General features: G+C 73.7%; 44 protein-coding genes and 1 CRISPR repeat array (1 of these 45 running past the window's edge). Of the genes, 22 read left to right on the plus strand and 22 right to left on the minus strand.

The features are described from left to right. The 3 genes in view from B5D66_RS07540 to B5D66_RS07550 are tightly spaced (each overlapping or abutting the next) and all read left to right on the plus strand, a layout consistent with a single transcriptional unit that may run on beyond the window. Positions 1-786 carry the 3' portion of a FecCD family ABC transporter permease gene (locus B5D66_RS07540; protein WP_078760981.1) on the plus strand. 240 nt of this gene lie to the left of the window's left edge, so only the last 786 of its 1,026 coding nucleotides appear in the window; its start codon lies beyond the left edge, outside the window; it ends in the stop codon at positions 784-786. Then, positions 783-1,619: an ABC transporter ATP-binding protein gene (locus B5D66_RS07545; RefSeq protein ID WP_078760903.1), complete on the plus strand. Its 837-nt coding sequence runs from the start codon at positions 783-785 to the stop codon at positions 1,617-1,619. Before B5D66_RS07540 ends, B5D66_RS07545 begins: the two co-directional genes overlap by 4 nt. Then, positions 1,616-2,659, plus strand: coding sequence for an ABC transporter substrate-binding protein (locus B5D66_RS07550; protein WP_078760904.1), 1,044 nt, complete (start codon positions 1,616-1,618; stop codon positions 2,657-2,659). Before B5D66_RS07545 ends, B5D66_RS07550 begins: the two co-directional genes overlap by 4 nt. A 176-nt stretch (positions 2,660-2,835) precedes the next feature. Here the strand turns inward: B5D66_RS07550 and B5D66_RS07555 are convergent, their stop codons facing one another. From B5D66_RS07555 to B5D66_RS07565, 3 genes are all read right to left on the minus strand, one after another. Next, positions 2,836-3,642, minus strand: a complete 807-nt coding sequence (locus tag B5D66_RS07555; protein ID WP_200813558.1) for an SDR family oxidoreductase — start codon at positions 3,640-3,642, stop codon at positions 2,836-2,838. Between the two features lie 370 nt (positions 3,643-4,012). Further along, positions 4,013-5,233: a PP2C family protein-serine/threonine phosphatase gene (locus B5D66_RS07560; RefSeq protein WP_078760906.1), complete on the minus strand. Its 1,221-nt coding sequence runs from the start codon at positions 5,231-5,233 to the stop codon at positions 4,013-4,015. Positions 5,234-6,239: 1,006 nt separating this feature from the next. Further along, on the minus strand, positions 6,240-7,031 hold the full coding sequence (locus B5D66_RS07565) for an SDR family NAD(P)-dependent oxidoreductase (RefSeq protein WP_078760907.1): 792 nt from the start codon (positions 7,029-7,031) through the stop codon (positions 6,240-6,242). Between the two features lie 278 nt (positions 7,032-7,309). Between B5D66_RS07565 and B5D66_RS07570 the strand changes: the two genes are divergently transcribed. Further along, positions 7,310-8,662: an MFS transporter gene (locus B5D66_RS07570; RefSeq protein ID WP_159457232.1), complete on the plus strand. Its 1,353-nt coding sequence runs from the start codon at positions 7,310-7,312 to the stop codon at positions 8,660-8,662. Between the two features lie 57 nt (positions 8,663-8,719). On the opposite strand, the gene B5D66_RS07575 is transcribed toward B5D66_RS07570, so the two are convergent. Continuing rightward, on the minus strand, positions 8,720-9,292 hold the full coding sequence (locus tag B5D66_RS07575; RefSeq protein ID WP_144390018.1) for a hypothetical protein: 573 nt from the start codon (positions 9,290-9,292) through the stop codon (positions 8,720-8,722). A gap of 375 nt (positions 9,293-9,667) precedes the next feature. Here B5D66_RS07575 and B5D66_RS07580 point away from each other — a divergent pair, with 375 nt between their 5' ends. The 3 genes from B5D66_RS07580 to B5D66_RS07590 all read left to right on the plus strand — a co-directional run bounded on the left by B5D66_RS07580 (position 9,668) and on the right by B5D66_RS07590 (position 12,488). Then, a complete protein-coding gene (locus tag B5D66_RS07580; RefSeq protein WP_394330036.1) occupies positions 9,668-10,996 on the plus strand; it encodes an aminotransferase-like domain-containing protein in 1,329 nt (442 codons plus the stop codon). Positions 10,997-11,046: 50 nt separating this feature from the next. Next, positions 11,047-11,997 carry a D-alanine--D-alanine ligase family protein gene (locus B5D66_RS07585; RefSeq protein ID WP_078760910.1) on the plus strand — a complete coding sequence of 317 codons (951 nt, stop codon included), beginning with the start codon at positions 11,047-11,049 and terminating at the stop codon, positions 11,995-11,997. Between the two features lie 92 nt (positions 11,998-12,089). Continuing rightward, entirely contained in the window at positions 12,090-12,488 is a 399-nt protein-coding gene (locus B5D66_RS07590) for an Imm7 family immunity protein (RefSeq protein WP_078760911.1), read from the plus strand. A 27-nt stretch (positions 12,489-12,515) separates the two neighbouring features. On the opposite strand, the gene B5D66_RS07595 is transcribed toward B5D66_RS07590, so the two are convergent. From B5D66_RS07595 to B5D66_RS07620, 6 genes are all read right to left on the minus strand, one after another. Continuing rightward, entirely contained in the window at positions 12,516-13,160 is a 645-nt protein-coding gene (locus tag B5D66_RS07595) for a class I SAM-dependent methyltransferase (protein WP_078760912.1), read from the minus strand. Between the two features lie 68 nt (positions 13,161-13,228). After that, positions 13,229-14,668, minus strand: a complete 1,440-nt coding sequence (locus B5D66_RS07600; protein ID WP_144390019.1) for an NCS2 family permease — start codon at positions 14,666-14,668, stop codon at positions 13,229-13,231. A gap of 281 nt (positions 14,669-14,949) precedes the next feature. Further along, complete coding sequence (pucD, locus tag B5D66_RS07605; protein ID WP_078760913.1) at positions 14,950-17,355, minus strand: xanthine dehydrogenase subunit D; 2,406 nt, start codon at positions 17,353-17,355, stop codon at positions 14,950-14,952. After that, a complete protein-coding gene (locus tag B5D66_RS07610) occupies positions 17,355-18,710 on the minus strand; it encodes an 8-oxoguanine deaminase (RefSeq protein ID WP_078760914.1) in 1,356 nt (451 codons plus the stop codon). Before B5D66_RS07610 ends, pucD begins: the two co-directional genes overlap by 1 nt. Further along, positions 18,707-19,228 (minus strand): (2Fe-2S)-binding protein, encoded by a 522-nt coding sequence (locus B5D66_RS07615; RefSeq protein WP_078760915.1) that lies wholly within the window; start codon positions 19,226-19,228, stop codon positions 18,707-18,709. Before B5D66_RS07615 ends, B5D66_RS07610 begins: the two co-directional genes overlap by 4 nt. Further along, positions 19,219-20,088, minus strand: a complete 870-nt coding sequence (locus tag B5D66_RS07620; RefSeq protein ID WP_078760916.1) for an FAD binding domain-containing protein — start codon at positions 20,086-20,088, stop codon at positions 19,219-19,221. Before B5D66_RS07620 ends, B5D66_RS07615 begins: the two co-directional genes overlap by 10 nt. Before the next feature lie 247 nt (positions 20,089-20,335). Here B5D66_RS07620 and B5D66_RS07625 point away from each other — a divergent pair, with 247 nt between their 5' ends. Continuing rightward, complete coding sequence (locus tag B5D66_RS07625) at positions 20,336-21,907, plus strand: PucR family transcriptional regulator (RefSeq protein ID WP_078760917.1); 1,572 nt, start codon at positions 20,336-20,338, stop codon at positions 21,905-21,907. An 88-nt stretch (positions 21,908-21,995) separates the two neighbouring features. On the opposite strand, the gene B5D66_RS07630 is transcribed toward B5D66_RS07625, so the two are convergent. Then, complete coding sequence (locus tag B5D66_RS07630) at positions 21,996-22,943, minus strand: aldo/keto reductase (RefSeq protein ID WP_235000837.1); 948 nt, start codon at positions 22,941-22,943, stop codon at positions 21,996-21,998. Between the two features lie 479 nt (positions 22,944-23,422). Next, complete coding sequence (locus B5D66_RS07635; RefSeq protein ID WP_078760919.1) at positions 23,423-23,890, minus strand: NUDIX domain-containing protein; 468 nt, start codon at positions 23,888-23,890, stop codon at positions 23,423-23,425. A gap of 248 nt (positions 23,891-24,138) precedes the next feature. Here B5D66_RS07635 and B5D66_RS07640 point away from each other — a divergent pair, with 248 nt between their 5' ends. After that, the gene (locus B5D66_RS07640) at positions 24,139-25,893 is read left to right on the plus strand and encodes a serine/threonine-protein kinase (RefSeq protein ID WP_078760920.1); all 1,755 of its coding nucleotides are present in this window, start codon (positions 24,139-24,141) and stop codon (positions 25,891-25,893) included. A 166-nt stretch (positions 25,894-26,059) separates the two neighbouring features. Here B5D66_RS07640 and B5D66_RS07645 read toward each other — a convergent pair whose 3' ends face one another. Then, positions 26,060-27,010 carry a MerR family transcriptional regulator gene (locus tag B5D66_RS07645; RefSeq protein WP_078760921.1) on the minus strand — a complete coding sequence of 317 codons (951 nt, stop codon included), beginning with the start codon at positions 27,008-27,010 and terminating at the stop codon, positions 26,060-26,062. A gap of 99 nt (positions 27,011-27,109) precedes the next feature. Between B5D66_RS07645 and B5D66_RS07650 the strand changes: the two genes are divergently transcribed. From B5D66_RS07650 to B5D66_RS07660, 3 genes are all read left to right on the plus strand, one after another. Beyond that, a complete protein-coding gene (locus tag B5D66_RS07650; RefSeq protein ID WP_235000838.1) occupies positions 27,110-27,946 on the plus strand; it encodes a DUF817 domain-containing protein in 837 nt (278 codons plus the stop codon). A 420-nt stretch (positions 27,947-28,366) separates the two neighbouring features. Continuing rightward, positions 28,367-28,795, plus strand: a complete 429-nt coding sequence (locus B5D66_RS07655; protein ID WP_078760922.1) for an ArsR/SmtB family transcription factor — start codon at positions 28,367-28,369, stop codon at positions 28,793-28,795. Continuing rightward, on the plus strand, positions 28,792-30,696 hold the full coding sequence (locus B5D66_RS07660; protein ID WP_078760923.1) for a heavy metal translocating P-type ATPase: 1,905 nt from the start codon (positions 28,792-28,794) through the stop codon (positions 30,694-30,696). Before B5D66_RS07655 ends, B5D66_RS07660 begins: the two co-directional genes overlap by 4 nt. A gap of 260 nt (positions 30,697-30,956) precedes the next feature. Here B5D66_RS07660 and B5D66_RS07665 read toward each other — a convergent pair whose 3' ends face one another. Then, positions 30,957-31,961 (minus strand): helix-turn-helix transcriptional regulator, encoded by a 1,005-nt coding sequence (locus tag B5D66_RS07665; protein WP_078760924.1) that lies wholly within the window; start codon positions 31,959-31,961, stop codon positions 30,957-30,959. 10 nt (positions 31,962-31,971) lie between these two features. After that, positions 31,972-32,601 carry a flavin reductase family protein gene (locus B5D66_RS07670; protein ID WP_078760925.1) on the minus strand — a complete coding sequence of 210 codons (630 nt, stop codon included), beginning with the start codon at positions 32,599-32,601 and terminating at the stop codon, positions 31,972-31,974. An 82-nt stretch (positions 32,602-32,683) separates the two neighbouring features. Here B5D66_RS07670 and B5D66_RS07675 point away from each other — a divergent pair, with 82 nt between their 5' ends. Continuing rightward, positions 32,684-33,673, plus strand: coding sequence for a threonine ammonia-lyase (locus tag B5D66_RS07675; protein WP_078760926.1), 990 nt, complete (start codon positions 32,684-32,686; stop codon positions 33,671-33,673). A gap of 28 nt (positions 33,674-33,701) precedes the next feature. On the opposite strand, the gene B5D66_RS07680 is transcribed toward B5D66_RS07675, so the two are convergent. The 4 genes from B5D66_RS07680 to B5D66_RS07695 are packed head-to-tail and all read right to left on the minus strand — an operon-like array spanning position 33,702 to position 37,468. After that, complete coding sequence (locus tag B5D66_RS07680; protein WP_078760927.1) at positions 33,702-34,676, minus strand: ABC transporter substrate-binding protein; 975 nt, start codon at positions 34,674-34,676, stop codon at positions 33,702-33,704. Next, positions 34,673-35,440 carry an ABC transporter ATP-binding protein gene (locus tag B5D66_RS07685; RefSeq protein ID WP_078760928.1) on the minus strand — a complete coding sequence of 256 codons (768 nt, stop codon included), beginning with the start codon at positions 35,438-35,440 and terminating at the stop codon, positions 34,673-34,675. Before B5D66_RS07685 ends, B5D66_RS07680 begins: the two co-directional genes overlap by 4 nt. Beyond that, positions 35,413-36,264, minus strand: a complete 852-nt coding sequence (locus B5D66_RS07690; RefSeq protein WP_078760929.1) for an ABC transporter permease — start codon at positions 36,262-36,264, stop codon at positions 35,413-35,415. The genes B5D66_RS07685 and B5D66_RS07690 overlap by 28 nt, the downstream gene beginning before the upstream one ends. A gap of 31 nt (positions 36,265-36,295) precedes the next feature. Next, on the minus strand, positions 36,296-37,468 hold the full coding sequence (locus tag B5D66_RS07695; RefSeq protein WP_078760930.1) for an LLM class flavin-dependent oxidoreductase: 1,173 nt from the start codon (positions 37,466-37,468) through the stop codon (positions 36,296-36,298). A 277-nt stretch (positions 37,469-37,745) separates the two neighbouring features. Between B5D66_RS07695 and B5D66_RS07700 the strand changes: the two genes are divergently transcribed. Both B5D66_RS07700 and B5D66_RS07705 read left to right on the plus strand, forming a co-directional pair. Next, positions 37,746-38,732, plus strand: coding sequence for a nitronate monooxygenase (locus B5D66_RS07700; RefSeq protein ID WP_078760985.1), 987 nt, complete (start codon positions 37,746-37,748; stop codon positions 38,730-38,732). Positions 38,733-38,734: 2 nt separating this feature from the next. Next, positions 38,735-39,244, plus strand: coding sequence for an HXXEE domain-containing protein (locus tag B5D66_RS07705; RefSeq protein WP_159457233.1), 510 nt, complete (start codon positions 38,735-38,737; stop codon positions 39,242-39,244). 42 nt (positions 39,245-39,286) lie between these two features. On the opposite strand, the gene B5D66_RS07710 is transcribed toward B5D66_RS07705, so the two are convergent. Further along, positions 39,287-40,147, minus strand: coding sequence for an alpha/beta fold hydrolase (locus tag B5D66_RS07710; protein ID WP_078760932.1), 861 nt, complete (start codon positions 40,145-40,147; stop codon positions 39,287-39,289). A gap of 228 nt (positions 40,148-40,375) precedes the next feature. Here B5D66_RS07710 and B5D66_RS07715 point away from each other — a divergent pair, with 228 nt between their 5' ends. After that, complete coding sequence (locus tag B5D66_RS07715) at positions 40,376-40,594, plus strand: DUF3099 domain-containing protein (protein WP_078760933.1); 219 nt, start codon at positions 40,376-40,378, stop codon at positions 40,592-40,594. A 34-nt stretch (positions 40,595-40,628) separates the two neighbouring features. On the opposite strand, the gene B5D66_RS07720 is transcribed toward B5D66_RS07715, so the two are convergent. Then, positions 40,629-41,735 (minus strand): pyridoxal-phosphate-dependent aminotransferase family protein, encoded by a 1,107-nt coding sequence (locus tag B5D66_RS07720; protein ID WP_078760986.1) that lies wholly within the window; start codon positions 41,733-41,735, stop codon positions 40,629-40,631. Positions 41,736-41,860: 125 nt separating this feature from the next. Between B5D66_RS07720 and B5D66_RS07725 the strand changes: the two genes are divergently transcribed. Next, positions 41,861-42,382, plus strand: a complete 522-nt coding sequence (locus B5D66_RS07725) for a GNAT family N-acetyltransferase (protein ID WP_078760934.1) — start codon at positions 41,861-41,863, stop codon at positions 42,380-42,382. Positions 42,383-42,428: 46 nt separating this feature from the next. Here B5D66_RS07725 and B5D66_RS07730 read toward each other — a convergent pair whose 3' ends face one another. After that, positions 42,429-43,715, minus strand: coding sequence for a purple acid phosphatase family protein (locus B5D66_RS07730; RefSeq protein WP_394330037.1), 1,287 nt, complete (start codon positions 43,713-43,715; stop codon positions 42,429-42,431). 341 nt (positions 43,716-44,056) lie between these two features. Between B5D66_RS07730 and B5D66_RS07735 the strand changes: the two genes are divergently transcribed. The 5 genes from B5D66_RS07735 to B5D66_RS25955 all read left to right on the plus strand — a co-directional run bounded on the left by B5D66_RS07735 (position 44,057) and on the right by B5D66_RS25955 (position 50,729). Continuing rightward, positions 44,057-45,562, plus strand: a complete 1,506-nt coding sequence (locus B5D66_RS07735; protein ID WP_078760935.1) for an aminopeptidase P family protein — start codon at positions 44,057-44,059, stop codon at positions 45,560-45,562. A gap of 402 nt (positions 45,563-45,964) precedes the next feature. Continuing rightward, a CRISPR array of direct repeats spans positions 45,965-46,664; the repeat unit is 29 nt; unit sequence GTAAGCCCCGCGCACGCGGGGATGGACCG. A 471-nt stretch (positions 46,665-47,135) separates the two neighbouring features. Further along, entirely contained in the window at positions 47,136-48,314 is a 1,179-nt protein-coding gene (locus B5D66_RS07740) for a methyltransferase domain-containing protein (protein ID WP_144390020.1), read from the plus strand. Positions 48,315-48,702: 388 nt separating this feature from the next. Beyond that, the gene (locus B5D66_RS07745; RefSeq protein ID WP_078760936.1) at positions 48,703-49,947 is read left to right on the plus strand and encodes a helix-turn-helix domain-containing protein; all 1,245 of its coding nucleotides are present in this window, start codon (positions 48,703-48,705) and stop codon (positions 49,945-49,947) included. 408 nt (positions 49,948-50,355) lie between these two features. Further along, complete coding sequence (locus B5D66_RS25950; protein ID WP_235000839.1) at positions 50,356-50,493, plus strand: hypothetical protein; 138 nt, start codon at positions 50,356-50,358, stop codon at positions 50,491-50,493. Then, the gene (locus B5D66_RS25955) at positions 50,490-50,729 is read left to right on the plus strand and encodes a MerR family transcriptional regulator (protein WP_394330038.1); all 240 of its coding nucleotides are present in this window, start codon (positions 50,490-50,492) and stop codon (positions 50,727-50,729) included. Before B5D66_RS25950 ends, B5D66_RS25955 begins: the two co-directional genes overlap by 4 nt. The last annotated feature ends 115 nt before the right edge of the window (positions 50,730-50,844 follow it).

Below are 50,844 nucleotides of genomic sequence, written 5' to 3' on the forward strand. Positions count from 1 at the left end.
GCGCTGATGCAGGCCGTGGTCCACAACTCCCTGGCCGAGCCCTACATCCTCGGCGTCTCCGCCGGCGCCGGCGTCGGCGCGGTGTCCTTCATCGTCCTGGGCGTCGGGGTCAGCACCCTCGGGGTGGGGACCTCGGCCTTCCTGGGCGCGCTCGTGGCCACCGCCGCCGTGTACGTCCTGGCCCGCAAGAACGGCCGTATCGCACCGCAACGGCTCATCCTCGCGGGCGTCGCCCTGGGCTCCCTGTTCAGCGCCGTGACCAGCTACCTGACCATCACCACCGACGCCCAGAACGTCTTCAGCATCATGTTCTTCCTGCTGGGCTCGGTCTCCGCCGCCACGATGGGACACCTCGCCCTGCCGGTGGCGGCGCTGCTCGCCGTCGGGCTCTACGCCGCGTTCCGCGCGCGGGCGCTCAACGCCCTTCTCGTCGGCGACGACGCCGCGGCGTCGCTGGGCGTCAACGTCGACCGGCTGCGCAGCGGCACCCTCGTCGCCGCGGCCCTGCTGACCGGGTCGGTCGTCGCGGTCTCCGGCGGCATCGGCTTCGTCGGGCTGGTCCTCCCCCACATCGCGCGCATCGTCGTCGGTTCCGATCACCGCAGGATGCTCCCGGTCGCCCTCCTCGGCGGAGCGGCGTTCCTCGCCACCTGCGATCTGCTCGCCCGGACCCTGGCCGCCCCCGCGGAGATCCCGTTGGGCGTGCTCACCGCGCTGGTCGGAGCGCCGTTCTTCCTGTGGTTGTTGCGGCGCGACCGCGCCGAGAGCGTGGGGGTGGGTCGATGAGGGTGGACATCGAGAACATCGGCGCCCACCGCGGTGGGCGCCCCGTCATCACCGACGTGAGCGTCTCGGTGCCCTCGGGCACCGTGCTCGGGCTGCTCGGCCCCAACGGGAGCGGCAAGTCCACGCTGTTGCGTGTCGTGTCGGGCCTCGCGGCACCCTCGGCCGGGCGCGTGCGCTTCGGCGGCACCGACATCGCCACCCTGAACCGCAGGAAGCTGGCCCAGCACGTGGCGGTGATGGCGCAGGAGCACAGCGAGGAGTTCGAGATCCCCGTCCTCGACATGGTCCTGCTCGGACGTATCCCGCACGGCCGCGGCTACGGCCGCGACTCCGACCGCGACATCGCCGTCGCGCGGCAGGCGCTCGCCCGGGTCGGGGCCGCGCACCTGGTCGACCGCTCCTTCTCCGCGCTGTCAGGGGGCGAGCGCCAGCGCGTGCTTTTTGCCCGCGCGCTCGCCCAGGACACCCCCGTACTCGTCCTGGACGAGCCCACGAACCATCTCGACATCGCCCACCAGCTCGAACTCCTCGACCTGGTCAAGGCCACCGACCGCACCGTCCTGATCGCCCTGCACGACCTGAACCTGGCCGCGCGCTCCTGCGACGCCATCGGCGTCTTGGCCGAGGGCCGCCTGCTCTCCCACGGCACACCCGACGAGGTCTTGCACACCGACCTGATCCGCTCGGTCTTCGGCGTCGAGTCGACCGCTGTCGCCCATCCGCGTTCCGGACGGCAGCACTTCCTCTTCGACGCCCGCAGCCCGTCGAGGTCGGACAGTCACGACCCCGCTGACCAGTCCATCCCGACCCAGGAAGAAATCACCGCCCCATGACACGCACCGAGACCCGGGCCGTGCCCCGGCACCGTGCCCGCCCCCGCAACCTCCCGACCGTGTTCGCCGCGCTCGCGGTGATGCCGCTGGCCCTGACCGCCTGCGGCACCGGTGTCACCGACGCCCCGGCGGACACCAACGCCTCCGGATCGGCCGTGACGATCACGAACTGCGGCCGGGAGCTGTCCTTCGACACCGCCCCCACCAGCGTCGTCGGCATGATGCCCTCGCAGACCGAGCTGCTCATCCGGCTCGGCGTCGGGGACTCCATCGTCGGTCAGGCCCAGACCGAGGTCTCGGCGTTGCCGGACGACGTCGCCGACCAGGCCGCCGACATCCCGGTGCTCAGCACCGACGTCCCACCGGCGCGCGAGGACCTCCTCGCCGCGGCCCCCGACCTGGTCGTCTCCCCCACCGAGTACGAGTTCACCGCGGAACAGGGCTTCGCCAGCATCGACCAGCTGGAGCAGAACGGCGCCAAGGCATATGTCGCGACCGGTGGTTGCGCCGACCGCCGCAACAGCGCGGAGGTCACCGACCTCCTGACGGACATCACCAACCTCGGCGCGATCCTGCGGGTCCCCGACGCCGCCGACCAGCTCGTCCAGGACGCCGAGGAACGACTGTCCGCGGTCGAGAGCGCCATCGGCGACTCGCCGCGCCCCTCCGTCGCGCAGGTCTTCCTGGAGGGCGAATCGCTGTCGGCCATCGGCGCCGGCATCGAGGCGGACATCATCGACACCGCCGGCGGCGCCAACGTCTTCGACCCCGACGCCCCCGAGTTCGCCGAGTTCTTCGCCGCCCAGATCAACCCCGAGGAGATCGTCAGCCGCAACCCCGACGCCATCGTGTTCGGCGTGCGAGGACCCGAGGAGGAGCAGCAGACCCGCGACTACCTCCGCCGCACCTTCCCCGATGTTCCCGCGGTGAAGGACGACCTCCTCATCGCCGTCCCCTCGAGCGACCTGTTCCCCGGCACCCTGGGCAACATCGACGCGGTGGAGACGATCGCCCACGCCCTCCACCCGGACGCGTTCTGAGCCGAGGGCCCTCACGGGTCCGGCCCATGCCCGACGTCACGGGCGGGGCGGGCCGTGCCCACTGTCCGTGAACGTTCACGGCCACAAGGGCACGGCCCGCCCCACGGCCCCCGCGTGGCCCCTCTCGTCCGTCAGGCCGGGAGGGGCCACGGCGGGGCGTCCGAACAGCGGGTGGCTCAGCGGGTGCCGGTCAGGCCGCCGGTGACGGCGACGATCTCGCCGACGGTGTAGCTGGAGTCGGCGTCGGAGGCCAGGTAGACGTAGACCGGCGCGATCTCCTCCGGCTGGGCCACGCGCCCCAGCGGTCCCTGGCTGCCGAGGTGGGCCAGGCCCTCCTCGGGCATGTTCTGGTCGGCGACGTTGAGCACCGTCCAGGTCGGCCCCGGGGCGGCGACGTTGGCGCGGACGCCGTCCTTGGCCAGGCGCGAGGCGATCGGCTTGGTGAAGTTGACCAGGGCGGCCTTGGCCGCCGCGTAGTCGATCATGGTGTCGCCGCCCTTGAGCGCCTCCTCCGAGGCGGTCGCGATGATCGCGTCGCCGGCCTTCAGGTGGGGGCGGGCCGCCTGCACGAGGTGGAAACAGGCGTACAGGTTCACCTTGAAGGACCGGTCCCAGTCCTCGAAGGACAGCTGGGACAGGTCCGTCCGGCCGTTCAGGTGGGCCGCGTTGTCCACCAGGATGTCCAACCCGCCCAGCTCCCGCACGGTCCGTTCGACGGCCTCCCGGCAGAACGAGGCCCCGTGCAGGTCGCCGGGGAGCAGCAGGCACCTGCGGCCCTCGGCCTCCACCGCGCGCCGGGTCTCCTCCGCGTCGGGTTGCTCCTCGGGCAGGTACACGATGGCGACGTCGGCGCTCTCGCGGGCGTGCAGCACCGCCACCGCGCGGCCGATCCCCGGGTCCCCGCCGGTGATCAGCGCGACCTTGCCGCGGAGCTTGTCCGCCGCCCGGTAGCGCTCGGCCCGGTAGCGGGGTCTGGGCTCCATGTCGCCCTCGTGCCCGGGATGCCGCTGACGCTGTTGGGGATAGGGCGGTCTCGGTTGCGAGACCACCTGGGGGCGCCACCACGGGAACCGTCGTCGTCCTGCATGCGCGAGAACCTCCTGACGCCGGCGATGACGAGGCCGGCTTCCGGGTACCACCTGAGGCCAGGTGCCCAGGCGCGCCCCGGGAAACGGGGCGGGGACGATCGGCGCGGGCGTGTGCGGCGGGCCGCCGCCGTCCCAGGGTGATCCGGTGTCGCCGGCCGTCCGGGGGCGCCCCGCGAAGGGGAGGGAGAGGCCGCCGCGGGGGCGGTGCGGGCGCGGCGTTTCCCTCCTGGAGCGGCCGGCCCCTTCGTCCCTCCCGGCGGGGGAGTCAGGGGGTCAGTTCCTCCAGGTGGCCGCCGCGCCATTCGGCCAGCAGGACGGTGGCGTCGTCGTCAAGCCTGCCGGCGTGGTGGTCGAGCACGGCGTGGACCAGGCGGCGCAGGGACTCGTGCAGGGTGAATCGGCCGGAGTGGTGGCGCATGACGAAATCGGTGAAGCGCGCCAGACCGAACTCGGCACCCTTCGTGTCACGGGCCTCGGTGATGCCGTCGGTGTAGAGCACCAGGCGGTCGCCGGGCTGGAGTTGCTCGTGGCAGACGGTGATCGGCAGCCCCAGGTCGGTTCCCATGGGCCCGGCCGGGGGACAGGACAGCTGTCGGGACCACCGATTCGCGCGGATGAGCAGGGGCGGAGGGTGGCCGCGGTTGACCCAGCCGAGCCGGCCGGTCTCCAGGTTCAGTTCGGCCAGGATCCCGGTGGCGTAGCGGCTGAAGCCGAACTGCTCGACGAGTTCCCGTTCCACCATCTGGCTGGCCTGCGTCAGGGACAGACCCTGATGGCGGGCGTTGCGGCAGGCGGCGACCGCCAGGTTGGCGGTGTGCCCGGCCGTCGTGTCGTGGCCCATGGCGTCGAAGACGCTCAGGAAGAGGGTGCTGCCGGTCACGGCGTAGTCGAAGGCGTCGCCGCCGGCCGCGTAGGCCGGCTCCGTGACGGCGCCGACGATGACGCCGTGGCCGGCGAAGGCCGGTGGCGGGGTGAGGGACTGCTGCATCTCGGCGGCCACGTTCATCGGCGCGGTACGCACCAGACGGGCGTAGGAGTCGCTGAAGGACCGCTTGCTCAGCAGCAGCAGCGCCAACATCGAGGCGAAGCCCCGCAGCGCCTCGCGGGTCGCCGCGTCGTCGCCGGCGACGTCCGCCCGCAGCGCGCCCAACCGCTCCACCCCGTCGGTGATCGGCGCCCACCACCGCTGTAGGCCGTGCTCGCCGGTCCTGTCCGATTCGGGGATGAGGTCCACCCGTTGGTAGGCCAGACCCGGCAGTGTGCCGTCGACCGTGAATTCCAGTCCTCCCTCGCCGGCGTCGGACCCCCGTCCGGTCACCTGGCGCAGCACCCTCTCCTGGAGGTCCACCACGAAGAAGACGGTGTGGTGCAGGCCCACGGCGTCGGCGGACTCGGCCACCATCGCGGGCAGCTCCTCCAACGTCGTGGTGTGGCTGGCCAGCATCAGATCGACGAGGGCCTTTCTCACTCGCGCGGAGTCGATCACGCTGCGATCCCCCTTCCGGTACCGGAAGCGCGACGGCCTGCCCCCTGCGGGCGCTGCGCGATCGGCCCGGTCCGGCGGCGGTGCGCCTCACCCCTACCCCGGGCCTCCCGCCGGTCACACGGGTGGCGGCGGAGAAAGCGGCCCCCACCCGTCGGCGCGGTCGCGGCCCGGCCCGGCCGTTCCCCGAGGGGGGAGGTCGGCGGGGCGCGGGGACGGCGTTTCGGCCCGTGCCCCTCGACCGTGCGGACCGGGGAGCCGTCGGCGAGGGCCGTGAACTCCACGGCGCTGCCCGCCGGGCCGAGTGGGACCATGGTCCACCGCTGACCGGACGTCCTCCCAAGCCCGGTACCGGACCGCTATGACCGCCGGCCGGATTGTGGGGCCGCCGGAAGCGGCCCTGCGGCCCGTCGGTGTCAGCCCGTCGCGCAGTAGGAGCGCGCCGCGTCGAACAGCCGGCCGTCGGGTGTGTCGGGCGGGTGTGGAAGTGCCGCGCTCCACGTCGGCGGTTGCCGGTCTCTGGTGGACCGCGGTCTTCAGGGTTTCCCGGCCGTCCTCTGTGGGGGATGGTGCGTGCGGCGCGTGGCCTGTGGTGTCGCCGATCTTTTCCGTCCTGCTCGGTGCCGTGTGCCATGGGACGTGCGAGGACCGATCGTCGAGGCGGGGACGGCCAGTGGGCGCCGGCGCGGCGGTTCGATCCCGGGGGCCGGGCGCTCGCCGCCGGGGACCTCCACGGGTGCGGGGGCCTCGTCTTCGGTGCGGCCGGTGACCGACGCCGGCCACGCGGCTGTGGGAGGACCGGCGCGTGCCGCCTGTCTCCGCCCGGGGCACGGCGCGCGTGCCCCAAACAGGACGGTCGCGCCATGCCGTCCCCGCCTCGCGGCGGAGGGGACGTCCGGGGCAGGCCGGCCGGCTCCGGGGTCCGCCCCGTGGAACGACGGGGCGGACCCCGGGGGCGCCGCGAGTGCTCCGGGTCTTGACCGCCGGTTCCCCAGCTGGCGGTGCCGGGTCAGGGGATGATGGTGGGGGCGATGCCGCCGTCGACCTTCAGGGCGGCGCCGGTGGTGGCCGAGGCGGCGTCGGAGCCGACGTAGTGGACCATGGCGGCGACCTCCTCGGGGCGGATGAGACGGCCCAGGAGCGAGGTGGGCCGTTCCTCGGCGACGAAGCGGCGTTCGGCCTCGTCGAAGGGGACGTCGGGGCCGATGCGGTCGGCGATGAAGTCACGGACGCCGGGGGTGAGGGTGGAACCGGGCAGGACGGTGTTGACGGTGACGCCGGTGCCGGCGACCTCCTGGGCCATGCCGCGCGCCACCGAGATCTGCGCCGTCTTGGTCATCCCGTAGTGCACCATCTCGGTGGGGATGAACACCGACGACTCGCTGCTGATGAAGATGACCCGTCCCCAGCCGCGTTCGACCATGCGGGGGGTGTAGTGGCGGGCCAGGCGGATGCCGCTGAGCACGTTGACCTCGAAGTAACGCCGCCACTCGTCGTCGTCGATCTCGAACACCGGTGTCGCCTCGAAGATCCCGGTGTTGTTGACCAGGACGTCGACGTCGGGGACGGCCGCGAAGATGCGCTGCGCGCCCTCGGCCGTGGCCACGTCGGCGGCGACGGGGATGGGCCGGGTGCCGCCCGCGGCCGCGTGGACGCGTTCGGCCGCCGCCGCGGTGCGTTCCTCGTCGCGGCCGTTGACCACGACGGTGGCGCCGTCACGGGCGAAGGCGACGGCGATGGCCTCGCCGATCCCCGATGTCGAACCGGTGACCAGGACGGTGCGCTGCCCCGTGGTGTTCATGCCTCTCCTCTGTCTCCTCTTGGGCGCCGGAAGGCTTCCCCGGTTATTTGTTTGCATACGCTTGTATTTGCAGGCGCTAACTATATTCACATGGTGTGCTGCCGCCGGGACTCGCGGGGATCGACGGGGGAGTTCATCCCTTGAGAGGATGTAAGCGACGTTTACTTCCGCTGTGTGACGAAAGCGACGTGCGCGTGCCGCCCTCTCCGAGCAAGGTCTCCCCGCCTCCCCTGTCCCCGGAGCCACCCCGGTCTTCCCCTACCCGCGTCATCGCCCCATTGGTCTTCGCCGGCCTCACCTACGCCGTCGCCCAGACCACGATCGTCCCCGTCATCCCGCAGATCCAGGCGGCCACGGGGGCGGGCCCCGGAGCGGCGGCCTGGGTGGTCACCGGGTTCTTCGTCTCCTCCGCGGCCCTGACCGTGGTCGCCGGCAAGCTCGGCGACATCTTCGGAAAGAAACGGGTGCTGCTCGGGGTGCTGGGCCTCTTCGCCGTCGGCGCGGTCGTGGCGGCCGTCGGCTCCTCGCTCGGCGCGGTCGTGGCCGGACGGGTGATCATGGGCGCCGCGGGGGGTGTCTTCCCGCTCTCCTTCGCCATCCTCGGCCAGAGCCTGCCGCGCCCGCGCGCCGCCTTCGGCATGGGGCTGATCAGCTCGATGTTCGGCCTGGGCGGCGCGCTGGGTCTGCCGCTCGGCGGGCTGGTCGCCGAACGCCTGGGCCACCAGGGCCTGTTCTGGGGCACCGCGGCGATGACGCTGGTGGCGATCGCCGCGATCGCCCTGTTCGTGCCCGAGCCCGGGGCCGGGGGCGGCGGCCGGATCGACTGGACCGGGGCGCTGCTGCTCGCGGTCGCGCTGGGCGCCCCGCTCACCGCCATCAGCAGGGCCGAGGCGTGGGGGTGGACGTCGCCTCCCACGCTGGCGCTGCTGGGGTGCGGCGTCATGGCGCTGGCGGCCCTCGTGGTCGTGGAGCGTCGCGTCCGCGAGCCGCTCATCGACCTGGCCCTGATGGGCCGTCGCAACGTCTGGGTCGCCAACGTGGTGGCGGTCCTGGTCACCGTCGGTCAGTCCAGCGCCTTCCTGCTCGTCCCGCAGATCGTGCAGCTTCCCGCCGACAGTGGTGTGGGCCTGGGGGTGGGGGCCGGCGCCGCGGGGCTGTACCTGCTGCCGGCCGCGTTGACCACCATGGTCGCCGGGCCGCTGACCGGCCGCGCGGTCGCCCGCTTCGGGGTGCGTCCCCTGCTGCTCGTCGGCGCGCTGGCGTCGGGGGCGGGGCTGCTCGTGCTGGCGGTGGGGGGCGCCCACCCGATGGTGGTCGTCAGCGGCGGCGCGCTGCTGGGCCTCGGCGGCGGGGTGGCCTTCGCGGTGCTGCCGGTGCTGATCTCCGACGCGGTCCCCGCCGCCGACCTCGGCGCGGCCAACGGCGTCAACACCATCGTGCGCCACGTCTCCATGGCCGTCGCCACGCAGGTCTCGGCCATGGTGCTGGCCCTGGCGACACCGCAGGGCGCCACCTCGCCCGCGGCGTGGGGGTTCGCGCTGGTCTTCGCGGTCGGCGCGCTCCTGGGGCTGACCGCGATGGCGCTCGTCCCCCTGGTGCGCCGCCGCTCCCAAGGCGGCACGCCGGCCTGAGACGCGATCGCGGGCGCGCCCGGCCGTCGTGGCCGGGCGCGCCCGCGGTGAGCGCTGTCAGTCGGTCATCCCGAGGCGGGAACCGGCCTTCTGCACGAACCCCAGCTTCTGCTGGGAGGGCCGCTGCTGTTCACCGTGCAGGGCGTTGAGAACCAGCAGCGCTCCGGTCAGGGCGGGCACCGCCCACTGGGCCAGGCGCAGCTGACGCTGGGCGTCCTCGGTGCTTCCCGGCGTCTTCTCCGCCAGCTCCTTCACCTTCGGCTCGTCGGTCTGGGTCGCCCCGACCTTCTTCCCCAGGAGGCAGGCGTAGGCGGTGGCGGCCAGCGCCGCGCCGGTCAGCACCGTCTTGGCGCCGGTCGAGGCGCCCACGCCCTCCTGGTGGCGCACCCGTTCGGCGTTGGCCTTGAAGAGCCCGGCCCCGCCCACCACGTGGACCGCGATCGCGGCGACGCTGACCGGCAGCCACTTGTTCCACCCGATGGTCGAGATCCGGATGCCGCGACCGGTATCGTCGGCCTCCTTCGCGGCCCCGTTGAGACCGATCACCCCCATGAGCGAACCGCCGAACCAGGCGGCCAACCCCAGATCGTGCAGACTGCGGACCAGGGTGTTGCGCTGCGACGACACCATGTTCACCTCCACCAGACGAAATGAGCGGTCGCGGGACGGCCCCTGCGACCGGCCCACCCACTACCGCGTGACCGCGGGTGTATGCGCGATCACGCGGAGAAGTGACCGGCGGTCTGAGTGTGACGTCCGCGACGCGCCGTCGCACCCGGCCGGGAAGGTCGCACCGGGACGGGGGCGCGGTCCGTCCGCCGGTGCTCCCGGGGCGGACGGGGAAGCCCGACCGGGACCGGCGGGGGTGAAAAGGCCGGTCGGAACATGTCCATCGGTCACACCTGCGTACACTTGCAGGCAATCGCCGGGCCGCAGCGGTCCCGGACCGCCCGCTCGCGGCCCACCGCACGGTCCCACAACGCACCCGAAACGCGGAGGTGGATCGTGTCCTCTGATCCCCGGGAAACCCACCGCGGGCCCTCGTCGCAGGGTTCGCGCATCGACCCCTACGTCGACGCCTACGCCGCGCGCGCCCAGGGGATGGTGGCCTCGGAGGTCCGGGCACTGTTCGCCGTCGCCTCCCGCCCCGAGGTGGTCTCCCTCGCGGGCGGCATGCCCAACGTCTCGGCGCTGCCGACTGACGACATCGGCGAGATCGTGCGCAGGGTCGTCACCGAGCAGGGGCCCACCGCCTTGCAGTACGGCTCGGCCCAGGGCGATCCACTGCTGCGCGAACGCATCTGCGAGGTCATGGAGCTTGAGGGCATCGACGCCGTCGCCGACGACGTCATCGTCACCGTCGGCTCCCAGCAGGCGCTGGACCTGGTGACCCGGGTGTTCGTCGACCCCGGTGACGTCGTGCTGGCCGAGGCGCCCACCTACGTCACCGCCATCAACACCTTCGCCGCCTACCAGGCCCGGGTCGAGCACGTCGCGATGGACGACGAGGGGGTCATCCCCGAGGCGCTGGAGGAGCGGCTGGGCCGGCTGAGGTCGGCGGGGCAGCGGGTCAAGTTCTTCTACACCGTCCCCACCTTCCACAACCCCGCCGGCGTCACGCTGTCCCCGCAGCGCCGTGTCCGCGTCATGGAGATCTGCCGCCGTTTCGGGCTGCTGGTCCTGGAGGACAACCCCTACGGGTTGTTGCGTTATGAGGGCGAGCCGGTCCGCGCGCTGCGGGCCGACTCCCCCGACAACGTCATCTACCTCGGCTCCTTCTCCAAGACGCTGTCGCCGGGGTTTCGCATCGGCTGGGCGCTGGCCCCCGCCGCGGTCCGCGACAAGCTCGTCCTCGCCGCCGAGTCGGCGATGCTCAGCCACTCCAGCTTCAACCAGCTCGTCGTCGGCCGCTACCTCGCCGAGTACCCCTGGCAGGAGCAGATCAAGGACTTCAATGAGATGTACCGGCGGCGCCGCGACGCGATGCTGGGCGCGCTGGAGGCGCTCATGCCCGAGGGCGTCACCTGGACCCGGCCCCAGGGCGGGTTCTTCGTCTGGGTGACCCTGCCCGAGGGCATCGACTCCAAGTCGATGCTGCCGCGCGCCGTGGGCGAGCGCGTCGCCTACGTCCCCGGGACCGGGTTCTTCGCGGGTGACGACGGCCACCGCAACATGCGCCTGTCGTTCTGCTACCCCGACCCCGATCAGATCCGCGAGGGGGTGCGCCGCCTGGTCGGCGTCATCAAGGGCGAGATCACGCTGCGTGATACCTTCGGCAGCGCATCGGCGCGGCCGGGACACGGCACTGACGCGCCGGCCCCGGACCTTCCCTGAGGAGGGTGGACGCCGTGACGAACGGAGCTGAACACAGAGAGGGCGGGACGGTGGCCGATCTGGACCGGGTGCTCGTACTGGCGGGTGGGATGTCGCCGGAGCACGAGGTGTCGGTGCTTTCGGGACGACGTGTCGCCGAGGCGCTGCGCCGCCTCGGCGTGGAGGTGCAGCTGGCCGACGCCGGCGCGGGGCTGCTCGACGCGATCGCGGCGGACCCGCCGCAGGTGGTGTTCCCCGTGCTGCACGGCGCGGCCGGCGAGGACGGTTCCATCCGCGAGATCCTGGACCTGGCCGGCCTGCCCTACGTCGGCGCGCCCCCGCAGGCCTGCCGGATCGCGTTCGCCAAGCCGATCGCCAAGACGATCGTCGCCGGACGGGGGCTGGACGTGCCGCGCGGCGTCGCCCTGCCCAAGTCGGCCTTCCACGACCTCGGCGCCCCGGCCGTCATGGCGCGCATCCTGGACACGCTCGGGCTGCCGCTGTTCGTCAAGCCCGACCAGGGCGGGTCGGCGTTCGGCGCCGCTCCCGTCGAGACCGCCGAGGACCTGTCGGCGGCGCTGGTGGGCTGTTTCGCCTACAGCGACACCGCGCTCATCGAGGAGCGGGTCGAGGGGACGGAGATCTCGGTGGGGGTGCTCGACCTGGGCGAGGGACCCTTTGCGCTGCCCGCGGTCGAGATCGTCCCCGACGGCGGGGTCTACGACTACTCGGCGCGCTACACCGCCGGCCGCACCGAGTTCTTCTGCCCGGCCCGGCTCGACGACGAGGTCGCCTCGGCGGCGGCCGACGCCGCCATCACCGCCCACCTGGCCCTGGGGCTGCGCGATCTGTCGCGTACGGACCTGATCGTCGACCGGGACGGCCGGGTGCGCTTCCTGGAGGTCAACGTGGCCCCGGGCATGACGAGGACCTCGACGCTGCCCCTCGCGGTCGAGGCGGCGGGGTTGGACTTCGGGGTCGTGTGCCGCGACCTCGCCCAGCGGGCGCTGCTGCGCGGCTGACCCGCACCCGTCCGCGCGGTCCCTTCCCGGCCGCGCGGCGGGACCATCACGCTCCCCGGACCCCGGTCGGGCCGGCCCGCTGGGATCCGGCCGTGTTCGAGTACCACGGCTGGATCACCGTGCGGGAGAGCGCGACCGGCGATGACGACGAGGCGCGTCTGGCCGGCATCGCCGAGGAGCTGCGCCGCCGCGTTGCGCGGGCGGCCGACCCCTACCTGCTCGACCTGAGGTGGATGAACGGGGAGCTCTTCCTCCACCTGGGCGGCAACAGCAACCGCGCCGCGGCGGCGAGCGGGGTTCTCGACCTGTTCGCCCATGCCGGCGTGGTCGCGCCGGGCTCCTACGGGCTCTTGCACGTCCGCGACGACGAGGATCCCCGGCACGGTGACGAGGTGCGGGTCTTCCGGCTGGCGCGCGGGAGGGTCTCCGCGCACACCGAGCCGCTCCTCTCACCCTGCGTCCCCGCCCTGGAGGATCCCTACGCCGGTTGACGTGCCGGTTGCGCGCGGCGCCGCCCGTCAAGGAGCGGGCGCGGGCCCCCGTTCGTCGGGTTCGCGATACACCAGGAGGTAGCGCCACAACAGGAGGCGCCGCAGGGTGCTGCCCGGCAGCAGGACGCGGGCCGCCTCCGCGACCTGATCCAGCGTCATGGCCGGCCGGGCGGTGACGGAGGGCGGGCTGACCTGCCCGCCGCGGCCGGCGGCCTCGCGCAGGGCCGTCCCCAGCCGGTACAGCGCGTTCACCGGGACCGCGGCGAGGCTGACCAGCCGGTCGGCCAGGGTGTGCTCCCGGTAGCAGCCCAGGATCACCAGGACCCCGCCGGGGCGCAGCGCGCGCCGTAGGTCCGCGACGGTGGCGAAGGGCACGTGGTGGATGCTGGCCAGGCACGAGATGTAGTCGTAGGTGCCGGCCGGCAGGGGGGTCTGGGTGATGTCGGCCCGCCGGAAGCGGACGCGACCGCCGCCGGCCGTGGCGGGGGTCAGCGAGCGTGCCGTGGCGATCGCCTGTTCCGCGGGGTCGACGGCGTCCACGTCGACCCCCAGCCGGGCCAGCCGGCGCGCGAAGCCTCCCGTGCCGCACCCCACGTCCAGGGCCCTTCGGCAGGGGTCGGGAAGGTGGCGGAGCAGGAGGCCGTGGTAGTGAGCGTTGTGGTCGAAGGGCACGGCGCCATTATGGCAGGCGCGGTCGGCCCCGTGGGGGCCGCGCCGGGTCGGGCGAGGGCCGCGCGGCCCTACCCCAGCAGCGGCCCCGCGGCGCCGATGGCGAAGTGGAAGACGAACACGGCGCTGAGCACCCACATCAGCCAGTGCACCTCGCGGTGCCTGCCGGTGAGCGACGTCAGCAGCGTGTAGGTGATGATGCCGGCGCCGATGCCGTTGGCGATGTTGTAGGTGAAGGGCATCAACACGATCGTCAGGAAGGCCGGGATGGCGACGGTCACGTCGTTCCAGGCGATCTTGCCGATCTGCATCATCATCATGGCGCCGACGAGGACCAGCGCGCACGCCGCGGCCTGCTGCGGCACGATCCCGGTCAGGGGGGTGAGGAAGAGGGCGAGCAGGAACAGCCCGCCGGTGACCAGGCTGGCGATGCCGGTACGGGCGCCCTCGGTGACGCCCGCGGTGGACTCGACGAAGATGAGCGTGGCGGAGGAGCTGGTGGCCCCGCCCGCGATGGCGCCGACCCCGTCGATCGCGAGGATCTTGTTGATGTGCGGCATCCGGCCGCGCTCGTCGGTGAGCCCGGCCTTCTCGCCGATGGCCAGGCAGGTGCCCAGGGCGTCGAAGAAGCCCGCGAGCACGAGGGTGAACAGGATGATCCCGGCGCTGACCGCGCCCGCCGAGGTCCAGGCGCCGAACAGGTCGACCTGGAAGAGCAGCCCGAAGTCGGGGGCGCCGACGACGGATTCGGGGATCTGCGGTACCTGGAGCCCCCACGCGGCCGGATCGATGTCGAAGACGTGGTGCACGGTGACGGCCATGACGGTGCCGGTGAGGATGCCGATGAGGATCGCCCCGGGCACCTCGCGGCTGACGAGGACGGCGGCGACGAGGAAGGAGACGATGAAGACGGCCACCGGCCAGCCCACCAGGTGGCCCACCGTGCCCAGCTGGAGCAGGGTGCCGCCCTCGGCGCCGGCGCTGAGGAATCCGGCGTCCTTGAGGGCGATCAGCGTCACGAACAGGCCGATGCCCACGCCGATGGCGAGGTTGAGGTTGCGCGGGATGGCGTCCATGATCATCGACCGCAGGCCGGTGACCACGAGCAGGATCACCACCACGCCCTGCCAGACGACCAGCCCCATCGCCTCGGGCCAGGTCATGAGGGGGGCCGCCTGGTAGGCGACGACGGGTGTGGTCCCCAGCGCCGCGGCCAGGGCGATGGGGGCACGGCCCACCAGGCCCATGACCACGGTGACCACGCCCGCCGACAGGCAGGTCATCGTGGTCAGCTGGGCGGGCGACAGCACGTCGCCGTTCACGTCCTGGGCGCCGCCCAGGATGATCGGGTTCAAGACGATGATGTAGGCCATCGCCATGAAGGTGGTGAGCCCACCACGGAGTTCGCGCGGGAGGGTGGAACCGCGTCCGCTGATGGAGAAGTACCGGTCGAGCCAGGATCGATCGGAATGGGCCGGGCTCGCCGGACCCGCCGTGTCGGGTGTCTTCACATTCCCCTCCTGGAGGGAGATGAGGGGCGGACGAGGAGCGTTCGCCACCCTGGGTTGTCGTGTCGTAACGTTCTGTAGTTAATGTCGTGCGTTTCGTGCCCTCGGCCGTGGACGGTGACGGGAGACCCGGCGCCGAGAAATGCCGTTCAGGGGATGAAAACGACATTACCTACCTGGGTGGAGTGCGCTGAACAGGGGAGACCACCCGCCCCGACACCGAGGGCGCCGGCGGTGGGGACGGGCGGCCTCCTCCCGGGCCGCGCGTGGGCGGCCCGAGTCCGTCACCCCTGCGGCGGGTCGATCCCCACGATGTCCTCCGGACGCACCGGCGCGTGGGTGAGCGGACGCCCGGTGGCGTTGCGGACCGCCGCGACGATCGCCGGCGTCGACGACAGCGTGGGCGGCTCCCCGGCGCCGCGCAGACCATAGGGGGCGTGCGGGTCGGGGTGCTCCAGCACGTCGATGCGCATCGGCGGGGTGTCCAAGATGGTGGGGATCAGGTAGTCGGTGAACGACGGGTTGCGGATCACGCCGTCGTGCACCTGGATCTCCTCCATCAACGCCAGCCCCAGCCCCTGCGCCGAGGCGCCCTGGATCTGTCCGGCCAGCTGCTGGGGGTGCATGACCTTGCCGACGTCTTGGACCGCGTCCAGCGCGACGACCTTGACCAGGCCCAGTTCGACGTCGACGTCGACCACCGCGCGGTGCACGCACATGCCGAACTGCGTGTGGGAGGACCCCTGGCCGCGGGAGGGGTCGAGCATCTGGGTGGGCCGGTGGTGGTACTCGCGGGTCTCCTCGATCGCCTCGCCGCCCAGCAGGTCGGCCAGGGAGATCAGCACCCCCTCGGCCGCCGAGACCACCTTGCCCCCGCTCAGCGACAGCAGCGCATCGGGGTGGCCGTCCTCGACCAGGCCCCGTTCGCGCACCAGCGCGAAGACCCGCTCCCGCACCGCCTCGCACGCCGTCTTGACCGCGCCCCCGGTCATGTAGGACTGACGGGAGGCCGAGGACGAGCCGGCCGACCCCACCCGGGTGTCGGAGGGCAGGATCGTCACCCGCTCCACACCCAGCTCGGTCCGCGCGATCTGCCCCTTGACCGTGACCAGCCCCTGGCCCACCTCCGCGGCGGCGGTGTGCACCGTCACCGCGGGTTCCCCGCCGACCACCTCCAGGCGCACCCGCGCCGTGGAGTAGTCGTCGAACCCCTCGGAGAAGCAGAGGTTCTTCAGGCCCACGCCGTAGCCGATGCCGCGCACGATCCCCTCGCCGTGGCTGGTGTTGGCCACGCCGCCGGGCAGGGTGCGCGGGTCCGAGGGGGCGGGCAGCGACGAGCGGTCGGGGGGCAGCGGCATCTCCCTGGCCCGCCGCAGCATCTCGGCCATGGGCATCGGCATGTCGATCTCCTGGCCGGTGATGATGCGCGAGCCCTGCGACACCGCGTTTTTGATCCGCAGGTCCACCGGGTCCATCCCCAGTTCCGCGGCCAGCCGGTCCATCTGCGACTCATAGCCGAAGCACGCCTGGACCGCCCCGAAGCCGCGCATCGCGCCGCACGGCGGGTTGGTGGTGTAGACGCCGTAGGCGTCCACCGACACGTGGGGGACCTCGTAGGGGCCGATCCCCAGCGAGGAGGCCACGCCCACCACCGCCGGCGTCGCCGAGGCGTAGGCGCCGCCGTCCAGGACGATCTCCATCGTCGCGTAGACGAGCGTGCCGTCCCGCTTGGCGCCGTGCTCGTAGCGCATCGTCGCCGGGTGGCGGTGCACGTGGCCGAAGAACGACTCCTCGCGGTTGTAGACGAACTTGACCGGCTTGCCGGTGTGCAGGGCCAGCATGCAGGCGTGGATCTGCATGGACAGGTCCTCGCGGGCGCCGAACGCCCCGCCGACGCCCGCCAGCGTCAGGCGGACCTTGTCGGCCGGCAGCCCCAGGCACGGCGCGATCTGGCGCTGGTCCACGTGCAGCCACTGGGTGGCGATGTAGAGGTCGACGCCGCCGTCCTCGGCCGGCACGGCCAGGCCCGACTCGGGGCCGAGGAACGCCTGATCCTGCATGCCGACCTCGTACTCGCCGGTGACGACGACGTCGGCGAGGGCGCGCACCTCCTCCACCGACGCCCCGTCCGCGAACGCCCCGGTGCGGATCGGCTGGTAGCGCACCCGGTTGCCCCGCTGGTTGTGCTCCTCGTGCAGGGGCAGCGACCCCTCTTCGTGCACCAGGGGACAGTCGGGGTCCAACGCGGCGCGGCGCGCGTCCGACACCGGCTCCAGCACCCGGTAGTCGACCTTGATGCGCTCCAGCGCGCGTCGGGCGGTCTCGGGGTGGTCGGCGGCCACGATCGCCACCGGCTCGCCCTTGTAGCGGACCTTGCCGAACGCCAGGACCGGCTGGTCCCGGTACTCCAGGCCGTAGCGCTTCTCCCCGGGGACGTCCTCGTGGGTGAGCACGGCGTACACGCCGGGCAGCCGCAGCGCCCCGGAGACGTCGATGCCGAGGATCTCGGCGTGCGGGTGGGGGCTGCGCAGCGTCGCCCCCCACAGCATGTCCTCCATCCACATGTCGGAGGAGTAGGCGAACTCGCCGGTGACCTTCAGGGTTCCGTCGGGGCGGCGCGGGCTGGCGCCGATCCCGTCGCGGGTGACGCTGGACAGGCCGACGGGGGCGCGGGTGGACGTGCTGGCCATCAGCGGGACACCTCCTGCAGCAGTTTGCGGTGGGCGGCGCGGCCGGAGGCCGCGGCCGAGTCGGCGGAGACGGTGCGCAGCTCGCCGCGTTCGACGAGCGGGCGCCCGCCGACGAGGAGGAGTTCCAGCGGCGGGGGCGGACCGAACGTCAGGGCGACCACGGGATCGTCGATGACGTCGTAGCCGAAGCCGTCGATGCGCCACACCGCGATGTCGGCGAGCTTGCCGACCTCCAGCGAGCCCAGTTCCGCGTCGCGCCCCAGGAGGCGGGCGCCGCCCAGCGTCGCCATCTCCAGGGCCCGCCGGGCGTCGAGCGCCTGCGGTCCCTTGCGCGCGCGGGCCATGAGGATCGCCTGGTGCATCTCGCCCGACAGCGGGGTCAGCTCGCTGGAGGCCGGGCCGTCCACGCCCAGGCCGACGGCGGCCCCCGCCGCGAGCAGTTCGGTCACCCGGCAGATCCCCGCGCCCAGGCGGGCGTTGGAGGTGGGGCAGTGCGCCACGCCGGTCCCGGTCGCCGCGATCCGCGCGATGGCGGCGTCGGACAGGTGCACGGCGTGGGCGAACCACACGTCGGGGCCCAGCCAGCCGAGCTTCTCGGCGTACTCCACCGGGGTGCACCCGAACTCCGCCAGGCACCGCTCCTCCTCGTCGAGCGTCTCGGCGAGGTGGGTGTGCAGTCGCACCCCCATGGCGCGGGCCAGTTGGGCCGCCTCGACCATGAGCTCCCGGCTCACCGAGAACGGGGAGCAGGGGGCGACCGCGACCCGGGTCAGCGCGTCGGCGGCGGGGTCGTGGTGGGTCTCGATCGCGGCCTGGGTCGCCCGCAGGGCCTCCTCCAGGGTCTCCACGACGCTGTCGGGCGGCAGCCCGCCGCTGGATCGGCCCCGGTCCATGGAACCGCGGGCCAGGTCCAGGCGGACGCCGACCGCACGGGCCGCCTCCACCTCGGCCGCCACGATGTCCCCGCGTCCCCGCGGGAAGATGTAGTGGTGGTCGGAGACGGTGGTGCAGCCCGACAACGCCAGCCAGGCCGTGCCCGCGGTGGTGGTGCCCGCGACGACGTCGGCGTCCAGGCGGTGCCAGATCTCGTAGGAGCCGGTCAGCCACTCGAACAGGGTGCCCTCGGCGAACAGGCCCTGGGTCGCCCACTGGTAGAGGTGGTGGTGGGTGTTGATCAGGCCCGGCGTCACCACGCAGCCCGCGGCGTCGATCCGGCGGGCGCCGGGGGGCAGGGGGCCGGGCCCCGGCCCCACCGAGGTGATACGGCCGTCGCGGAGCGTGACGTGCCCGCCGGGGTACTCCTCGCCGCCGACCGTGACGACGTGCGCGCCGTCGATGACCAGGGTCTCGCTCACGCCGGGCCACCCCCGTCGCGCTGGGCCGCGGTGCGCTCGGCCGCCAGGCGGACCGCGTCGATGATCTTCTCGTAGCCGGTGCACCGGCACAGGTTCCCGGCGAGGTGTTCGCGGATCTCCGCCTCGTCGGGGACGCCCCCGCCCTGGCCGACGGTGCGTTCGATCAGGTCGTCGGTCTGCACCAGCAGGCCGGGCGTGCAGAAGCCGCACTGCACCGCCCCGGCCTCGACGAAGGCCTCCTGGACCGGGCTGAGCCGCCGCTCGGCGAGGTCGCCGGACTCGGCCAGACCCTCGACGGTGCGCACCGCGCGCCCCTGGGCCTGTCCCGCGGCCACCAGGCACGAGCAGACCGTCACCCCGTCCAGGTAGACCGTGCAGGATCCGCACTCGCCCTGCTCGCAGGCGTTCTTGCTGCCGGGAAGCCCCAGGCGCTCGCGCAGCACGTACAGCAGGCTCTCGCCCGGCCACACGTTGTCGGCCGTCACCTCGTGGCCGTTGACCTCGAAACTCACGCGCATCGCGCGATCTCCTTCCGGTAGTCGGTCACGGCCCAGCTCACGGCGCGGCGGGCCATCACCGACAGGGCGTGTCTGCGGTAGTGGGCGCTTCCCCGCACGTCGTCGATGGGGCGGGCGGCGGAGGCGACCAGTTCGCCGAAGCGCGTGACGGTCGCGGGGGAGGGAGAGGCGGCGCCGTCCCAGTCGAACTCCGAGGCGAGAAACTTCTCGGCCTCGATCGCGCGCAACGGCGTGGGCCCGGCCGATCCGATGCCGGTGCCGACCGTGCGGGCCTGGGCGTCGAGCGCCAGTGAGAAGGAGGCGACCGCGATGACCATCGCGTTGCGGGTGCCGATCTTGGAGAAGGACTGCGGGCCGGCGGGCTCGGGCAGCAGGACCGCCGAGATCAGCTCGTCGTCGCGGCGGGCGGTACGCCGTGGGCCGTGGTAGAACTCGCGCGCGGCGACCCGGCGCACGCCGCGCACCGACGCCAGTTCGACGAGCGCGTCGACGGCCAGCAGGGGCGGATGGGCGTCGCCCGCGGGCGAGGCGCCGCCGAGGTTGCCGCCGACCGAGCCGCGGTTGCGGATCTGGGGGGAGGCGACCGCCCGCGCCGCCTGGGCCAGGGCCGGGGAGCGATCGCGCAGCCGTTCGATGATCGTGGTGTAGGGGACCCCGGCGCCCAGGCGGAGGTATCCGTCGTCGGGACCGTGGTCGCGCAGCTGCGGGATGCGGGTCAGGTCCAGCAGGGCGGGCGGGCGGCGCCTGCCGAAGTTGAGCTCGACCATGACGTCGGTCCCGCCCATGATCGGCACCGCGTCGGGATGCGCGCTCTTGGCGGCAAGCGCTTCCTCCCAGGTGGAGGGGCTGAGAAAATCCATAGTCGTCCTCGTCGTCGCCGGTCATGGGAATCCGCCGGGGCGCCTCACCGCGGCGGTGGCCTCCATGTGAAGTAGAACACTCTGCCGGGGACGCTCACCAGGACGCGATGCCATGAAGTGCGCTGCGGGGGCGCCTCCTCCTTTCGTGCTTTTCTACAACTGAGGTTTCGGCTAACGTTTCCGCCACACCGAAGACGGCGGGATTTCTGCCGGTATGTGTGTTTTGACGGAGACGTGAGGGTCGACCATGCAGATCAGCGAGCTCGTTGCGATCCCCCGCCTGCGCCTGCGCTTCCTGAGCGGCGCCGAGCAGGCGCGGCGCGACGTCCGCTGGGTCTACACCACCGACCTGCTGGAGCCCGCCCGCTACCTCAGCGGCGGCGAGCTCGTCCTCACCGGCATGATGTGGCACAACCGGCCCGAGGACTCCGAGACGTTCGTGCGTTCGCTGGTCCGGGCCGACGTCGCCTGCCTGGCGGCCGGGACCGCGCTGGGGGAGGTCCCCGACGACCTCGTCCGCGCCTGCGAGCGCCACGGCATGCCGCTGCTGGAGGTGCCGCCCGAAACCGGTTTCGGCGCGGTGACCGAGGAGGCGATACGGCTGCTGGAACGCCGCCGCTTCGTCACCATCGCCGAGCGCCGCGACCGCCACCGCCGCCTGATGACCGAGGTCGCCACCGGCGGCGGGCTGTCCGAGGCCCTGACCGAGGCCGCGTGGGAGGCCGACGTCACCGCGTGGGTCCTCTCCGCCACCGGCCGCACCGTCGTGCAGACCGGCCCCACCCTGACGGCGGCCGAACGTACGGCGCTGGCCGGACGCTTCCTGACCGCGACGACCTTCCCGCTGCGGGTCGACCTGCCGCCCCGGGGCGAGGGCGCTCCCCGCGTCCTCACCCTCATGGCGGTGCGAGGCCGCGACCCCCACCCGCTCGCCGGCTGGTTCCTGGCCGTCACCGGCGACCACAACCGATGGCCGGAGGAGCGGCAGGAGGCCGTGGCCGAGCTGCTGTCCATCGTGGTCCTCGCCCGCAGCCGCGACGAGGAGAGGGCGGCCGACGACGCCCGGCGCGCGGAGGGGATCGCGGGACTGCTCACCGAGCAGCGCTTCGACGAGGTGGCCGCGCTGCTGAGAACCGCCGACCGCGACGGCGCCGGACCGACCGCGGGGCACGTCGTGCTCAGCGCGATGCTGCTGCCCCGGCCCCGCGTCCCCGACCTGGCCCGCCGGGTCGTCACCGAGCTCGTCGCGGCCCACCCCGGCGCGATCGTCACCGGCGAGGACGACGTGCTCGCGATCGTCCCGGTCGCCGAGGCGGAGGGCGCCGCGGAACTGCTGCGCGAGGAGATCGCCCACGGTGCCCGGGTCCTGGAACGCGGCCTGGGCGAGCACCGGCTGGTCGTGGGGGTCGCCTCGATGGCGCGCGACGTCGCGGGGTTGCGCGGCGCGGCCGTGGAGGCCCGCCACGCCCGCCGCCTGGCCGAGCTCCGGGGCGGTCCCTCGCGGGTGATCGCCGGCGCCGAGATCGACTCCCACGAACTGCTGCTGGCCTCGGTTCCCCAGGAGGTCCAGTCCTCTTACCGCGACCGGCTGCTGGGACCGCTGCTCGACTACGACCGCGACCACCGCTCCGACCTGGTCGAGACGCTGGAGACGTTCCTGCGCCACTCCGGGTCCTGGCAGCGCTGCGCCGCGGCGATGCACGTCCACGTCAACACGCTGCGCTACCGCATCGGCCGGATCGAGGAGCTGACCGGCCGCGACCTGAGCAGCCTGGAGCACCGCGTCGACCTGTTCCTCGCCCTGAAGCTGCGCGGCTGAGCCGCGGGGTGACGGCCCCAGGGCGGGCGGCGGGCTCCCGACGCCACCCGGCACGGCCGGCCGCGCCGGGTCGGTGCGCGGACCCCGGTCAGCGCCTTGAGACCGCCTCGGAGGCGCGGGTGAGGGCGTCCATCTCCTCCTCGGTGAGCCGCACCCGCGCGGCCTCCAGGAGGGCGGGAAGCTGGCCGGGGCGGCTCGCGCCGGCCGGCACGGCACTGACGTGCGGACGGGCCAGGACCCAGGCCAGGGCGATCGTGGCGATCTGGGTGGAGTGCGCCTCGGCGACGTCGGCGAGCACGTCCACCACCCGCAGCCCCGCGGAGGTGAGGTATCTCTTGGCCATGGGGCCGCGCGGCGCCGTGGCCAGGTCCTCCTCGGTGCGGTACTTGCCGGTCAGGAACCCCGAGGCGAGGGCGAAGTAGGGCATCACCCTCAGGCCGTGCCGGCCGGCCGCCGCCAGCAGGTCGGGTTCGTAGACGTCACGACGCACCAGGCTGTACTCGGGCTGCAACGCCACCGGCGGGGCGGCGCCGAGCCGCGCCGCGGTCTCCACCCAGGCGTCCACCCGCTCGGCCCGGAAGTCGGACAGGCCCATGTGGCGGACCTTGCCCTCGCGCACCAGGCGGTCGAACGCCCCGACGGTCTCCTCCAGCGGGGTGTCCTCGTCGTCGATGTGGGCGTAGTAGAGGTCGATGGCCTCCATGCCCAGACGGGTGAGGGAGGCCTCCGCCGCGGCGACGACGTTGTCGGCACCGAGCCCCCGGAACTGAGGGTGCTGGCCGACCTTGGTGGCGATGGCGACGTCGCGCGAACCCCTGCGCGCCAGCCACGCGCCGATGACCTCCTCGGACTCGCCGCCGCTGTGGCCGGGGGCCCAGACGGAGTAGGAGTCGGCGGTGTCGACGAGCGTGCCGCCGCCCTCCACGAAGGCGTCCAGGATCCGGTGTGAGGTGGCGACGTCGCTGGTCCAGCCGAAGACGTTGCCGCCCAGGACCAGGGGGTGGACGCGCAGGTCGGAGCCTGCCGGCTGCTTCACGTCTTCTTCTTTCCACGGATGACGACGGGGCCGTGGCCGGCGCGTGGCGCGCTGTGTGACCGGTTCCGACCCTAGCCCGCGCCTCCCCGCCGCCACGTCTTCACAGCGGGCGCGTCGTCTGGGATTCCGCGGCCGTTTCCGCTGCGACGCCCCGGGGAGTCCGGTGGTGGAACACGTCGGGGCCTGGGGTGGGAGCGGGGCTCCTCCCGGTCCCCGCCGCGTGCCGGTCGCGGCCTTGCGTGCGCGCGGTCGCCGCGGTGTCCCGCGTCGGCCTTCCCGAGGCCGTTCCGGCTCAGGGGCGGCGCCGAGACGGCGCGGGCCGCGGCTCGGCCGCCGTCCACCGGCAGGGGCGCCGATGACGAAGCGGGCCAGGTTCATGCGTCCAAGGAGGCCGAGGTGGCGGAGGAAGCGGCTCCGACGCCTGCGCGGTCGGATGAGGCGCTCGGCCACGGAGAGACAGGCGATCCGCGTGGGCCGGGTCAGCCGGCGTAGACCGCGGTGCCGCTCTCGCGTCCGCGCAGGGCCGCCGCGAGCCGGGGGGCGATGAGCGGGTGGACCATGTCGACCGCCCGCCGCGGGGGGACGAAGGCGTAGCCGTCCAGCTCCTCCTCCTGCAACGTGATGGCGGTGCCGGGGGCCAGCGCGCCGCAGTCGAAGACCAGGGACAGGAAGGGGCGGGGCCGGTCGCCGTGGGGCGGGCTCCAGTGGCAGGCCAGCAGCGCTCCCGCGGTCACCCGCAGGCCGGTCTCCTCGACCACCTCGCGTTCGCACGCCAGGTGGGGCGGTTCGCCGTGCTCGACGACCCCGCCGGGCAGCGTCCAGTGCTCGCGGTAGTTCGGGTCGACGATCAGCACGTCGCCGGAGACGTCGGTGATCAGGGCGGAGGCGGAGAGGTAGGCCGTGGGCAGGGAGGCGAACCATTGCTCCGGGGGGAGCTGTAGCGGCATGGGGGCAGGGTAGCCGATCTCCTCCGCTGGTGGGGCGCGGACGGAACTTCGGGATCTACGACGTAAAGGATGAGAAATATGGCATTCCGGCCTCCTCGAAGGGCACCACACGCGACCAGGAACAACCCGCGCCAAGGACCGTAACCCCGCCCACACCCCCGAATCCACCGATGTTTTCGGTCAGCCGCCCCCGCGTCTTCGTTACGATCTCAAGGGTTCACGACACGGCGGAAGGCGGAGGTTGAGGCGTGGGCCCACTGGAGAGCGGCGACCCCGAACGGATCGGCCGGTACCGGCTGATCGGACGGCTGGGCGCCGGAGGTATGGGTCAGGTGTTCTTCGGCCGGTCCGTGGGAGGACGGGCGGTCGCGGTCAAGCGGATCCACCCCCACCTGGCCACCGACACGTCGTTCCGGCAGCGGTTCGCCCGCGAGGTTTCGGCGGCCCGACAGGTCAGCGGCGCCTTCACGGCGCCGGTCATCGACGCCGACCCCGAGGGGGAGGTGCCCTGGCTGGTCACCTCCTACGTCCCCTCCCTGCCCTTGGACGAGGCGGTCCGCTCCCTGGGACCGCTGCCCGAGGCCACGCTGCGGGTGCTCGCGGCCGGCCTGGCCGAGGCCCTCAGCGAGATCCACCGGGTGGGGCTGATCCACCGCGACCTCAAGCCCGGCAACGTCCTGCTCGCCGAGGACGGTCCGCGCGTCATCGACTTCGGCATCGCCCGCGCCACCGAGGGGACCGCCGCCACCCAGTCGGTCATCGGCACCCCCGGATTCATGTCCCCCGAACAGATCCAGGGCATGCCGTTGACCCCCAGGAGCGACATGTTCGCCTACGGGGCCGTCCTGGTCTACGCCGCCGGCGGCGTCGGGCCGTTCGGCGAGGGGTCGATGCCGACCATGGTCATGCGCATCCTCCAGCACGACCCCGACCTGTCGGCGGTGCCGCCGTCGCTGCGGCGTCTGGTCGGCGCCTGCCTGGCCAAGGACGAGCGGTACCGGCCCGGCCCCGGCGACGTGCTCGACGCGCTCGGCGATGTTCCGGCCGGCACCTCCTGGCTTCCGCCGGTCTTCCAGCGCGGCGTCCAGGAACAGGTCGCCAAGGTCAACGCCGCCCTCAGCGGGGCCTCCGCCGCCGACCCGGCCGACGGGGCGACCGCGGTGCTCGGCGGCGCGGCGCCCACCGGGCCCGGCACCACCCCGCCGACCGCGTTCCTCGACGACCGGAACGGGCGCACGGCCGGGCAGGACGCCACCTCGGTCATGGGCGTCGAGTCCGGCCGTACCGCCGGATACCCCTCGACCTCGGTCTACGCCGACAGCGGCCCCCTGGCTCCCCCCACCCCGCCCACCGCGGCGATGCCCCCGACCGGCCGCCACGGCAGCCCCGGCACCGCGGGGGACGAGTCCGCCTACGCCGACCTGTACCGCGGCTCGCGCGCCGACGAGGAACGCAGGCGGCGCGAGCGCGAGGAGGCCTACCGGCGCGAACAGCACCGTCTCCGCCAGGAGGAGGAGCGCGAGCGCCAACGCGAGGAGGAGGAACGGCGGCGCGAGCTCGCCCGCCAGGAGGAGCGCCGCCGTCGCGCCGAGGCCGAGCAGGCCCACCGCGAACGGCTCCGCGCCGAACGCGAGGCCGCGCGCCGGGCCGAGATGAACGCCCGGACCGCCGAGCAGCCCGGCCTGTGGAGCTTCGCCCGGCTCATCCCCCTGCTGATCATCCCGCTGATCCAGATCCCGCTGGGCTGGGGCGTCTCGCACGCCTGGCAGTGGTTCACCGCGTCGGACGCCTACTGGGGCGCGCCGTGGTACTACTCGGGCATCCTCACCTGGGACGGCTTCCTCCAGGCCCTCTACCTGGGCTATTTCCTGCTCAACAACGTGGTGTCGCTGGAGTACCTGGCCCGGTCGTTGCGGACCGGGTTCGTCACCGGCGTCATGCTGGCGGTGGCGGCCATCGCCGGCACCAACGGCGCGTTGTGGTACTTCGGTTTCTTCGGCTGAGCCCACCGGTACGACTCGGACGGCCCCGTTCCTCGGAACGGGGCCGTCCGGCGTCTCCGCCGCTACGCGGGGCCGGGGACGCCCTGGGGAGCACCACCGCCGCTCGGTGCGGGCGGGCTTTCGCCCGGCGCGTGGCCGCACCCGCCGCGCGGTGGCGCTCCCGTGGTCAGTCCCGCGCCCCCGCGCGCAGCGCCGCGATGAACCACTCCCAGGCGGGCACGGTCGGCTCCATCGGGGGGTGGCCGTTGACGATGCCCAGGAGGATCCAGTACCGCTCGACGCGGGTGTCGGCGCCCATGGCGAAACGGTCGGCGAGTTCGGCGCGCCACCGAGGGGTGTCGGCCTGGTCGTACAGGCGGGCGATCGCCGGCGCCACCTCGGCGACGATCTGCTGGCCGGCCGGGCTCGCCGGGTCGATCCCGGCCTCCACCGCCGGCCGTGACCTCGCCACGACGAGCTCGGCCGCCTCCTGCTCGGCCCGCCCGGGGGCGAGCGGCTCGCCCGCGGCCAGGGCGCGTTCCTGCGCCCGGGCCATTTCCCGGACCCGCGCGAGGTAGTCGGGGTCGCGGACCAGTTCGGCCAGTTCCACCCAGGCGTCGATCTGCTCGGGGGTGGGGTCGTCGGGAAGGTCGACCTGCACCGAGCGCATGCGGGCCACGAACTCCTCGTCCAGTTCCAGCCCGCCGAACACGGCGTCGTGGTAGTCGTCGATGATCCTGCGCCGTTCCTCCGCGGAGAGTCTGGCCAGTCGGTTCATGAGGGTGATGTCCTTTTCCGATGGGGTGCGGTGAGCCACGGTGCGCAGAACCGCCCGGCGCAGCCGCAGCAGGCGGATCTGGGCGTCCAGCGCGTCGGCGTGCGCCGCGGCCACTCCGCCGAGGTCGGCCTCGTGGGCCAGGACGCGGCGGATCGTCGCCAGGTCGATGCCGAGGTCACGCAGCGTCCGTACCAGCTCCAGCCGGGCGGCGGCCTCGGTGTTGTAGAGCCGGTAGCCGGAGGTGGTGCGTGTGGTGGGTGGGACGATGCCGGTGTCGGCGTAGTACCGGATCGTCTTGACCGGTAGGCCGGTGCTGCGCGACAGCTGGCCGATGGTGGACAGGCCGTGGCGTTCTTCCATGTCTGGAGTCTGGAGTCTCCAGTGGCTGGAGGGTCAACCCGGTTCCTCCGTCCGCGGTCCCGGTTAGGGTGCGTGGACCCACCGAGAGGGGAGGGCCGGATGGAGAGCATGCCGGCGGCGCTGGAGAGGCCGGTGCGCTGGATGGAGGCGCGGAGAGGCCCGTTGTGGCGGGTCGCGGCCTGGCTGCTGCGGTTCGGCTGGGCGCAGGCGTGGGCGTGCGCGTTCGCGGTGTGCCTGTTCGTGGGGCTGGCGTTGTCGTCCCTGCTGCCGCTGCCCCTGGCCCGCTACGACGCGATGCTGCTGTACGCGGTGGCGGTGACGGCGGTGTTCTGGTGGCTGCGGCTGGAGAGCGGCCGCGAGATCGCGGCCATCCTCGGCTTCCACGTCGTGGGGTTGGTGTTCGAGCTGTTCAAGGTCCACATGGGCTCGTGGTCCTACCCCGAGCCGGCCCTCACCAAGATCGCCGGGGTCCCCCTGTACAGCGGCTTCCTCTACGCCGCGGTGGGCAGCTATGTGGTGCGCGCCTGGAAGCTGCTGGATCTGAGGCTGGAGGGCTACCGGCCGTGGGCCACCGCGCTGGTGGCCGCCGCGATCTACGTCAACTTCCTCACCCACCATTGGCTGCCGGACGCGCGCGTGGTGCTGGCGGTCGCGGTGGTCGTCGTGACGTGGGGGTCGTGGGTGGGGTTCCGCGTCGCGGAGCGCCGCCATCGCATGCCGTTGGCGGTCTCCTTCGCGCTGATCGGGTTCTTCCTGTGGGTGGCGGAGAACGTCGCGACGCTGCTCGGCGCCTGGAGCTACCCCGACCAGCTCCAGTCCTGGACGATGGTGCACCCGGCCAAGGCCGGGGCGTGGGCGCTGCTGGTCACGGTGTCGTTCGTCCTGGTCGTCTGCTGGAAGCGGCCCGACGGTACCGCGAGGCAGGCCCCGGCGTGACAGGCGGGGCCGGGCGCTCCCCCGTTCCTGAGGACGGGGCGCGGGAGGCCGGGGGCGTGCGTCCCACGGCGTCTTGAGTCCCCCCCGGCCGCCAGGTGGCGGCCGATGCCCGCCGAGAGCACTGCCCGTCCGGGCCGCCTCCCCGCCGTGGGCGGGTTCGTTCACACGCGCCCCTAGGGGGCGGTCTGCTCGGCGGGGGCGGCGGGGGCGTGTGTGGTTGCCTCGGCCGGGCGGAGGAGGGCGCCGGTCGGGGAAGACGGGCGCGGCGGGGAAGGGCGGAGGCCCGCCGACAGTGGGTGAGGGGCGGGGGCGGCGCTGCGTCGGCGGGGCCGGCCCGCAGTCCCGCCTCCGCGCGCACGAGGTCCGGGGCAGGCAGGGGCGGCGGGACGGCGCACTCCCATAGAGCCTTATTATCTTCGTATGCGTGAAGGTAATAAGGTTTGCAGCTTCGGTCCGGAGAGCCCTTACGTGGACCTGGCCGCCGAGGTGTTCCGTCTGCTGGCCGACGCCACCAGGATCAGGATCATCCTCGCCCTGCGCGAGGGGGAGCGCTCGGTCAACGAGCTGGCCGAGGCCGTGGGCAAGTCGCCGACCACCGTCTCCCAGCACCTGGCGAAACTGCGTTGGGGACGGGTGGTGGCCACCCGCCAGGACGGCACCCGCGTCTTCTACAGCCTCCGGGACGAGCACGTCCGCGAACTGGTGGCCCAGGCGGTCTTCCAGGCCGAACACGCCCTGGAGGAGACCCCGGCCCACCACCGGGCCGGCGTGTCCATGCGACCGGGCCAGGACGCTCCGGCCTCCTGCCCCGCCAGCACCGGCGATGACACCCCCGAGGGGAAGGCGTGACCCAGACGCGGGTGCCGCCCGCCCCGCGGGACCGGGCCCTGGCCCGCCCTCCGTCGATCCTCGCCACCGGCGTGCGGCTGCCGGAGGTGCGCTGGGCTGCCGCCGCCCTGCTCCTGTTCCTGCTGGGATGGGGGATGCAGCTGGCCGCGGCCCCGGCGCCGCTGTGGTGGGCCGCCTACCTCGCCTGCTACGCCACGGGAGGCTGGGAACCGGCCCTGGCCGGCCTGCGCGCGCTGCGGGACAGGACTTTGGACGTCGACCTGCTGATGATCGTCGCCGCGATCGCCGCGGCCTCGATCGGGCAGGTCTTCGACGGGGCCCTGCTCATCGTCATCTTCGCGACCTCCGGCGCACTGGAGGCCGTCGTCACCCAGCGCACCGCCGACTCGGTGGACTCCCTGCTGAACCTGGCCCCCGAACAGGCCACCCTCCTGCGTGAGGACGGCACCACCGCCACCGTTGCCAGCCGCGACCTGACGCCCGGGCAGCGCATCCTCGTCCGCCCCGGCGAGCGCATCGGCGGCGACGGCACCGTCGTCGAGGGCATCAGCGAGGTCGACCAGCAGGCCATCACCGGCGAATCGGTGCCCGTGGTGCGCGGGGTGGGCGACGAGGTGCTCTCCGGCACCGTCAACGGCACCGGCACCCTGACCGTGCGGATCACCCGGGAGGCCGGCGCGTCGGTGATCGCGCGCATCGTCGCCCTGGTCGAGGAGGCGTCGGGGACCAAGGCCAGGACGCAGCTGTTCATCGAGAGGATCGAACAGGCCTACTCCTTCGGCGTGGTCGTCGCCACCCTGCTGGTGCTGGCCGTGCCGATGCTGTTCCTCGGCCACGCCTTCGAGCAGGCCCTGACGCGCGCGATCGTGTTCATGATCGTCGCCTCCCCGTGCGCGGTCGTGCTGTCGACCATGCCGCCGCTGCTGGCCTCCATCGCCAACGCCGGCCGCCACGGCGTCCTGGTCAAGTCGGCGACGGTCATGGAGACCGTCGGGCGTACCACGGTCGTCGCCTTCGACAAGACCGGGACCCTCACCGAGGGCGCGCCCGAGGTCACCGAGGTCGGGGCCGCGGCAGGGCACACCGAGGACGAGGTGCTCGCCCTGGCCGCGGCGGTGGAACGCTACAGCGAGCACCCCTTGGGCCGGGCGATCGCGCGCGCCGCCGCCGAACGCGACCTGGCCGTGCCCGAGGCCGTCGACTTCCGGGCCCTGCCCGGCCGCGGGGTCACCGGCCGGGTCGGGGGCCGCGCCGTCACCGTCGAGCGCGCCGACGCCGCCTCGGCCACCACCGGTACCGTCGTCGAGGTCCGGCGCGAGGGGGAACCGGTCGGCACGGTCACCCTCGTGGACCGCCTGCGCCCCGACGCCCGCGCGGCGGTCCAGGCCGTGGCCGGCCTCACCACGGCCCCGGCGATGCTGTTGACCGGCGACCACGCCTCCGCCGCGGCGGCGGTCGCCGAGCGCACCGGCGTCACATCGGTGCGCTCCCGCCTGATGCCCCAGGACAAGGTCGCCGTCGTCGAGGACCTGCAATCGCGAGGGGAACGGGTCCTGCTCGTCGGTGACGGTGTCAACGACGCCCCCGCCCTGGCCGCGGCCTCCACGGGCGTGGCGATGGGGCGCCGGGGGTCGGACCTGGCGCTGGACACCGCCGACGTCGTCATTGTGCGCGACGAACTGGGCGCGGTGGCCAACCTGGTGCGGCTGTCGCGCAGGGCCCGCCGGTACGTGATCGCCAACCTGGTCATCGCGGCGAGCGTCATCGCGGTGCTCGTCACCTGGGACCTGGTCGCCACCCTGCCGTTGGCGCTGGCCGTGGCAGGGCACGAGGGCTCCACCGTCCTGGTCGCGCTCAACGGCGCGCGCCTGCTGCGCCGCTCCGCGTGGCAGTCGGGGTGAGGCCGGGGGCCGTCCGGGGCCGCCGGTCGCCGGATCGGTCGGCGGGGGCGCAGCGCCTTCTCCGGGGTTCGGCCGGGCCGGGGGAGGCCGGGTGAGACGGTGCGCGACCGCGCCGTAGACCCCGCCGGGGGCGTTGCCCCGAGCCGATCATCCTCTGGCCGCCGTCTCGGGACGGTGCGGGGACGAGCGCCGGAACGGCCGGGGAGCCGCCCGTCGAGGGGGACCTCACCGCCCCCGGGAGGGGGGCCGGTGCGAGACGTTCAGCGCCGGGTCCCCTCCGGCGCCGGGGTGTAGTGGTCCAGCGCGGCGCGCAGGTGCGCGGCCAGCGCCTCGCGTAGCTCGGGCGGGTCCAGCACCTCGATGTCGGGGCCGTAGCCGGCGAGCTCGGTCACGGCCTCCTCCACCCCCTCCAACGGCAAAACGCCCTCGCGGCGTCCGTCGGGGCCGGGCGGACCGAAGTCCTCGACGGCGGCGGCGGTGATGGCGGAGGACAGCAGGCGCACCAGCTCACAGCCCCGTTCGGTGAGCCGGACCCGGGCGCGCAGCGAGTACCGGCCGACCTCGAACTCCCGGCACCACGTCGCCCAGTAGCGGGACAGGTCGAAGCCGGCCGGCCACGGCGCGGGCTCCTCGGTGACGGTGAGCTCGTCGACGCGGCTGACCCGGAAGGTGAGGGGGGAGCCGTCAGGGCGGATCGGATGCCGGCGGGCGACCAGATACCACACGCCGCCCTTGAGGACCAGGCCGAGCGGGTCGAGCAGGTGCTCGGCGGGCTCGCCGCGCCAGCGGCGGTAGCGCAGCCGGACACGGCGCCCCCGCCACACCGCGTCGGCCAGCGAGGACAGGTGCGGGGCCGCCTCGGGGGCGCGGAACCAGCCCGGCGCGTCCAGGTGGAACCTGCTGCGCACCCGTTCGGCCCGTTCGCGCAGTCCCTCCGGGAGGGCCGCCGCCAGCTTCAGGCTCGCCGCGGCCATCTCGGCGCCCAGCCCCAGCTGGGCGGCTGCCTCGGGCAGGCCGGTGAGGAACAGCGAGTCGGCCTCGGCCGCGGTCAGCCCCGTCAGCCGGGTGCGGTAGCCGTCGAGGAGGCGGTAACCACCGCCGGAGCCCCGGTCGGCGTAGACGGGGATCCCCGCGGCGTTCAGCGATTCGACGTCGCGGTAGATCGTCCGCTCCGACACCTCCAGTTCGGCGGCGAGCTGGGCGGCGGTCATGCGACCGCGGTTCTGCAACAGCAGGATCAGGGAGAGCAGCCGGTCCGCGCGCATCGCGCCGCCCTCACCGGGAGGTCCGGCCGGCGCCGAAGGCGCCGTCCCAGTCGGCGTAGCGGATCCGGTGGAGCTCGTCGACCTCGCCGACGGTGCCCCACTCGTCCCCGCCCAGCCGGGACAGCGGGCGTAGCCGGGTGATCTCGGGGTGCCCGTCGACGAACATGTCGGAGTCGATCGAGGCGTGCACGACCCGCCCGAACACCACCGTGGAGTCGCCCAACCGCAGCGTCGAGTGCAGCCGGCACTCCAGCGCCACGGGGGAGCCCGCGACCCGGGGCGGCGCGACCACGGCGCTGGCGGCGCGTTCCAGGCCGACCGCGTCGAACTCCCCTATCTCGGGAGGAAAGTCCGTGGCCGTCGCGTTGACCTCGCGCCGCAGCGGTTCGGGGGCGAGGTTGACGACGAACTCCCCGCTCGCCTCGACGTTGCGCAGGGTGTCCTTGCGCCCCACCGAGGAGAACTGCACGATCGGCGGCCGGGCGCACGCGACGTTGAAGAACGAGTGCGGCGCGAGGTTGTCGACGCCGTCGGGCGAGGTCGTGGAGACCCAGGCGATGGGCCGGGGCACCACCACCGCGGTGAGGAACCGGTAGAAGCGGCGGTCGCCGAGATCATCGGGGTCGAGGTTGGTACGCATCGCCCTCCCACCCTAGGGGTTCCCCGCGCCGCGACGGTCCCGGCCCTTGGGCGGCCCGGGACGGCGGGGGATACTGGCGGGCGTGGAGCTGATCGGGATCGATGACGTCACCGCCGCGGCCGAGCGCGTCGCCGGCCATATCGTGCGCACCCCGCTGCTGCCCTGCCCCTGGGACCGCGCCGGGCTGTGGCTGAAGCCGGAGAACCTCCAGCCGGTGGGCGCGTTCAAGATCCGGGGCGCGGTCAACGCCCTGTCCCGGCTGAGCCCGCGCGCCCGCGCGGCCGGGGTGGTCACCCACTCCTCGGGCAACCACGGCCGGGCGCTGGCCCACGCGGCCCGGGAGATGGGCGCGCGCTGCACGGTGGTCGTGCCCCACGGGGCGCCGCGGGTGAAGGTCGAGGCGATGCGCGCGGCGGGGGCGCGGATCGTCCCGGTCCCCGCGGCCGAGCGGGCCGCCGTGGCCCGGGCGCTCGCCGACGAGGAGGGGCTGACCCTGGTCCCGCCGTTCGACCATCCCGACGTGATCGCCGGTCAGGGCACGGTCGGCCTGGAGATCGTGGCCGACCTGCCCGAGGTGGAGGTGGTCCTGGTGCCGGTGGGCGGCGGCGGACTGGCGGCCGGGGTGGCCACGGCGGTCCGGGCCCGGTGCCCGCGGGCGCGGGTCGTCGGGGTGGAGCCGGAGCTGGCCGCCGACGTGGCCGAGGGGCTGGCCCTGGGGCGCCTGGTCACCTGGTCGCCCCAGCGCACCGCGCGCACCATCGCCGACGGGGTTCGGGTGGGGCCGTCGGAGTTGACGTTCGCCCACCTCAGGGAGCGGCTGGAGGGCGTCGTCACGGTCTCGGAGGAGGAGATCCGCGCGGCCATGGGGGTGCTGGCGCGCCAGGCCCGCCTGGTGGCCGAGCCCAGCGGGGCGCTCGCCCTGGCCGCCCACCTGTCGGGACGCGCCCCCGCCGGCCGGACGGTCGCGGTGGTCAGCGGCGGCAACGTCGACCCGGGCCTGCTGGCCGAGGTGGTCGCCGAGGACGGGGGCGGCGGGCCGGACGCCGAGGGAGGGGCGTCCGGCCGCGCGTGACCGTGGAGCCGGCCGCGGTCGCCTCCGGTCAGCCGGAGGGGACCAGGTGGTTGAACCTGTCGTCGGCGACGTCGGCGATGTCGGGGGCCGAGGGGATCTCCCCGGCCTCGGCGAAGGCGTCGGCGAGCGCCTGCTCGCTGTCGACGAGGGCGTCGTCGACGGGGCGGGGGGTCGCGGCGCGCCGTTGCGCCGCGACCCGGGTGATCTCCACGGGCAGCCCGCTGTGCTGTGACCACACCTCGGCGTAGCGCTCGGGGTGCTCCCGGCTCCACAGCACGGCCCGGTGGATGCGTTCGACGTAGTCCTCCAGCGCGGCCTCCTTGGCCGGGTCCTCCAGCACGGCGGCGTTGGCCACCTGGAAGGAGTAGGTGTTGCTGTAGCCCTCGGCGTCGACCAGGATCCGTGCCCCGGCCAGGGACTCGGCCTGGGCGACGTAGGGGTCCCACACCGCCCAGGCGTCCACCCGCCCCTCGGAGAAGGCGGCGAGCGCGTCGGCGGGCTGGAGGTATTCGACCTCCAGTTCGTCGAAGCCGATCCCCTCGCCGTCGAGGACGCCCAGCAGGTGGGCGTGGGCCGAGCTGCCCCGCGCCACGGCGACCGTGGCCCCCCGAAGGTCGGCGGGGTCGGTGATGGCGCTGTCGGGGGGCACCAGGACCGAGGAGCCCTTGGGGGAGCTGTCGAAGGCGGCCACGATCCTGATGTCGGATCCGGCCGCGGCGGCGAAGACGGGCGGGGCGTTGCCGACCTGGCCGATGTCCACGGCCCCCGCGTGCACGGCTTCGAGGAGGGGCGGGCCGGAGGTGAAGGTCGACCACTCGATGGCATAGGGCAGGTCGTCCAGTTCGCCGGCCGCCTCCAGCAGGGGGCGCGCTCCGGCGATCTGGTCGCCGACCAGCAGGGTGACCGTGTCGGGGTCGGTGGTGGTGGCCGCCCCGGTGGAGCATGCGGTGCCCGATACCAGCAGGGCGGTCGTCACGGCGAGGGCGAGGAGGGGGCGGGTCATGGTTGTCCTGTCCGGGTGGCGCCGAGTTCGGTGAGGAGTCGGGAGCGGAGCGCGGCGAGGCGGCCGTCCTCGCGCGGCCGTGGCCGGTCCAGGTCGACGGCCACGTCGTGGGCGATGCGCCCGTCGGCGAGGACGAGGACGCGGTCGGCGAGCAGCAGGGCCTCGTCGACGTCGTGGGTGACCAGCAGCACCCCTGGACGGTGCCGCCGCCACAGCCGCAGCACCAGGTCGTGCATGGTGATCCTGGTCAGCGCGTCCAGCGCGCCGAACGGTTCGTCGAGGAGCAGCAGTCCGGGTTCGCGCACCAGCGCGCGGGCCAGGGAGACCCGCTGGGCCTCCCCGCCGGACAGGGTGAGCGGCCAGGCGTCGGCCCGTTCGGCCAGCCTCACCTCGGCCAGCGCGGCGAGCGCGTCCTCGCGCGGCCGGGCCGAACCCAGCCCCAGCGCGACGTTGGCCCACACCCGTTTCCACGGCAGCAGTCGCGGGTCCTGGAAGGCGACCATGGTCGGCCCGGGCACGGTGACCTCGCCGTCGAAGTCCTGGTCCAGGCCGGCGAGCACCCGCAGCAGGGTGGACTTGCCCGAGCCGCTGCGCCCGAGCAGGGCGACGAACTCCCCGGCGCCGATGTCCAGGTCGACCGCGTCGAGGACGGCGCGCCCGGCGAAGGAGCGGCCCACCGCCCGCAGCCGGGCGGCGTCGGGCGGGGGCGTCCCGACGGGCGGGACGGGGGGTCGGGTCAGGCCGGGGCCAGTCCGTGGCGCCATGCCAGCGCCCTCCTTTCGAGCAGGCGGACGAACGCGTCGGTGAGCAGGCCGAGCAGGCTGTAGACGAGGAGTCCGAGCACGACGATGTCGGTGCGCAGGAACTCGCGGGCGCTGTTGATCATGAAGCCCAGTCCGGCGTCGGCGTTGATCTGCTCGGCGACGATCAGCGCCAGCCACGCCGACCCCAGGCCCAGGCGCAGGCCGACCAGGAGGCCGGGCAGCGCGCCGGGGACCACCACGTGGCCGATCACCCCGGCGCGCGGCAGCCGCAGCACGGCGGCGAGTTCGCCGAACCTCGCGTCCACCCCCTGGACGCCGGCCAGGGTGTTGACGTAGAGGGGGATGGCCACGGCCAGGGCGATCAGCGTGACCTTGGGGGTCTCGCCGATGCCGAACCACAGGATGAACAGGGGGATGAGGCCGAAGATCGGCAGGGTCCGCAGCATCTGCAACGGGGGGTCGACCAGGTTCTCGCCCCAGCGGCTCAACCCGGCGAGCAGGGCCAGTCCGACGCCGGCGCCCGCGCCGATGGCGAAGCCGGCGACGACGCGGCGCAGGGAGACGCCGATGGCGGCGCCCAGCGTGCCGTCGCCCAGCAGGTCTGTCGCGGTGGCCGCGATGGTGGTGGGGGAGGGCAGCAGCCGTTCGGGGATGACGCCCAGCATCGCCCCCGTCTGCCACAGCGCGAGCAGGGCGAGGGGGCTGACCCAGCGGTGCCAGGAGCGTGACCGGCGGGGCCGGCGGGAGGGGGCGGGCGCGGGGGAGCCGGCGGGCGGCGCGGCGATGGGGGTGCGGGGCGGCGCGTCGGTGTCCGGCGTGCTCACGGGGACCTCCGGGGAGACGGGACGGTGGGGGTCAACCACGCGCTGTGGCGGGGAGGGGCGGCGGGCTCAGGGGTGCCGGGCGCGCGGCGGGGCGGGCCGGCGCGCCGGCCGGGTGGGTCCACAGGCCGCGTTCGCCCAGGAGGGGGAGCACGCCCTCGCCGAACCAGTACGCCTCTTCCAGGTGGGGGTAACCGGACAGGATGAACTCGTCCAGGCCGAGCCGGTGGTACTCCTCGATCCGGTCGGCCACCTCGCGGTGGCTGCCCACCAGCGCGGTGCCGGCGCCGCCGCGCACCAGGCCCACCCCGGCCCACAGGTTGGGGGCGATCTCCAGGTTCTCGGTGCGCCCGCCGTGGAGTTCGCGCATCCGGCGCTGCCCCTCCGACTCGCTGCCGGCCAGCCCCTTTTGGGCGTGGGCGATGGTGGCGGGGTCCAGGCGCGCCAGGAGCCGGTGGGCCTGCTCCCACGCCTCCTCGGCGGTGTCGCGGGTGATGACGTGCAGCCGGATGCCGTAGCGCAGGGCGCGGCCCCGCCGCGCGGCCAGGTCGCGGACCCGGCCGATCTTCTCGGCGACGGCGCCGGGGGGTTCGCCCCAGGTGAGGTAGGTGTCGACGTGCCCGGCGGCGACGTCGAGCGCGGCGGGGGAGGAGCCGCCGAAGTACAGGGGCGGGGGCGGGGTGGGCGTGGTGAGCAGGCGGGCGCCCTGGACCCGTAGGTGGCGGCCGGCGAGGTCGACCGTCTCGCCCCGCCACAGCCGGGTGAGGATCTGGAGGAACTCCGCCGTGCGCGCGTAGCGCTCGTCCTTGTCGAGGAAGTCGCCGTGGGCCCGTTGTTCGGCCGACTCCCCGCCGGTGACCACGTTGAGCAGGAGCCGGCCGCCGCTGATCCGCTGGAAGGTGGTGGCCATCTGCGCGGCGAGGGTGGGGGAGAGCAGTCCGGGGCGGAAGGCCACGAGGAACTTCAGCCGTTCGGTGGCGGTGGTCAGCGCCGCCGTGCTCAGCCAGGCGTCCTCGCACTGCGTCCCGGTGGGGGTGAGGACCCCCTCGAAGCCGAGCTGTTCGGCGGCGCGGGCGATCTGGAGCAGGTAGGCGGGGGTGGGTTCGCGGGTGCGGTCCGCGGTGTTCTGTTCGGCGCCGTGCCCGCCGCCGACGATGCCGCGGCCATCACCGCTGGTGGGCAGGAACCAGTGGAACGTCACAGCCATAGGGGGTCCTTCCGGTCGGCCCGGGGAGGGTCCCGGGCGCATGGCGGTGTGGCCGCGCCGCGGGGCGGGCGGCCGCGCCGGTGGCCACGGGACCAGCGTGATCCAGTTAGCCAACTTTGTCAACCAATAAAGTAGGGAATAGGTGGCGTGGGCGTCCCGGCCACCCGCACCGGCCCGTCACGCCCCGGGTGTGCGACCCTGAACCTCGGGGCCGTTACCCGCGGCCCCCCAAGGGAGGAGGACGACGGTGGAGGTTTTCGGCGGGCTGGACGTACCGATGGTGGCCGCGCCCATGGCCGGCGGCGCGAGCACCCCCGCCCTCGTCGCGGCGGTGACGCGGGCCGGCGGACTGGGATTCCTGGCCGCGGGCTACCGGACCGCCGAGGAGACCGCGGCCCAGATCCGCGAACTCCGCTCGCTCACCGACGCGCCCTTCGGGGTCAACCTCTTCGTCCCCGGCCCCGACACCGCCGACCCGGACACGGTCGCCGCGTACCGGGCCCGGCTCGAACCCGAGGCGCGCCGCCTCGGCGTCGAGCTGGGCCCGGCCCGCTGGCACGACGACGCCTTCGCCGAGAAGGTCGACCTGCTCGCGGCCGATCCCGTCCCCGTCGTCTCCTTCACCTTCGGCCTGCCCCCGCGTCCGGCGGTCACCGCCCTGCACGCCGCGGGCAGCGCCGTCGTCGTCACCGTCACCACCCCCGAGGAGGCCCGCGCCGCGGTCGAGGCCGGAGCCGACGCCCTGTGCGTCCAGGGCGCCCAGGCCGGCGGGCACCAGGGCTCCTTCGACGACGCCCGGGAGCGCACCGAACCGCTGGAGCGCCTGCTGCCCGCCGTCCGCGCGGCGGTGGACGTCCCGCTGATCGCCGCGGGCGGCGTCACCGGCGCCGAGGAGGTGCGCGCCGTCCTGGCCGAGGGGGCCATCGCCGCCCAGCTCGGCACCGCGCTGCTGCGCACCCCCGAAAGCGGCGCCTCGGCCACCCACAAGGACGCGCTCGCCGACCCCCGCTTCACCGCCACGGCGGTGACCCGCGCCTTCAGCGGGCGCCGCGCCAGGGGGCTGGTCAACCGGTTCCTCGCCGAACACGACGCCCAGGCCCCGGCCGCCTACCCCCAGGTCCACTACCTGACCGGCCCGGTGCGCGCCGCCGCGGCCCGCGCGGGGGACGCCACGACCCTGCACCTGTGGGCCGGGACGGGGTTCCGCGCCGCCCGCCCCCTCCCCGCGGCCGAGGTCGTCGCCGAGATCGCCGCGGACCTGTGACCTTGCGCACCGACGATGGCGCGGAGAGGCCCTCGGCGCGCCCCCTCCTCCTGTGGCCGTTGCTGACCGTGGCGTTCGCCCTGCACAACCTGGAGGAGTACCTGGCCGATCTGCCGGCGTGGGCCTCGGTCCCGGGACGCTTCCCCGGGGGATTCCCCGTCTCCACGCCCGCGTTCGGCAGCGCCCTCCTGCTGCTCACCCTGGCCTTCGCCGCGCTGGCGGCCTTCGCCGTCCTCCGCCGCCCCGCCTGGAGCGGCGCGGCGCTGGCCTGCGCGGCGCTGGCCCTGCTCCTCAACGCGGTCTCCCACGTGCTCGTGAGCCTGCTGGTCTGGAGCGTCATGCCCGGCCTGGTCTCCGCGCTCCTCGTGCTGGCGCCCGTGTGCCTGTCGTCGCTGCGCTCGCCGCCTCGGGGCACGGTCTCGACGTGGACCGTGGTCGGGGCGGTCCTGCTCGCCCTACTGGTGCCCGCCGCCTCACTGTTCCTCGGGGCCCGCTTCCCGCTCCCCTGGTGACGGCGGTGTTCGGGGGCGCCTGGTGGAGACGGCGCCGGGGTTTCAGGAATGGGTCGCCAGGTGTTCCAGCAACGGGCCGGTGACGCGGGCGGGGTCCTCCTCGGGCAGCCAGTGGCTGGCCCCGGTGAGGGGCAGGTAGGAGTAGGGCGCCGACACCCAGGCCGCGGTCGCCTCGGCGGCCTGCGCGGTGAACGCCAGGTCGTGCTCACCCCAGACGTACAGCGTCGGGACGGTGATCGCCGGAACCTCGGCGTCGCCGCTGTCAAGGGCCCGGTACCAGCTCAGCGCGGCGGTGAGCGCGCCCGGCCGCGACAGCCGGCGCACGTTGTCCTCGACCAGCTCCGCGGGGACCCGGCCCTCGTATATGGCGCGCAGCCGCGCGGCGTCGTCGGCCAGCAGCACCTCCTCGGCCTTGCCCTCGGTCCGAAACAGCCGGATGTAGGCCAGCCGGCCACGCTGCTCCTCCGAGGCCGCGGAGACCTCGGTCAGCGCCTGGGGGTGCGGGGTGGCCAGCACCGTCAGCGAGATCAGCCGTTCGGGGCGGCGCGCGGCGGCCGGCCAGCACAGCACCCCGCCCCAGTCGTGTCCGACCAGGTGGAACCGTTCGGCGCCCAGCTCGTCGGCGAAACCGAACAGGTCGTCGAGCAGTTCGGACACCACGTAGTCGCGGACGTCGCCGGGGCGCGCGCCGGGGGAGTAGCCGCGCTGGTCCACGGCCACCGCGCGGTAACCGGCGTCGGCCACCGACAGCAGCTGGGCCCGCCACGAGGTGGCGAACTCGGGGAAGCCGTGCAGGAACAGCACCAGGGGTCCGTCCTCGGGACCCGCCGCCAGGGCGTCGAACGTCAGGAGGCCACGCCGCAGCGTCAGCCTCTCGGCTCCGGGAACGAGGTCGTGGGACATGCTCCGCCTCTCGCTGGGAAGGCCTCCGCCACGCCGTAGCCTACGCCGCCGCGCCGCGCGGGTCCGCGCTGCGCGGCCGGGTGTCGCCGGGCAGGGACGCGCAGGCGCCGCGTGCGGGGGACCACCGCCCGCCGGAGGGGAGGGACCCGACCGGCGGACGCCGCCCGCCTCCGGCCGCACCGCCACAGGCCCGGTGACCTCGGGGGAGCGGCGCACTAGAGTGGAGGGATGAGACGCCGTTATCGGCGCTACGCCTGGCTGATGGGCATCTGCCTGACCCTGTTCGCGGGTTCGCTGCCCGTGTACTACCTCGCCGGTACGGGGTGGGCGGTGGCGATGTGCGCGGTCGCGGCGGTCCTGCCACCGGTCGCCGTCATCATCGGCAACTCCGCGGACCCCACCGACCCGGCCGACCACGACGCCCGCTACGGCCCCAACTCCGAATGATCCCGGCCGCCCCGCGGCGGCCGGGACCACGCCGCTAGCCCGCCGGACGGTCCAGGACCCGGCGCAGCGCGGCCAGGACCAGCTCGGCCCGATCGGGGCGCGCGTTGTGGCCCATCAGCCCGATGCGCCACACGGTCGAGGCGTACTCGCCCACACCGGCGCCGATCTCGATGCCGTACTCGGTGAGTAGCCGTTCGCGGACCTTCACCGAGTCGACGTCCTCGGGCACCCACACCGTGGTCAGCTGGGGCAGCCGGTGCCCCTCGGCGGCGAACGGCTCCAGCCCCATCTCCGCCAGCCCCTCCTGGAGGCGGCGCCCCGCCTCGCGGTGGCGCTCGGCCACGGCGTCGACACCCTCCCGCGTGATCCGCTCCAGCGCCGACTCCAGGGACGCCACCATCGCCACCGGCGCGGTGTGGTGGTAGGCGCGCCCGCCCGGGCCGCCGCGCACGTAGGCGCCGAGCAGCCCCAGGTCCAGGTACCACACCGGCGGGGAGGCGACCCGGCGCCGCCAGGCCCGCTCGGAGAAGGTGAAGGGGGCCAGCCCCGGCGCCACGCCCAGGCACTTCTGGGTACCGGAGTAGGCGACGTCCACCCCCCACGCGTCCAAGGCCATCTCCATGCCGCCCAGCGAGGTCACGCAGTCGGCGACGAGCAGCGTCTCGGGGGAGCGGGCGCGCAGCGCCGCGCCCAGCGCCGCGATGTCGCTCTCGACCCCGGTGGAGGTCTCGGCGTGCACGGCGGCCACGACCGCCGGGGCCGGATGGGCGTCCAGGACCCGTTCGACGTCGACGGGTTCGCCCCAGGTGTGGTCGACCCGCACGACCTCGGCGCCGTAGCGCGTCGCCACGTCGCACATGCGGGCGCCGAACAGCCCGTTGACCGCGACCACCACCACGTCGCCGGGCCGCACGGTGTTGGCGAACGCCGCCTCCATGCCGATCGACCCGGTCCCCGACAGGGGGAGCGTCAGCGGGTTCGCGGTGCCCCAGACCGTGCGTAGTCCGTCACACGCGCGCTCCAGGATCCGGATGAACTCGGGGTCCAGATGGCCGAGCAGCGGGGCGCTGAGCCCGGCCGTCGCCTCGGGATAGGGGTTGCTGGGTCCGGGACCCAGGAGGATGCGTTCGGTCAAGGACATGGCGATCACTCTAGAGTGTCACGGTCCCCCGTTTCCCCCGCCGCCCCCGAGGGCGGGCCCGCCGGCGCGCGCTCGGACCGCCGCCCGGACGGGGGCGAGGGGACACCCTGGGAGAGGAGGAGCAGATGCCGGTGAACGGGACCGTGCCCGACGTCCACGGCCCGACGGCGCGGGTCGTGGCGATGGACGACCCCGCGACCGCGCCGATGATCGAGGGGCTGCGCGCCGAGTACACCCGCCGCTACGGGGCCGAGGCCGCCCAACGGGAGATGTCCTCCTACCCCCTGGCGGACTTCGCCGCCCCGCACGGGGCGGTGCTGCTACTGGAGGAAGAGGGCCGGGCGGTCGCCGGGGGCGCGCTGCGCCGCCTCGACGCCGGCACCGCGGAGTTCAAGCGGATCTGGACCGCCGAGGGGTGGCGCCGTCGCGGCCTGGGCCGCCGGGTCATGGCGGGGCTGGAGGAGCGCGCCGCCGCCCTGGGCTACCGGCGCGCCTACCTCACCACCGGCCCGGCCCAGCCCGAGGCCGTCGCGCTGTACACCCGCCTCGGCTACGAGCTGCTCGACGACGAGGGGTGGGGCGAGGACGGGGAGCGCCGCTACTACGCCTTCGCCAAACCCCTCGACGGACCCGTGGCGCCGCGGTGAGCGGCGCGGCCTCCCCCGCCGGGAGCCGGCGGGGGAGGCGCCGGCCTCACGACAGGTCGGTGACCCGCTTGCCGTCGCCGCCCTTGTCGATGACGAAGGCGTCCACGACCGTGCCGTCGGCGGTCTTGGCCTGGTAGGTCAGCTCGTCCCCGTCCACCTCGACGATCTGGTAGGTCTGGGTGTCGCCGAGCTGGGTGCGGACCTCGGCGCCGCCACGCTGCCAGTCGCTCGCGGTGGGCGTGTACATCTTCGGCCCGGTCACGGAGACGACGTAGACGGGGCCGGTGTGCACGTCAGGGTCGTCGGTGCGGTTGGCGACGAGGTTGCCGCGCCCGTAGGAGTGGTCGTGGCCCTGCAACACCAGGTCCACGTCGTACTCCTCCAGGACGTCCAGCCAGTAGTCGCGCACGACCGCGCCGCTGCGCCCCTCGCTGTTGGCGAAGACGGGCTGGTGGAAGGTCACCACCGTCCACGGGTTGGGGTTGTCGGCCAGCACCCCCTCCAACCACACCTGCTGGTCCTCCATCCAGTCGACGATGTCCAGCCACGGCGCGTTGGTGTAGTTGCTGTTCAGCGAGATGAAGCGGACGCCCTGGTAGTCGGTGTAGTAGGCGGTGCCGTCCAGGTCGTCGTCATCGGGGCCGTTGCCGGTCCCGGGGAAGTGGAGCGGCCAGTGCCCCGACAGCGACCAGCCGCTGTACTCGTGGTTGCCGGGGGTGGCGATGTGGTTCATCGAGGCGCCGTTGTCCGTCCCGACCGCGGCGAACCACTCGGCCCACTGCCCGTCGTTGTCGGCGTTGTTGACCAGGTCGCCGGCGTGCACGGTCAGCGCGGCGTCGGAGGCGTCGGCGTAGGCCGCGCGCACCACCGGCGCGGCGCCGGCGGTGATGTCGTTTTGGATGTCGCCCAGGTACAGGAACGAGAAGGGGGCGGGGCCGTCGGCGGCGGTGCGGAAGGTGAACCACGCGCTCCACGTCGTCCCGTCGCCCACCCGGTAGCGGTAGTCGGTGGCGGGGGACAGGCCGGTGAGCGTGGCCCGGTAGTAGGTGCCGCCCCCGGCCGTGCCGGTGCGTGCGCCGTCCACCGTGACGGACGCGCCGCCCGACGCGGCGGTGAACTGCACCTTCGGCGCGGTCGCGGTGGTGGTGCGCCAGGTGACGGTCTGGGACGTGGCGGGCGACTCGGTGGGGACCAGCAGCACCCGTTCGGGCGTGGTCGCCGCGTGCGCGTCACCGGGGACGGCGAAGGGCAGGACGAGGCCGGCCAGCGCGCCGGCCAGCAGCAGGCGCGCGCCGCGGGACGCGGCGCGAGGGGAGGGGGGAACCGTGGGCACGGGATCTCCTCGGAAGGCGGGGGAGGGGGACGCCGGTCACGGTAATCGCGCCAGGGGACGCACACGTGAATCCGGTTCTAACTTCGGTGTCCGTCCCGTCGCGCACGGTCACCTGGCCGGCGCGCCGCCCCGCGGACCGGTGGCACCCCCGTCACGTGCGGTGACACGCCTCCCGCCCCGCCCAGGGCGCGGCACCCGGCGTTCACGGCCCGTTCACACGGCCGCGGGGGGCGCCCGCCCGAAGCCGTCCATCGCCTCCCGGCACACGGGCTCATACGATGGGAGGAGGACCGCCCTGAGCGGCCCCCACCCAGCGCAGACCCGACGAGGAGAGCCAGACCGTGACCGAACACCAGCGTCCACAGACCGAGACCGGACAAGAAGGCGCCGCCGGTGACGCGCCGGTGTTCACGCCCCGCAAGAACGGCCCCTACCAGGGGGTCTCCGAGGAACTGGCCGAATGGATGCGCACCGGCTGGGCCGACACCGAGCGCACCGACCTGCCGCCCCTGGAGCAGGCCCCCTACACCGCCAAGCGGCGCGCCGCGCTGAGCGCCCGCTTCCCGGGCGAGCGCATCGTCGTGCCCGCGGGCAACCTCAAGGTCCGCTCCAACGACACCGAGTACCCGTTCCGCGCCGCCTCCGACTACGTCTACCTGACCGGTGACCAGTCCGAGGACGGCTGCCTGGTCATGGAGCCGCGCGACGGCGGCGGCCACGAGGCCACCGTCTACCTGCTGCCGCGCTCGGACCGCGGCAACGGCGAGTTCTGGCTCGACGGCCACGGCGAACTGTGGGTGGGGCGCCGCAACAGCCTCACCGAGGCGGCCCGGCTCCTCGGCACCGCCACCGGCGACGTCCGGCGGCTGCCCGAGATCCTGCGCGAGGCCCCCGCCGCCCCCACCCGGATCGTGCGCGGCCACGACGCCGCCCTGGAGGAGGTCCTGGCCGGGCTGCGCGAGGGCGACGGGGACGAGGCGGCCCGGCGCGACGAGGAGCTCGCCGTCCACCTGCACGACGCCCGCCTGGTGAAGGACGAGTGGGAGATCGGCCAGCTCCAGCGCGCCGTCGACTCCACCGTGCGCGGCTTCACCGACGTGGTGCGCGCCCTGCCGCAGGCCGAGGCCACCTCCGAGCGTTACATCGAGGGCACCTTCTTCCTGCGCGCCCGCGTCGAGGGCAACGACGTCGGCTACGGCACGATCGCCGCGGCCGGCCCCAACGCCACCACCCTGCACTGGGTGCGCAACGACGGCGCGGTGCGCCCCGGCGAGCTGCTGCTGCTGGACGCGGGGGTCGAGACCACCACCCTCTACACCGCCGACGTGACCCGCACGCTGCCCATCTCGGGCCGCTTCGACGACGTCCAGCGCCGCGTCTACGACCTCGTCTACGCCGCCCAGGAGGCCGGCATCGCCGCGGTCGCGCCGGGCCGGCCCTTCCGGGCCTTCCACGAGGCTGCCCAGCGGGTGCTCGCCGAGGGCCTGATCGAGTGGGGGCTGCTGGAGGGGCCGCTGGAGCGGGTCCTCGAACTCGGCCTCCAGCGCCGCTACACGCTGCACGGCACCGGCCACATGCTCGGCCTGGACGTCCACGACTGCGCGGTCGCCCGCACCGAGTGCTACGTCGACGCCGACCTCGAACCGGGCATGGTGCTCACCGTCGAGCCGGGCCTGTACTTCCAGCCCGACGACCTCACCGTCCCCGAGGAGCTGCGCGGCATCGGCGTGCGCATCGAGGACGACGTTCTCGTCACCGCCGACGGCAACCGCGTCCTGTCGGCGGCGCTGCCGCGCCGCTCCGACGAGGTGGAGGCCTGGCTGGCGGAGCTGCTGCCCCGCTCCTGAGATCGGCTTCTGCGGGGCCGCTCTTGGGGGTCCGCTCCGCGGTCCCGCGCCGTCGCGGCCCTGCCGGAAAGGCCTCGCGGCCCCGCGCCGCGACGGGGCGGGGCCGCGAGGCCCGCCGTACCGCGAGGGCCGGCCCTGGGGACGGCCGGCGCGATCCCGGGGAGGCCGTGAGGCGCGGTCCTGCGGCGTGGCCGTGGCGTTCCCGGGCACGGCAGCCTCACACCCGGCTCCGGGAACGGACGCGACCACCGCGGCGGCTCCGGCCGTTCCCCGTCTCGCGGTTTGCGGCGAGAAGGAATTCCGGCAGAATGACGGTCGCCGGAAGCGGAATCTGACCGCTGTCGCGCGCTCCCAGGTTTATAAAGCGGAGATAACGGCCCGTAAAGCCGCAGGTCATCTTCTGTAAGCCCCGCGCACGCGGGGATGGACCGGCCGTACCCATGTTCGCGGCAACGCCCCTGTTGTAAGCCCCGCGCACGCGGGGATGGACCGAGAACGCAGCACCGAGGAACTCCACCGTCCTGGTAAGCCCCGCGCACGCGGGGATGGACCGTAGGGGCCGTCCATCGGCGCGGCGGCCTGCCCGTAAGCCCCGCGCACGCGGGGATGGACCTCCATGGTCGGCGAGAACCCGAAGCGCCCCCCTGTAAGCCCCGCGCACGCGGGGATGGACCGCTCACAGGGCGGCCCACAAACCTTTTGAGTTTGTAAGCCCCGCGCACGCGGGGATGGACCGGCCAGGGCGCCGTCCAGGCCGATGGCCTCGGTGTAAGCCCCGCGCACGCGGGGATGGACCGTTGCCACCCTCGACGCCTACGCGCGGTGGTGGGTAAGCCCCGCGCACGCGGGGATGGACCGGAGGCGGGCACCTGGTCCGCCCCCGCCAAGAAGTAAGCCCCGCGCACGCGGGGATGGACCGCCGGGAGGGCCGCTACGAGGCCCTGACCGGTGGTAAGCCCCGCGCACGCGGGGATGGACCGGTGACGCCGTCGAGGTCGAGGACGACCAGGTCGTAAGCCCCGCGCACGCGGGGATGGACCGCGCCCCCGTGCCGGGGTCGTGTACGTGCCGATGTAAGCCCCGCGCACGCGGGGATGGGTTGACCGGATCCGCGAGGCCCTGCGGATCAAGCAGGCTCGGACCCGACAGGTCCGGGGGTCTCTACGCCGCGGCCGTCTCCCACCCGGACGGGCCAGGGTCTGCGGTTCCCGCGCTGATGCCGGGACCCGAAGTGGTCACGGACCGGTGGTGTGCGGGTGAAGCAGATGAAGGGGACGGCTCGCGATCTCCCTCCGGGGCCGTCCGGGCCGCCTGGTTCCACGCCGAGCCCGGCGTGGGGCTGTCGGTATTCCAGGTGTCCTCGTCCGGCCGGACCCGGCGACAGTACGTGACCGTGGGTCTACCTTCACCGATGGGCATTTCCTCGCAGGTAGGGAGCGCGGATGGGCGGTCACGAGAAGCCGGACTCACAGGACAGCGGTAAAGGCCCGAAATGGGAACAGGACGGACAGCAAGGGAGCGGTCACGGCTCTCAGACCATGCCCGGCTCCTCCGGTGACGGCAAGGAACAGAAGTGACCGATCCGGAGTACGGCCCGGACCGGCTCGCTGATCTCCTCGTCGAGGACGGGGTGCTCACCGATCCGGCGTGGGAGGCCGCCGTGCGGGCGGTGCGACGACACGAGTTCCTGCCCGAGGTGGTGTGGGTTCGCGATGACGACGGGTGGCGTACCCCGTACGGCCGGGACACCCCGCAGTGGCGCAACGCGGTCTATGCGGACTACGCGCTGGTCACGCAGGTGGACGATGGCCGCCCGGCCGGGCCGGACGGGCGGGGGCGTTATCCGACCTCCTCGGCGTCGCAACCGTCGCTGGTGGTGGCGATGCTCCAGGCCCTCGACGTCGCCGAGGGGCATCGGGTGCTGGAGATCGGTACCGGCACCGGGTACAACACCGCGCTGTTGTGTCACCGGCTCGGTGATGAGAACGTCACCTCGATCGAGGTGGATGAGACGGTGGCCAGGCAGGCCGCGGCGAACCTGAAGGCCGCCGGGTACGCGCCGCGCCTGGTCGTCGGCGACGGCGCGGAGCCCGTGGACGGAGGGCCGTTCGACCGGGTGATCGCGACCGTCGGGGCCAAACGCATCCCCCGGGCGTGGGTCTCCCGGCTCCGGCCCGGTGGGCGGCTCGTCGTCCCCTGGGGCAGCGACTTCGGTGGCCACTGGCTGGTCACTCTCACCGCCGATGGGAACGGGGCGGTGCACGGCCGGCTCGACGGGATCGAGGCCGCGTTCATGTGGCTGCGCGACCAGCGCTCCCATAAGGGGGAATGGTCCGATCACATCGACTTCGACGCGAAGATGCGCGACGCGGTGACGGCCCTGGATCCGAGGGTGGTCCACGTGGAGGAGGGCGGCGGGGCGGGGGTCGTCCTGGGGGCGCTGGTGCCGGACCTGTACCAGATCACCGCGTGGCCCAAGGACGCCGAGGGGCACCCGATCCGTTCGGGGCGGTGCACGGTGTGGGTGTATGACGCGCGGGGATCGTGGGGGGCCGCCACCTACCTGCCCGACGCCGATTCCTACGAGGTGAGCACCTACGGCCCCCGGGACCTGTGGGCCGAGATCGGGGCCGCGTGGCGGGCATGGCAGCGGGCGGGTCGTCCCGGCCGGGAGCGGCTCGGTCTCACGGTCACCCCCAGCGGCGAGCACCGGCTGTGGGCGGACGAGCCCGGCAGCGTTCTCACGCCGTGATCTGGATGCCCTGACACGCGAAAATCCCCGCCCTACCTGGGGCTTCCCATGTGACTTCCACGGAGCGTGTGGCCCTGTTCGAACTGGGCTCAATAGAGAGCGGCCCGCACATGGCTACAGGATGCGGGCCGCGTTCGTGGGCTGGCGGGCCGCCCGTGCTTCGGCGAGGGTTTGGCGGTACTCGTGGGTCCAATCCGCGTCGCGCTGGTCCGGGAGAGCCCGTCGAGGTCCATGCGGATGTGGTCGGCGGCGGCCTCCGCCAGGTCGAGGAGGCGTCGGACGTCCTCGCGCCGTCCCGGCCGGGAGCGGATGATCCCGGAAGGTCCCTGACACATGAGGGAGGCCCTGCCTATCCTGGGGCTGCGACGCTCCAGGAAGGCAGGGCCTTATGACATCTCCTGGTACCTCGGACCTTTCGGGCGAAGAGCTGACTTTCGGGCAGCGTCTCAAGATCCTTCGCGCTCGGCGTGGCATGTCGCGGGACGTGCTCGGGGGCCTCGTTGGTAAGTCCGGCTCATGGGTGAAATCGGTCGAGGTCGGACGGCTCGACATGCCGAAGCTTCACATTCTGGTGCGGCTGGCTGAGGCACTGCGGGTCCGTGACCTCTCGCACCTCACCGGGGAGCGATCCATGCAGGTCGACATGTTCACGGGGCCTGGCCACACCCGTCTGCCCGCCGTGCGGGCGGCGCTCAACTCCTCGCCGGCTCTCACCCGCCGGGCGGCGCCGCCGGTATCGCACCTGCGCGCTCGCCTCGACCAGGCGTGGGTCGCACGGCACTCCTCACGCGATCACCGGGACGTCCTCGGCCGGTTGCTGCCCGGCCTGATCACCGACGCCCAACTTGCCGCCTACCAGGCCGAAGACCGGACGCAGCGGCGCGCGGCCCAAGCCGTGCTCGCCGAGGTGTATGCGATCGCGCAGTTCTTCATCGCGTACCAGCCGGCGGCTGACCTGCTGTGGCGGGTAGCCGAACGAGGAATGGTCGCCGCGCAGGACTCCGGGGACGTCCATGCGATCGGGGTGGCGTCGTGGCTGATGGCCCAGGCCCATCGGGATGCCGGGGACTGGGACGCCGCGGACGTGGTGACCGGCGAGACGCTGGACGCTCTGCGGCCCCATGTGGACGCGGGGCAGGTCCCCGCCTTCGCGATCTGGGGAGCGCTGCACTTCGAGGCCGGGTACACGGCGGCCCGCCGTGGCGAGGCGGGTTCGGCCTGGCGCTGGTGGGACTTGGCCGAGAGCATCGCCAGCCGATTGCCGGGCAGCTACTACCACCCCGTCACCTCGTTCTCCCGCGCCATCATGGGGGCGCACGCCACCACGGTCGCGGTCGAACTGCGAGCCGGTGGCGAGAGCGTCCGCCAGGCCGAACGCGCGGCGGACAGCGTGATCCCGTCCCGGCCGCGGCGAGCCCGCCACCGGATCGAGCAGGCCCGCGCTTACTACTTGGACGGCCAGTACCGTGAAGCGCTAGGCGTGCTCGACAACGCGTATGACGCGGCGCCGGAGACGATCGCTTACAACGGCTACGCGCGGCGAATCCTCCTAGAGGAACTGGACTCCCGCGACGCGTCCCGACGCACCAGCGCGAGCATCGTGGCGACGAAGGTCGGACTTCTCACGGCGTGACAACGAGGGGACACATTCTGTGCCCTCCCCCTGACGGGCCGCGATCTACCGTCAGGGCATGGCGACGACATGCACGTGGCCGGTCCCCCGCGTCCCTGAACAGTCTGCGGCCAGCCGGCATCGGAGGTTTCTGTTCCTGCTCGACCAGCGTCCGATCGCGGACCCGTCCCGTATCCCGGCATGTGTCGAGTGTGCCGAGGTGGCGCTGCGGCATGACGCCCGGTGGGAGGTCACGTATCGGACCGGTGACCCGGCGTCATACCGCGCGCGGCGCCGAGTGCGGCCGGATCTGGTGTTCATGGCCCCGGGAGGGGCGTGGTGAGTGCCTGTACCCCCGCAGGGCCGGAAACGAGCCGGGAGCATTACGCGGCGCAGTGTCAGATGGCCGCGCGGGCATGGCGGCTTGGTGTGCATCTGTCGTGGGAGGAGCACCGGCACGGGTGGGAGTACTGCCTGATGTGGCCGGACGGCCGGTGCGAGGTGTATGGCCTGCTCTCCCGGGTGCAGGAGCGCCTCGACCGGTTGGAGCGGGAGGTCCGGTGGTGAGCGTGCAGGTGACGGTCCGGGTGAACGGGCGTCACCTTCCCATCGCGCAGACACCCGCCGTGGGGTGGCCGGAGTTGTTGACCACGATCGAGGTCGCCGATCTGTGCCGGGTGGCCCCCAGCACCGTCGGCCGATGGCTACAAGAAGGACGGTTGCGCGGACAGCGGACGTTGGGGGGTCATTGGCGGATTCCCGCCGACCAGATCCGCGCACTCCTGGAAGGAGACCAGGGATGAGGCGGCCCTGCCTTCCCGGCCACGCCGTCGCGCGTGATCTGTCCCGCCGAAGCGGCGTGCTGGTGTGGCACGGGGAAACCTCACGCGGCTATCTCGCCCTGGCCGGGCGCGAACT

Origin of the sequence: Marinactinospora thermotolerans DSM 45154 (genome assembly GCF_900167435.1) — a bacterium.
Taxonomy (GTDB): Bacteria; Actinomycetota; Actinomycetes; order Streptosporangiales; family Streptosporangiaceae; genus Marinactinospora; species Marinactinospora thermotolerans.

Coding starts and splice junctions, on each gene's coding strand:
- B5D66_RS07720 (WP_078760986.1), bottom strand. CDS start 41,735: ATGTCCTTGACCGAACGCATCCTCCTGGGTCCCGGACCCAGCAACCCC.
- B5D66_RS07700 (WP_078760985.1), top strand. CDS start 37,746: ATGGTGGCCGCGCCCATGGCCGGCGGCGCGAGCACCCCCGCCCTCGTC.
- B5D66_RS07555 (WP_200813558.1), bottom strand. CDS start 3,642: ATGGAGCCCAGACCCCGCTACCGGGCCGAGCGCTACCGGGCGGCGGAC.
- B5D66_RS07565 (WP_078760907.1), bottom strand. CDS start 7,031: ATGAACACCACGGGGCAGCGCACCGTCCTGGTCACCGGTTCGACATCG.
- B5D66_RS07545 (WP_078760903.1), top strand. CDS start 783: ATGAGGGTGGACATCGAGAACATCGGCGCCCACCGCGGTGGGCGCCCC.
- pucD (WP_078760913.1), bottom strand. CDS start 17,355: ATGGCCAGCACGTCCACCCGCGCCCCCGTCGGCCTGTCCAGCGTCACC.
- B5D66_RS07615 (WP_078760915.1), bottom strand. CDS start 19,228: ATGCGCGTGAGTTTCGAGGTCAACGGCCACGAGGTGACGGCCGACAAC.
- B5D66_RS07650 (WP_235000838.1), top strand. CDS start 27,110: ATGGAGAGCATGCCGGCGGCGCTGGAGAGGCCGGTGCGCTGGATGGAG.
- B5D66_RS07670 (WP_078760925.1), bottom strand. CDS start 32,601: ATGCGTACCAACCTCGACCCCGATGATCTCGGCGACCGCCGCTTCTAC.
- B5D66_RS07745 (WP_078760936.1), top strand. CDS start 48,703: ATGACATCTCCTGGTACCTCGGACCTTTCGGGCGAAGAGCTGACTTTC.
- B5D66_RS07575 (WP_144390018.1), bottom strand. CDS start 9,292: ATGGTGTCGTCGCAGCGCAACACCCTGGTCCGCAGTCTGCACGATCTG.
- B5D66_RS07620 (WP_078760916.1), bottom strand. CDS start 20,088: ATGGATTTTCTCAGCCCCTCCACCTGGGAGGAAGCGCTTGCCGCCAAG.
- B5D66_RS07725 (WP_078760934.1), top strand. CDS start 41,861: ATGCCGGTGAACGGGACCGTGCCCGACGTCCACGGCCCGACGGCGCGG.
- B5D66_RS07695 (WP_078760930.1), bottom strand. CDS start 37,468: ATGGCTGTGACGTTCCACTGGTTCCTGCCCACCAGCGGTGATGGCCGC.
- B5D66_RS07715 (WP_078760933.1), top strand. CDS start 40,376: ATGAGACGCCGTTATCGGCGCTACGCCTGGCTGATGGGCATCTGCCTG.
- B5D66_RS07645 (WP_078760921.1), bottom strand. CDS start 27,010: ATGGAAGAACGCCACGGCCTGTCCACCATCGGCCAGCTGTCGCGCAGC.
- B5D66_RS07665 (WP_078760924.1), bottom strand. CDS start 31,961: ATGCGCGCGGACCGGCTGCTCTCCCTGATCCTGCTGTTGCAGAACCGC.
- B5D66_RS07550 (WP_078760904.1), top strand. CDS start 1,616: ATGACACGCACCGAGACCCGGGCCGTGCCCCGGCACCGTGCCCGCCCC.
- B5D66_RS07710 (WP_078760932.1), bottom strand. CDS start 40,147: ATGTCCCACGACCTCGTTCCCGGAGCCGAGAGGCTGACGCTGCGGCGT.
- B5D66_RS07635 (WP_078760919.1), bottom strand. CDS start 23,890: ATGCCGCTACAGCTCCCCCCGGAGCAATGGTTCGCCTCCCTGCCCACG.
- B5D66_RS07625 (WP_078760917.1), top strand. CDS start 20,336: ATGCAGATCAGCGAGCTCGTTGCGATCCCCCGCCTGCGCCTGCGCTTC.
- B5D66_RS07655 (WP_078760922.1), top strand. CDS start 28,367: ATGCGTGAAGGTAATAAGGTTTGCAGCTTCGGTCCGGAGAGCCCTTAC.
- B5D66_RS07685 (WP_078760928.1), bottom strand. CDS start 35,440: ATGGCGCCACGGACTGGCCCCGGCCTGACCCGACCCCCCGTCCCGCCC.
- B5D66_RS07680 (WP_078760927.1), bottom strand. CDS start 34,676: ATGACCCGCCCCCTCCTCGCCCTCGCCGTGACGACCGCCCTGCTGGTA.